This is a genomic window from Streptomyces sp. NPDC005070, from assembly GCF_053600395.1.
Genome location: NZ_JBSFZS010000004.1, coordinates 57,672 through 114,001 on the forward strand (window position 1 = coordinate 57,672; position 56,330 = coordinate 114,001).

Annotated in this window: 52 protein-coding genes (2 of these 52 cut by a window edge); 35 read left to right on the plus strand and 17 right to left on the minus strand. The window is 70.9% G+C overall.

Annotation, left to right across the window (positions count from 1 at the left end; translation table 11 throughout):
- The 5 genes from ACWEBX_RS02545 to ACWEBX_RS02565 form a co-directional block, all read right to left on the minus strand.
- Positions 1-492: the 5' portion of a GTP-binding protein gene (locus ACWEBX_RS02545; protein ID WP_451883053.1), read on the minus strand. The gene continues 114 nt to the left of window position 1, outside the view; only the first 492 of its 606 coding nucleotides appear in the window; the start codon lies at positions 490-492; its stop codon lies beyond the left edge, outside the window.
- A 194-nt stretch (positions 493-686) separates the two neighbouring features.
- Positions 687-1,100 carry a DUF742 domain-containing protein gene (locus tag ACWEBX_RS02550; protein ID WP_451883054.1) on the minus strand — a complete coding sequence of 138 codons (414 nt, stop codon included), beginning with the start codon at positions 1,098-1,100 and terminating at the stop codon, positions 687-689.
- A 19-nt stretch (positions 1,101-1,119) separates the two neighbouring features.
- Entirely contained in the window at positions 1,120-1,557 is a 438-nt protein-coding gene (locus tag ACWEBX_RS02555; protein ID WP_451883055.1) for a roadblock/LC7 domain-containing protein, read from the minus strand.
- Positions 1,554-4,115, minus strand: a complete 2,562-nt coding sequence (locus ACWEBX_RS02560; protein ID WP_451883056.1) for a nitrate- and nitrite sensing domain-containing protein — start codon at positions 4,113-4,115, stop codon at positions 1,554-1,556. The genes ACWEBX_RS02555 and ACWEBX_RS02560 overlap by 4 nt, the downstream gene beginning before the upstream one ends.
- Positions 4,116-4,178: 63 nt before the next feature.
- Entirely contained in the window at positions 4,179-4,952 is a 774-nt protein-coding gene (locus ACWEBX_RS02565; protein WP_451883057.1) for an MHYT domain-containing protein, read from the minus strand.
- A 152-nt stretch (positions 4,953-5,104) separates the two neighbouring features.
- Between ACWEBX_RS02565 and ACWEBX_RS02570 the strand changes: the two genes are divergently transcribed.
- A complete protein-coding gene (locus ACWEBX_RS02570; protein WP_451883058.1) occupies positions 5,105-5,704 on the plus strand; it encodes a class I SAM-dependent methyltransferase in 600 nt (199 codons plus the stop codon).
- Positions 5,705-5,822: 118 nt separating this feature from the next.
- On the opposite strand, the gene ACWEBX_RS02575 is transcribed toward ACWEBX_RS02570, so the two are convergent.
- Positions 5,823-6,581, minus strand: coding sequence for an alpha/beta fold hydrolase (locus ACWEBX_RS02575; RefSeq protein ID WP_451883059.1), 759 nt, complete (start codon positions 6,579-6,581; stop codon positions 5,823-5,825).
- A gap of 109 nt (positions 6,582-6,690) precedes the next feature.
- On the opposite strand from ACWEBX_RS02575, the gene ACWEBX_RS02580 reads away from it, so the two are divergent.
- From ACWEBX_RS02580 to ACWEBX_RS02590, 3 genes are all read left to right on the plus strand, one after another.
- Positions 6,691-7,224, plus strand: coding sequence for a PadR family transcriptional regulator (locus ACWEBX_RS02580; protein WP_451883138.1), 534 nt, complete (start codon positions 6,691-6,693; stop codon positions 7,222-7,224).
- A gap of 120 nt (positions 7,225-7,344) precedes the next feature.
- Positions 7,345-7,650, plus strand: coding sequence for a hypothetical protein (locus tag ACWEBX_RS02585; protein WP_451883139.1), 306 nt, complete (start codon positions 7,345-7,347; stop codon positions 7,648-7,650).
- A gap of 133 nt (positions 7,651-7,783) precedes the next feature.
- Positions 7,784-8,668, plus strand: a complete 885-nt coding sequence (locus ACWEBX_RS02590; protein ID WP_451883060.1) for a hypothetical protein — start codon at positions 7,784-7,786, stop codon at positions 8,666-8,668.
- Positions 8,669-8,804: 136 nt separating this feature from the next.
- On the opposite strand, the gene ACWEBX_RS02595 is transcribed toward ACWEBX_RS02590, so the two are convergent.
- Positions 8,805-8,987 (minus strand): hypothetical protein, encoded by a 183-nt coding sequence (locus ACWEBX_RS02595; protein WP_103553378.1) that lies wholly within the window; start codon positions 8,985-8,987, stop codon positions 8,805-8,807.
- Positions 8,988-9,235: 248 nt separating this feature from the next.
- Here ACWEBX_RS02595 and ACWEBX_RS02600 point away from each other — a divergent pair, with 248 nt between their 5' ends.
- Positions 9,236-10,579 (plus strand): esterase-like activity of phytase family protein, encoded by a 1,344-nt coding sequence (locus ACWEBX_RS02600; protein WP_451883061.1) that lies wholly within the window; start codon positions 9,236-9,238, stop codon positions 10,577-10,579.
- A 66-nt stretch (positions 10,580-10,645) separates the two neighbouring features.
- On the opposite strand, the gene ACWEBX_RS02605 is transcribed toward ACWEBX_RS02600, so the two are convergent.
- Both ACWEBX_RS02605 and xylA read right to left on the minus strand, forming a co-directional pair.
- Positions 10,646-11,248 (minus strand): hypothetical protein, encoded by a 603-nt coding sequence (locus ACWEBX_RS02605; protein ID WP_451883062.1) that lies wholly within the window; start codon positions 11,246-11,248, stop codon positions 10,646-10,648.
- 625 nt (positions 11,249-11,873) lie between these two features.
- Positions 11,874-13,040, minus strand: coding sequence for a xylose isomerase (gene xylA / locus ACWEBX_RS02610; RefSeq protein ID WP_451883063.1), 1,167 nt, complete (start codon positions 13,038-13,040; stop codon positions 11,874-11,876).
- A gap of 216 nt (positions 13,041-13,256) precedes the next feature.
- Here xylA and xylB point away from each other — a divergent pair, with 216 nt between their 5' ends.
- From xylB to ACWEBX_RS02650, 8 genes are all read left to right on the plus strand, one after another.
- The gene (gene xylB, locus ACWEBX_RS02615; RefSeq protein WP_451883064.1) at positions 13,257-14,702 is read left to right on the plus strand and encodes a xylulokinase; all 1,446 of its coding nucleotides are present in this window, start codon (positions 13,257-13,259) and stop codon (positions 14,700-14,702) included.
- 187 nt (positions 14,703-14,889) lie between these two features.
- The gene (locus ACWEBX_RS02620; protein ID WP_451883065.1) at positions 14,890-16,098 is read left to right on the plus strand and encodes an ROK family protein; all 1,209 of its coding nucleotides are present in this window, start codon (positions 14,890-14,892) and stop codon (positions 16,096-16,098) included.
- 263 nt (positions 16,099-16,361) lie between these two features.
- Positions 16,362-17,846 (plus strand): APC family permease, encoded by a 1,485-nt coding sequence (locus ACWEBX_RS02625; RefSeq protein ID WP_451883066.1) that lies wholly within the window; start codon positions 16,362-16,364, stop codon positions 17,844-17,846.
- Complete coding sequence (locus tag ACWEBX_RS02630; protein ID WP_451883067.1) at positions 17,843-18,856, plus strand: acetamidase/formamidase family protein; 1,014 nt, start codon at positions 17,843-17,845, stop codon at positions 18,854-18,856. The genes ACWEBX_RS02625 and ACWEBX_RS02630 overlap by 4 nt, the downstream gene beginning before the upstream one ends.
- Positions 18,857-18,984: 128 nt before the next feature.
- Positions 18,985-19,587 carry an N-acetylmuramoyl-L-alanine amidase gene (locus ACWEBX_RS02635; protein WP_451883068.1) on the plus strand — a complete coding sequence of 201 codons (603 nt, stop codon included), beginning with the start codon at positions 18,985-18,987 and terminating at the stop codon, positions 19,585-19,587.
- A 109-nt stretch (positions 19,588-19,696) separates the two neighbouring features.
- A complete protein-coding gene (locus ACWEBX_RS02640; protein WP_451883069.1) occupies positions 19,697-21,034 on the plus strand; it encodes a GAF domain-containing protein in 1,338 nt (445 codons plus the stop codon).
- 292 nt (positions 21,035-21,326) lie between these two features.
- Positions 21,327-22,850, plus strand: a complete 1,524-nt coding sequence (gene exaC / locus ACWEBX_RS02645; protein WP_451883070.1) for an acetaldehyde dehydrogenase ExaC — start codon at positions 21,327-21,329, stop codon at positions 22,848-22,850.
- A 243-nt stretch (positions 22,851-23,093) separates the two neighbouring features.
- Positions 23,094-24,317, plus strand: a complete 1,224-nt coding sequence (locus ACWEBX_RS02650; RefSeq protein WP_451883140.1) for a metallophosphoesterase — start codon at positions 23,094-23,096, stop codon at positions 24,315-24,317.
- 99 nt (positions 24,318-24,416) lie between these two features.
- Here ACWEBX_RS02650 and ACWEBX_RS02655 read toward each other — a convergent pair whose 3' ends face one another.
- Positions 24,417-25,115, minus strand: a complete 699-nt coding sequence (locus tag ACWEBX_RS02655) for a hypothetical protein (RefSeq protein WP_451883071.1) — start codon at positions 25,113-25,115, stop codon at positions 24,417-24,419.
- A gap of 433 nt (positions 25,116-25,548) precedes the next feature.
- Between ACWEBX_RS02655 and ACWEBX_RS02660 the strand changes: the two genes are divergently transcribed.
- Positions 25,549-26,547 carry a GNAT family N-acetyltransferase gene (locus tag ACWEBX_RS02660; RefSeq protein ID WP_451883072.1) on the plus strand — a complete coding sequence of 333 codons (999 nt, stop codon included), beginning with the start codon at positions 25,549-25,551 and terminating at the stop codon, positions 26,545-26,547.
- A gap of 121 nt (positions 26,548-26,668) precedes the next feature.
- Entirely contained in the window at positions 26,669-27,751 is a 1,083-nt protein-coding gene (locus ACWEBX_RS02665; protein ID WP_451883073.1) for a GNAT family N-acetyltransferase, read from the plus strand.
- A 100-nt stretch (positions 27,752-27,851) separates the two neighbouring features.
- Here the strand turns inward: ACWEBX_RS02665 and ACWEBX_RS02670 are convergent, their stop codons facing one another.
- Positions 27,852-28,730, minus strand: coding sequence for an alkaline phosphatase family protein (locus ACWEBX_RS02670; protein ID WP_451883074.1), 879 nt, complete (start codon positions 28,728-28,730; stop codon positions 27,852-27,854).
- A gap of 338 nt (positions 28,731-29,068) precedes the next feature.
- Here ACWEBX_RS02670 and ACWEBX_RS02675 point away from each other — a divergent pair, with 338 nt between their 5' ends.
- The 7 genes from ACWEBX_RS02675 (at position 29,069) to ACWEBX_RS02705 (ending at position 36,824) form a co-directional block, all read left to right on the plus strand.
- Entirely contained in the window at positions 29,069-30,928 is a 1,860-nt protein-coding gene (locus tag ACWEBX_RS02675) for a glycosyltransferase (protein WP_451883075.1), read from the plus strand.
- A 7-nt stretch (positions 30,929-30,935) separates the two neighbouring features.
- A complete protein-coding gene (locus ACWEBX_RS02680; RefSeq protein WP_451883076.1) occupies positions 30,936-31,385 on the plus strand; it encodes a hypothetical protein in 450 nt (149 codons plus the stop codon).
- Positions 31,386-31,558: 173 nt separating this feature from the next.
- Positions 31,559-32,347, plus strand: coding sequence for a glycosyltransferase family 2 protein (locus ACWEBX_RS02685; RefSeq protein ID WP_451883077.1), 789 nt, complete (start codon positions 31,559-31,561; stop codon positions 32,345-32,347).
- Positions 32,344-33,615 carry a glycosyltransferase gene (locus tag ACWEBX_RS02690; protein ID WP_451883078.1) on the plus strand — a complete coding sequence of 424 codons (1,272 nt, stop codon included), beginning with the start codon at positions 32,344-32,346 and terminating at the stop codon, positions 33,613-33,615. The genes ACWEBX_RS02685 and ACWEBX_RS02690 overlap by 4 nt, the downstream gene beginning before the upstream one ends.
- Positions 33,616-33,625: 10 nt before the next feature.
- Positions 33,626-34,963: a lipopolysaccharide biosynthesis protein gene (locus tag ACWEBX_RS02695; protein ID WP_451883079.1), complete on the plus strand. Its 1,338-nt coding sequence runs from the start codon at positions 33,626-33,628 to the stop codon at positions 34,961-34,963.
- On the plus strand, positions 34,960-35,967 hold the full coding sequence (locus ACWEBX_RS02700; RefSeq protein WP_451883080.1) for a glycosyltransferase family 2 protein: 1,008 nt from the start codon (positions 34,960-34,962) through the stop codon (positions 35,965-35,967). The genes ACWEBX_RS02695 and ACWEBX_RS02700 overlap by 4 nt, the downstream gene beginning before the upstream one ends.
- A 29-nt stretch (positions 35,968-35,996) precedes the next feature.
- Positions 35,997-36,824 carry a polysaccharide deacetylase family protein gene (locus ACWEBX_RS02705; RefSeq protein WP_451883081.1) on the plus strand — a complete coding sequence of 276 codons (828 nt, stop codon included), beginning with the start codon at positions 35,997-35,999 and terminating at the stop codon, positions 36,822-36,824.
- Between the two features lie 56 nt (positions 36,825-36,880).
- Here ACWEBX_RS02705 and ACWEBX_RS02710 read toward each other — a convergent pair whose 3' ends face one another.
- Genes ACWEBX_RS02710 through ACWEBX_RS02720 form a run of 3 tightly spaced genes read right to left on the minus strand, consistent with a single transcriptional unit; the run spans position 36,881 to position 40,075 of the window.
- Positions 36,881-37,711, minus strand: a complete 831-nt coding sequence (locus ACWEBX_RS02710; protein WP_451883082.1) for a glycoside hydrolase family 16 protein — start codon at positions 37,709-37,711, stop codon at positions 36,881-36,883.
- Positions 37,708-38,982, minus strand: a complete 1,275-nt coding sequence (locus ACWEBX_RS02715; RefSeq protein WP_451883083.1) for an NAD(P)-binding domain-containing protein — start codon at positions 38,980-38,982, stop codon at positions 37,708-37,710. Before ACWEBX_RS02715 ends, ACWEBX_RS02710 begins: the two co-directional genes overlap by 4 nt.
- 37 nt (positions 38,983-39,019) lie before the next feature.
- Positions 39,020-40,075 (minus strand): phosphotransferase family protein, encoded by a 1,056-nt coding sequence (locus ACWEBX_RS02720; protein WP_451883084.1) that lies wholly within the window; start codon positions 40,073-40,075, stop codon positions 39,020-39,022.
- 139 nt (positions 40,076-40,214) lie between these two features.
- Here ACWEBX_RS02720 and ACWEBX_RS02725 point away from each other — a divergent pair, with 139 nt between their 5' ends.
- Entirely contained in the window at positions 40,215-41,483 is a 1,269-nt protein-coding gene (locus tag ACWEBX_RS02725) for a carboxylate--amine ligase (protein ID WP_451883085.1), read from the plus strand.
- A gap of 72 nt (positions 41,484-41,555) precedes the next feature.
- Here ACWEBX_RS02725 and ACWEBX_RS02730 read toward each other — a convergent pair whose 3' ends face one another.
- Positions 41,556-42,242 (minus strand): glycoside hydrolase family 16 protein, encoded by a 687-nt coding sequence (locus ACWEBX_RS02730; protein ID WP_451883086.1) that lies wholly within the window; start codon positions 42,240-42,242, stop codon positions 41,556-41,558.
- On the opposite strand from ACWEBX_RS02730, the gene ACWEBX_RS02735 reads away from it, so the two are divergent.
- Positions 42,241-42,570: a hypothetical protein gene (locus ACWEBX_RS02735; RefSeq protein ID WP_451883087.1), complete on the plus strand. Its 330-nt coding sequence runs from the start codon at positions 42,241-42,243 to the stop codon at positions 42,568-42,570. The genes ACWEBX_RS02730 and ACWEBX_RS02735 overlap by 2 nt on opposite strands.
- A gap of 729 nt (positions 42,571-43,299) precedes the next feature.
- Complete coding sequence (locus ACWEBX_RS02740; RefSeq protein WP_451883088.1) at positions 43,300-45,246, plus strand: SMI1/KNR4 family protein; 1,947 nt, start codon at positions 43,300-43,302, stop codon at positions 45,244-45,246.
- Positions 45,247-45,386: 140 nt separating this feature from the next.
- Here the strand turns inward: ACWEBX_RS02740 and ACWEBX_RS02745 are convergent, their stop codons facing one another.
- Entirely contained in the window at positions 45,387-47,093 is a 1,707-nt protein-coding gene (locus tag ACWEBX_RS02745) for a subtype B tannase (RefSeq protein ID WP_451883089.1), read from the minus strand.
- Positions 47,094-47,488: 395 nt separating this feature from the next.
- On the opposite strand from ACWEBX_RS02745, the gene ACWEBX_RS02750 reads away from it, so the two are divergent.
- The 8 genes from ACWEBX_RS02750 (at position 47,489) to ACWEBX_RS02785 (ending at position 54,844) form a co-directional block, all read left to right on the plus strand.
- The gene (locus ACWEBX_RS02750) at positions 47,489-48,571 is read left to right on the plus strand and encodes an NADH-quinone oxidoreductase subunit B family protein (protein WP_451883090.1); all 1,083 of its coding nucleotides are present in this window, start codon (positions 47,489-47,491) and stop codon (positions 48,569-48,571) included.
- A 50-nt stretch (positions 48,572-48,621) separates the two neighbouring features.
- On the plus strand, positions 48,622-50,403 hold the full coding sequence (locus tag ACWEBX_RS02755) for a nickel-dependent hydrogenase large subunit (RefSeq protein ID WP_451883091.1): 1,782 nt from the start codon (positions 48,622-48,624) through the stop codon (positions 50,401-50,403).
- A 73-nt stretch (positions 50,404-50,476) separates the two neighbouring features.
- Entirely contained in the window at positions 50,477-51,388 is a 912-nt protein-coding gene (locus ACWEBX_RS02760; RefSeq protein ID WP_451883092.1) for a NifU family protein, read from the plus strand.
- Positions 51,385-52,086, plus strand: coding sequence for a DUF5947 family protein (locus ACWEBX_RS02765; protein WP_451883093.1), 702 nt, complete (start codon positions 51,385-51,387; stop codon positions 52,084-52,086). Before ACWEBX_RS02760 ends, ACWEBX_RS02765 begins: the two co-directional genes overlap by 4 nt.
- Entirely contained in the window at positions 52,083-52,724 is a 642-nt protein-coding gene (locus ACWEBX_RS02770; RefSeq protein WP_451883094.1) for a DUF6084 family protein, read from the plus strand. The genes ACWEBX_RS02765 and ACWEBX_RS02770 overlap by 4 nt, the downstream gene beginning before the upstream one ends.
- 1 nt (position 52,725) lies before the next feature.
- On the plus strand, positions 52,726-54,165 hold the full coding sequence (locus tag ACWEBX_RS02775; protein WP_451883095.1) for a hypothetical protein: 1,440 nt from the start codon (positions 52,726-52,728) through the stop codon (positions 54,163-54,165).
- The gene (locus ACWEBX_RS02780) at positions 54,162-54,722 is read left to right on the plus strand and encodes a hydrogenase maturation protease (protein ID WP_451883096.1); all 561 of its coding nucleotides are present in this window, start codon (positions 54,162-54,164) and stop codon (positions 54,720-54,722) included. The genes ACWEBX_RS02775 and ACWEBX_RS02780 overlap by 4 nt, the downstream gene beginning before the upstream one ends.
- Before the next feature lie 17 nt (positions 54,723-54,739).
- On the plus strand, positions 54,740-54,844 hold the full coding sequence (locus ACWEBX_RS02785; RefSeq protein WP_386981260.1) for a DUF6893 family small protein: 105 nt from the start codon (positions 54,740-54,742) through the stop codon (positions 54,842-54,844).
- Here the strand turns inward: ACWEBX_RS02785 and ACWEBX_RS02790 are convergent.
- Positions 54,820-55,275, minus strand: a complete 456-nt coding sequence (locus tag ACWEBX_RS02790; RefSeq protein WP_451883097.1) for a helix-turn-helix transcriptional regulator — start codon at positions 55,273-55,275, stop codon at positions 54,820-54,822. The genes ACWEBX_RS02785 and ACWEBX_RS02790 overlap by 25 nt on opposite strands.
- Positions 55,276-55,363: 88 nt before the next feature.
- Between ACWEBX_RS02790 and ACWEBX_RS02795 the strand changes: the two genes are divergently transcribed.
- Both ACWEBX_RS02795 and hypB read left to right on the plus strand, forming a co-directional pair.
- The gene (locus ACWEBX_RS02795; protein WP_451883098.1) at positions 55,364-55,855 is read left to right on the plus strand and encodes a hydrogenase maturation nickel metallochaperone HypA/HybF; all 492 of its coding nucleotides are present in this window, start codon (positions 55,364-55,366) and stop codon (positions 55,853-55,855) included.
- Positions 55,839-56,330, plus strand: the 5' portion of a protein-coding gene (hypB, locus tag ACWEBX_RS02800) for a hydrogenase nickel incorporation protein HypB (RefSeq protein ID WP_451883099.1). 324 nt of this gene lie beyond the right edge of the window; only the first 492 of its 816 coding nucleotides appear in the window; its start codon is at positions 55,839-55,841; its stop codon lies beyond the right edge, outside the window. The genes ACWEBX_RS02795 and hypB overlap by 17 nt, the downstream gene beginning before the upstream one ends.

The following is a 56,330-nucleotide window of genomic DNA, read 5'->3' on the forward strand; positions in this document are numbered from 1 at the left end:
CGTACCTCGGTCGAGGTCGAGGGCGCGGGAGACGTCCTGGGTCCCGTGCGCGCGAGCGCCCGGGAAGCAGTTGACGGCCACCACGAAGGGAATCCGGCGGTGCTCGAAGTAGTCCACCGCGGGGAAACAGTCCTCGAGACGTCGGGTGTCGGCAAGGACGACAGCGCCCAGAGCTCCCGTCGACAGTTCGTCCCACAGGAACCAGAACCGGTCCTGGCCGGGTGTTCCGAAGAGATAGAGCGAGAGCCCCGCACGGATGGTGATGCGTCCGAAGTCCATGGCCACTGTGGTGGTGATCTTCTGGGCCACGCCGTCGGTCTCGTCGACGGAACGACCGGCCTCGCTCAGCAGTTCCTCGGTGCGCAGCGGCCGGATCTCGCTGACCGCACCCACCAGGGTGGTCTTCCCGACGCCGAACCCGCCGGCGACCAGTATCTTCAGCGCCATGGCGGTCGGGTCACCACCCGTGGCGTCGGAATTCTCGGAGACCATGAATCACTTCTCTCGGGAGTGCCGGCGACGACCGGCGTCGATGCGTGTGTACGGGCGAGCGAAGCCAGCATCATGACAACTACGACCTGGCCAGGCGGGGGTTGGACCACAGATTGCCCCTCGCGACCGGAACGCGCGCGTTCTGTGTCCAGGAGTGAGCGTGAACGGCCGTGACGCCGATCGATGTGGATCGCCTAGAGCGCCCTCAGCCCCTCGATCACCTCGCGGAGGATTCGCTCGTCGGGCAGGTGCGCGGGCGGAACCGGGCGGTGGACGGTGACACAGCCGCGTTCCAGGAGGTCGCCCAGAAGGACCCTGACCACGCCCACCGGAAGTCCGGTGCCCGCGGCCAGTTCGGCGACCGACAGGGTCTCGGCACGGCACAGTTCGATCATGGTCCGGTGCTCCGGGCCGAGCGAGGTGTCCTCATCGGCTTCTGGCGCCGCCCCGTCGAGCGTGACCAGGGCGATCAGATCGAAGTGCGTCCCGGCCGGACCGGCTGTGGTGCGGCCGCCCGTCACGGCGTAGGGCCGGACGAGCGGGCCCGCCTCCTGGTCGTACCATTGGCTGCCCGGCCATGCCGGGGTGCCCGGCGCGTCCTCGGTCATCTGTGCGGGCCGTCCTCGGTCATCCTGCCGCGGGCGGCTGTGCGCCGACCCGGGGCGGGGCGTGGAGATGCTCGCCGACACGCTTGACCAGGAGCGCCATCTCGTACGCCACGAGGCCGACGTCGGCAGTGACCGTGGTCAGGACGGCGAGGCACGAGCCGTCCCCCGCGGCGGCCACGAACAGGAAGCCCTCGTCCATCTCCACCATCGTCTGGCGCACCCCGCCCGCGCCGAAGTGGCGGCCCGCCCCCTTGGCCAGGCTGTGGAATCCGGAGGCGACGGCCGCGAGGTGTTCGGCGTCCTCGCGCCGCAGGGCCGTGGACGCGCCCACCGCGAGTCCGTCGTTCGACAGCACCACGGCGTGCCGTACTTCGGTCACGCGCAGCACCATGTCGTCCAGCAGCCAGTCGAGTTCACCGGACCGCTGAACGCTGTCCGTGCTCGGGTCCTGGATCATGAGGCGTCTCCTTCACTGCTGTCAGTGCCCTTTGCGGGGCCTGGAGTTGCGCCGACGCCGGGTGACCGGCCACCGCCCCGTGCCCAGCCGGCCCGGTACGCGGTCATGCGGGCGCGTACGAGTTCGGGTGTGCGCTCGTCGTCCGACGGAGACACAGGGAGTTCCGCCGGCTCGTCGGAACGCTGTTCGCGCAATTGGGGAGCGAGGTTCGCCTGGCGCACCCTGCGGGGAAGTCCGCCGGAGCCTCCGGTGTCCTCCTCGGGTCGTCGCGGGCGGAGGAGCGCGACGTCCGAAAGAGCGGGCTTCTTCGTACCGTTCGCCGGGGGCGGTGTCCCCGGCGATCCATTCGTCCGTTCCTCAGAGGCTCTCGGTCGCGGGGGGACCAGTGCGGGCCTCTCGGTGGCGGCTTCGACGGCGTCGGGTTCCGGAGCGACCGGCACGCGCGCGTACTCCCTTTCCGGCGTCGGCCCGTCCACGTCGGCCTCACGGAGGGAACGTTCCATCGGACCGCCCTGGAGCAGTGCCGTGGGCAGCAGCACGACCGCGGTCGTCCCTCCGTAGGGAGAGGCCTGCAGGTGCACCTTGATGCCGTGCCGGGCCGAGAGCCGGCTCACCACGAAGAGGCCCAGCCGGTCGCTGTCGTACAGGTCGAGGGCTTCGGACCGCTCGATTCGGAGGTTGGCCTCCGCGATCCGGTCCTTGCCCATGCCCAGTCCCCGGTCCTCGATCTCGATCGCGTAGCCGTTCGCGACCGGTTCGCCGGTGATCCGCACGCGCGTGTGCGGCGGGGAGAACTGCGCGGCGTTCTCGACGAGTTCCGCCAGCAGATGGGTGAGGTCGGCGACCGTTCCGCCGACGACGGCCGCCTCGGGGAGCTGCCGTACCTCCACGCGCGCGTAGTCCTCGATCTCGGAGACCGCCGCCCGGACCACGTTCGTGAGCGAGACGGGCCTGCGCCACGCCCGTCCGGGCGCGGCTCCGGAAAGGATGATGAGGCTCTCCGCGTGACGTCGCATCCGCGTGGTGAGGTGGTCGAGGCGGAACAGGTCGCTGAGCTCGTCAGGGTCTTCGGACCTGCGCTCCATGGCGTCCAGGAGGTTCAACTGGCGGTGCACGAGGACCTGGCTGCGCCGGGCCAGGTTGACGAACACCCCGGAGATGCCTCCGGCCAGCTCCGCGCGTTCGACCGCGGCACTCAGCGCGGCCCTGTGCACGGTGTTCAGGGCCTGGGCGACCTGTCCGGTCTCGTCCTCGGAGCGCAGACCTGGCGGTGCCTCGTCGTCGACGTCCACCGGCTCGCCCGCGCGCAGCCTGCGCATGGCTTCGGGGAGCTTCCTGCGGGCGATGTCCAGAGCGCCGTCGCGCAGCCCTACGAGTTCGACCACGAGGTCGCGTCCGATGCGTACGGAGATGATCAGCGAGGCGATGACGGCGGCGAGGCCGAAGAGGACCGCGGCGCCGGCGGGGGTGAGCAGGGCGCGCCCGAGCGGGTCGGTCGCGTCGTCCGCGGACACGCGACCCGCGTCGGCCTCGACCGTACGCATTCCGTCGCTGACCCGCTCGTGAGCGATGCTCCAGGCGGCCTCCGGCGCGGCGTCGAGTGCCTTGGGCCCGGGGCGCGAGAGGAGCACCTTGTCCTCGACGGCGCGCACGTCGTCGTACGCGCTCCCCTCCACGAGATCGTTCCAGGCGGTCCGTTCGGGCCCGTCGAGGTCCGGTGTCGCGGCGTCCGTGAGGGTGCGGCGCGTGTCCACGGCGCCCGTGAACAGTCGTAGCCGCTCACCGTCGAGGGTCCCGGCGAGCCGGGCGCCGCCGAGCACGGCGTCCTCCTGGGCGAGCGCCTCCCCCGCCCGGGAGAATTCGAGGAGGACACGTGCGTCCGTGCGCATGGCAGTGCCGGAGATGCCGGTGAGCGCGCCTTCGACGCCGAACGCCGTCGAAATGGTCCTGGTGTACTCGCCGTACGCCTCCTCCCATCCGGTGCGGCGCTCCCGTACACCGATGCGCAGTGACCTCAGTCGATCCGCGTCGGCGACGAAGGCGGCGAGGCGCCCGGTGACTCCGTCGGGCAGGTCCGCGCCGTCGGCGACGGTGTTGTGGTCTCCCAGGCGGAGCTTCGCCACGGCGCGGTCGGTGAGTCGTGAGAGGCCCTCGAAGTCGCCCGGCGACACGGCGGCGGGGTCGGTCGCGTAGCGGACGGCCTCCGCCCGCTCGGCCTGGAGCGCGGCGACCGCGACGTCGACAGGGGCACGGACCATGGAGTCCACGCGCTGCGACTGCCGCAGCCGTGCGACGTCCTGAGCCGTGCTCACGGTGGCGTAGGCCCACAGAGCGAGCAACGAGACGATGGGCACCATCAACAGGCTGACGATCTTGGCCCGGACGGTTCGGGGCCGGATGCCCCACCGTCCCGCGCGCGTGAGCCCTTCGGGCGAAGGCCCGGCGAGGAGGTCACCGATGTCCCCCTCGTCCGCCGGTGGGCCCGCGTGCGCCCGGCGGCCGCGCCGCGGGGGCGACGGCTGGGCGCCTGCTGTGGTGGTCCTGCGGGGTGTACGCATGGCCTCCTCGATCGGAGAGGGTCGGGGGTGTGCCGTCCGGGCCGCGGGGCTGCGGCACCGGCGTCAGCGGGCGACGCCCTCGACCGGCCGCCGGGCCGTCGCGGACGCTTCGGCTCGGCCGGACATCGGGGACAGCGCGACGAAGGCCGCTGTCAGGAAGAGGTAGGAACCGAGGCCGACGGCGAGAGGGAAGATGAACTGCATCGCCGTGGCGCCCGACAGCGCGTCGCTCGAGGGGCTGACGCGTACGCTCACGGCCATCATTCCGGTGTAGTGCATGCTGCTCACCGCACCGCCCATGACGAGGGAGGCGATGGCGACGGCCACGGGAGATCTGATGGAGAGCGCGGCCCACAGGGCGGCGGTCGCCGCGATCACGCCGATCACGACGGAGAGGGCGACGAGCGCCGGGTCGTAGCGCACCTGGCCGTGCAGCCGCAGTGCCGCCATCCCCAGATAGTGCATGCTCGCGATGCCGAATCCGGCGGTGAGGCCGCCGAGGACGAGTGCGCGGCGCCGGTCACGGCCGTAGGCGACGGCGAAGAGCCCCGCGCCGACGACGGTCATCGCGATCAGCAGGCTGAAGATCGTCAGAGGCACGTTGTAGCGGATCTCCGTGCCGGTGACACCGAAGCCCAGCATCGCCACGAAGTGCATCGTCCAGATGCCCGTACCGAGCGCGGAGGCCGCCGTGAGCAGCCAGTTGCGGCGCGACCGGCCGCCGGCGTCGAGTCCGCGGACGGTGCAGCGCAGCCCCAGTGCCGACCCTGTGCAGGCCATTGCGTACGACAGTACGGGGGTCAGCCAGCCGAAGGCGGCGTGGTCCAGGTGTCCCATGGCCCCGGGACGCTAGTGCGCACTGGGGCGTACAACGGGGGCGCGTTTCGAAAGCTGATGCAAACTGGCGAAGAGGTGCGACCGAGCGATCGCCTGAGGCTCGAACGTGTGCGCCGCGCCGTCCTTCGTGTCGGTGAGAGATCATGCGGCGCATGAGCGACGACCACACACACGTCCAGGAGTTCTTCGGTGCGCGTGCCGCCGACTGGGACAGCCGTTTCCCCGATGACGGTCCCGCCTACGCGGACGCCGTGGCGCGCATGCGGCTCCGCGCGGGTGACCGCGTGCTCGACGCGGGCTGTGGCACAGGGCGTGCCCTGCCCCCGCTGCGAGCGGCCGTGGGCGGCACCGGGGTGGTCGTCGGAGCCGATCTGACTCCGGCCATGCTGGAGGCCGCCGTCCGGGCCGGACGGGACCGGGAAGGGCGGCTGCTGCTGGCAGATGTCACCGCGCTGCCGCTGCGCGACCAGTCGCTGGACGCGGTGTTCGCGGCCGGGCTCGTCGCGCACCTGCCGAACCCGGCCGAGAATCTGGTGGAGTTGGCCCGGGTGGTACGGCCCGGTGGCACACTCGCCTTCTTCCACCCCATCGGCCGGGCCGCGCTCGCGGCCCGGCACGGCCGTCGGGTCACTCCGGACGACTTGCGCGCCGAACACAACCTGGGGCCCCTGCTGGCCGGTTCGGGCTGGGCCATGTCCTCGTACGTGGACGAGGACGCCCGCTTCCTCGCGCTGGCCGTACGCCAGGGATGAGCGTCGCCCCTTCGGGAATGAACGTCAGCGCTTCGCCGGGGATGGCCGTCGGCCAGTCGCCGCGGATGAGCACCCGGCCTTTGCCAGGTGAGCACCGACCGGATCCGGTGATCGACCGTCAGGCCGTGCCTGCGACGGCCGCCGCGAACGCGTCGGGGTTGTCGAACATGATGTTGTGTCCGGCACCCGGCACGTTCACGACACGCACCCCTGCCGCTTCCAGGCCGTCGGCGTCCGGGAGTTCGCCACTGAGCTCGCCCTGAAGATACAGGCGCTCCATCTTCAGCTCTACAAGCATCTGACGCATCGTCGGAGTGGTGCCCCGGGCGAGTCCTGTCGCCGAGCGGTGCAGGGCGCGTGGATCGGCGAGGCGCATGGTCGCGGCCCAGAGGTGGCCGACCTTTGCGAGCACGCGCGCGTGACCGCCGTTCTCGACGTAGTCGTCTTCCTTGTAGGAGGCGATGCCGCTGCTGCCCGCGGTGACCGGAGGCCGCGGATCGAGGTTGGCCTCCACGAGGACGAGCCGTGAGACGAGCTCAGGGCGGCGATGGGCGAGCACGACGGCCACCGAGCCGCCCATGCTGTGCGCGACGAGTTCCGCTCCGGCGACGTGCGCGGCGTCCAGGGCTGCCGCCAGAGCCGTGGCGTGGTCCTCCAAGGTGTAGCCGAAGCCGGCGGGCCGGTCGCTGATGCCGTGACCGGGCAGGTCGACGAACAGGGTGCGGCGGCCCGCCAGTTCGGGCCGGGCCGCGATGTGGGCGTTGTAGACCGTCGAGGCCGACCCCAGGCCGTGCACGTACACCCGCGCGGGGCCACCGCCCGCCGCCTCCGTCCAGCGGATCATGCTCCCCCTACCGTCGAACTCCGCCTGCCGCATAGCGCTCTCCCCTGTCGCCGTTCCTTCGTTTTCCCCAGCTCCAGGAGCATACATCGGTTCCGATGTATTGATGGAGCGATGTACAACGCCGATGCGACAGAATGACGGCATGCTGGAGCTGGCCATCCTTGGATTTCTGTACGACGCCCCGTTGCACGGCTACGAGCTGCGCAAGCGCATCACCGCGCTGACGGGGCATGTGAAGCCGGTTGCGGAGAGCACGCTGTATCCCGCGATCAAGCGGCTGGAGAACGCACAGCTCCTGGAACGGGCCACACAGCCCGGCTCCGTCGCCGCCCCCCGTCACGTCCTGACCCTCACCGAGGAGGGCGGACGCGAACTGCGCCGCAGGCTCGCGGAACCGGCGCGGCGGGACATCACCGACGAGAACCGCTGGTTCACGGTGCTCGCCTTCCTCCGACATCTGCCGGACCCCGAGGCGCAGGCCGCCGTGCTGCGCCGCAGGCTGGCCTTCCTGGAGGAGCCCGCGAGCTTCTTCTACGACGGCGACCGACCGCTCCGGGCCGAGGAGCTGGACGACCCCTTCCGGCGCGGCATCCTGACCATCGCGCGGGCGACCAGCCAGGCCGAACTGGACTGGCTGCGGACCACCCTCGGCTCACTCGACGCGGCGGGCCGCTGACACGAGATCCGGTTTCACCGGGCCGCCCCTCTTCTGCCGTCACAGCTCCATCTCTACGTTGGGTAGCGTCAACCGCACGATCAGCGATGGCGCAGGGGATGGTGACCGGATGACCGGCATATTCGGCAGGCTCCGCTCGATCGGGCGCAGGACCACGGCCGGGCGGCCCGAGAGGGGACACGGGAGACGGCCGGCAAAGAGAGAAAACGCACATACAACCTGTTCGAGGCGGCCGCGGTATACGTGGCCGCATGCGCGGAGGACGACCAGGAACAGATCGACGAGGCAGCCGCCTGGGTGTCACCGGAAGCCCTGTCGTTCGGGGTCAACGAGCTGGCCTGCCGGGCTGTTGTCGCCCTCGCCCGCGAACGCGACGAGTTGCCGCAGGCGGTCGCCCGCACTCTGCTCGGACTGCCCGCGGCCTGACCAAGCGGACCCGCGAGGGCGTTTCGCCCCTGTCCAGCCGGATAGCTGCAGCTCCGCACGGGTTTCGGGACCGTGACAAGCGCCTTCCCGTCGCTTAGGGTGCGCCGACAGATGGAGCGATCGGGAGGCTGGAATGGCCGGGACGGACGAAGACGCCGTCGCCACCGGGGACGACGACGCGCTGTATGTGCTGACGGCAGTACTGCTGACGCCGGCGAAATTCCCCAGCGTGCTCGGTGACGACTACCCGGAGGCCTGCGCGACGCTCGACCTCGCGCCTCTCGCGGAGGGGTACGGGCTGGTGCTCGGCCAGGACGGGGAGGGCGCGCGCTGGACCGTCGTCATCGACGACGTCTCCCTGGTCGCCGTCGCCATCGCGTCCTGGGACTGCGGGATGGAACACGAGTTGTCGCCGGACGAGCGGACGGTCGTCGCCGCGCTGCCGGGCTGGCCTCTCGAGGTGGCGGTATCGGCCCCCGGGGTACCGGCTCCGCACGACCCGTCGGCCGAGCTCACGGAGCGGCCTCCACTCAGCCCACCGGACAGCACCGAATGGGGGCCGGCCCAGCGACGCCTCGGCGCGGACGAGATCGCGCTGCAGTGGGCCCTGTGGCGCGACCAGATCGACGAGAGCGAGTTCGCGCCGTCGGAGGGTGCCGACGACGCCCCTGTCGACGCCGAGGACGCTCAGGAATCGCAGGACTCCCAGGGCGACGACGAGGATGAGGGCAAGGGCGGGAAGGGCGTGAACCGCGCCGGGATCCGCCGCGTTCTCGCCGAGGCCCGCTCGTACGTGGACACCCCGCCCCCGCTGGGCCGTGTCCGCTCGTCCTTCGCCACCGGCGACGCCCGTACGCTGCGCGCCGACGGTCCCGGCTGGTCGCTGGTCGCCAGGACCGACGACATCGCGTTCGTCCTGCTCGACGAGGAACCCGGCGAGGTCCTGCCCATCGGTCGCGGACCGGAGCTGCCCGGCCTCCTGGAGGCCCTGGACAAGATGGCGGTCCGCCCGAGCTGAGCGACCGTGTCACGCGGAATCCCCGTGACACGGCTCTCGACCGGCCCCGCGCGTTCGTCACGTCGGCCCCTCCGCTCACCGTCCGCGGTGAGCGGAGGGGCGTCCGACGGACGGATCGGCGCCGGGCGGTCACTCCTCAGCGGCCGAGCTCCTTGCGGGTGACACGGCGCAGCCTGCGCCGCTGCGAGGGGTCCAGCGCCAGATACGCGGCCGCCGGAACCCCCAGCACGATCAGGAAGGCGGCCCACCAGGGCAGCCAGATCCACAGAATCAGGCCGACCGCCACACCTCCTGCGGCGATCTTCGCGTTCTTCGACATGTGTCGCCTCCTCCGCGGCTACTGCCGCTCTCTGTCCTGAGAACGGGTCCCCGCGTCCCACGGTTCCGGATCGTGACCCTGATACGTCCCTGACGCGCGCCCCCTACTCAACCCTGAGACCGCCTTCGCGTCGACAGAAGCGGACCCGATGACTGTCCGACGCACGGCGTTCACCCTCGCGTCGCAAGCCGTTCGGCGCCGGGGCCAACTCTGGCCGCTGTCAACGAACTTGTGACTCAGGAGGCCTGATGTCCCCGCATGTCGCCGGCAAGCCGCACATCCACCGATCCGTCGCTCTGGGCGTGCCGCTCGCCGTGCTGGCCGCCTTCGTGCTGGCCGGCACCGCGGACGCGACGTCCGGACCGGCGCAGCCGCGCGTGACGCGCACCGCGACCCTCGGTGACATCCCGCTCGGTTCGTTCAGCGACGCACTGCTGCCCGGCACGGTGGACGACGACCGCGGTGTCGATCTCGGCGGCATCGGCAGCGACATCTACCCGACCGGGCGCAAGGGCGAGTTCTGGACGGTCACCGACCGGGGGCCCAACGGCCAGATCAAGGTGGACGGCACGAAGCGGCGGACGTTCCCGGTTCCGGGCTTCGACCCGGCGATCGTGAAGATCCGGGTGTCCGGTGACACCGTGAAGGTGATCGACTCGATTCCGATCACCACATCGTCCGGGAAGGCGGTCACCGGCCTGTCCAACCAGGCGGGCCGCGACGAGGCACCGTACTCCTACAACGCCCAGACCCCCCTCCCGTACAACGCGAACGGCCTGGACACCGAAGGCATCGTGCGGGCCAAGGACGGCTCGTTCTGGCTCGTGGACGAGTACAGCCCGTCGCTGGTCCACGTCTCCGCGCGTGGGAAGGTCCTCACGCGCTATGTCCCCAAGGGTCTCAAGCTGACCGGCGCGGACTACCCGGTCGTCGAGGCGCTGCCCGCCGTTCTGCTGCACCGCAAGACCAACCGCGGTCTCGAAGGGCTGGCCCAGCTCCCCGACGGTGATCTGGTGATGGCGCTGCAGAGCCCCCTCTCACTGCCGGACGCGGACGCGGGCAACGCGTCGCGCACCACGCGGCTGCTGCGTTTCTCGCCCGGGAAGCGGGCCGTGACCGCCGAGTACGCGTACCGCTTCGACGCGGTGAATGTGGTCGACCCGAGCGAGGACGACACGTCCGAGCTGAAGATCTCCTCCGTGGTGGCCGTCGGCGGCGACCGACTGCTCGTGGAGGAGCGCACGGACAAGGCGGCCCGTCTGCAGTCGGTGCGGCTCACGCGGAGCGCGAACATCCTCGGCGGCCCGTACGACAGTGACACCACGTCGCCGTCGCTCGAGCAGCTGGACGACCCTGCGTCGGCCGGCGTTCCGGTGCTCTCGAAGCGCCTGGTGGTGGACCTGGGTACCGTCGCCGGGGTGCCCGGCAAGATCGAGGGCGTCGCGCGCGTGGACCACGGCACCCTCGCCCTGATCAACGACAACGACTTCGGGATGACCGACGGAACGGGTGCCTTCGACGCGCAGGGGCGGCTCGTGGACAGCGGTGTCGAGACGACGGTCACCTACGTGCGACTGCCGCGCGGGATCTGATCCCGGAAATCCCTCAGCGCGGTACGCGTGCGTGGACGACGGACAACGGCCACGCACGCGTACCGCTCACTTCAGCGGCCCGGTGAGCTTGTGGGTGCCCTCGCCGACGTCCGCGGCCAGGCTGCACGCGACCTTGTCGATGCCGGTCGCGTAGCTCCCGGTGTCCGGGTACTGCACGAGCGTCTGGTTCACCGTGCCGGCCGCCTGGTTCGCCGCCTTTCGCTGCAGCGGAGCCTCGCACAGCGCGGACGCGGCCTTCTTGAGGGCCGTCTCCGTCGTGTAGGTGCCATTGAGCTCGGAGACCGTCACGACCTCGGCATCGTGCGGCTGGGTGCACTTGCGCTTGGCTGCCTGTCCGGGCAGGGCGTCGTCCGTGTCGAAACAATCGCCCTTCCGGAGCAGGTAGTAGGGCACATCGTCGTCCGCGAGGGACGGGAAGAGGGATCGCAGGGCGCTGGGCACCAGCCCGGTGGGCAGATCCGAGGGAAGCGACGGCACGACACTGGGCAGGCTTGAGGGGAGCGACGGAAATCCGGACGGGAGACTCAGCGAGGGACTCGGCGACCGCCCGGTGCTCCCGGTGCTCTCGGTGGGGGACTTCTTGCCTTCGCCCCCGCCGCCCATGGCCGCCACCGCCACCGCGACGATGACGCCGACACCGATGATCACCGCGATGACCAGGAGCAGGCTGTTGCGACGCCGTCCTCCGCGGTGACCGCCAGGCCCGGACGGGGGTCCGGGTGGAGGTCCGGGCGGTGGAGGCGGTGGCCATCCACCGCCGCTGTGCCCGGGAGGCAGGCCCCCTCCTTGTTCCGGCGAACCGTAGTCCCGGGAAGGAGGGCCGCCGCCTCCCGGAGGTGGGCCGAAGCCGTCCGGTGGAGGACCGTAACCACCGGACGGCGGAGGACCGTAGCCGCCCGACGAGGGTGGACCGTAGCCGCCGGATGCAGGAGACCCGTAGCCGTCAAGGGAGGCCGGAGGGCCGTAGCCACCCGACGACGGTGGGCCGTAACCCTCCGATGACGGAGCCCCGTAGCTCCCGGAACGCGGGCTTTGGTCGTCGCCCCCAAGAGGGCGTGTGTCTCCCTGCGACCGCGGAGACCGAGGCGGTTCGGGCGGCATGGCCATACCGCCAAGAGTCGCCTCGAATCCGGTCATCGCGCGACCCCTGTGCGGAAGTTGATACGGACTCATGCCATGGATCGCACGATTCCGGGAATTTCCGCACGAAGATCAGCCGCCGCGGCGGCCGGACCCGCCGTGGGGCGGGTCCGGTCCCTCGGGAGCGCTCCGGTCAGCCGCGTGCGCCCAGGAGGTGGTCCATCGCGAGCTGGTCGAGCTGCTCGAAGGCCATGCCACGCGCGGCTGCGGCTTCGACGTCGAAGTCCTCGAAGGCCGCGCGGTCGGCGAGCAGACCCGCGAGACCGTCCTCGGCGGTGGGCTCCGCGAGCTCGTGCAGACGCGAGGCGCGCAGGGCCGCCTGGACCTCGGGGTCGGCCCGGAACGCAGTCGCGCGCTCGCGCAGGATCAGGTAGTTGCGCATGCAGCCCTCGGCCGAGGCCCAGACACCGTCGAAGTCCTCGGTCCGCGGCGGCTTGAAGTCGAAGTGCTTCGGGCCCGCGTAACCGGCGCTCTCCAGGAGGTCGACCAGCCAGAACGCGGACCGCAGGTCGCCCGTGCCGAACCGCAGGTCCTGGTCGTACTTGATGCCGGACTGTCCGTTGAGGTCGATGTGGAAGAGCTTGCCCGCCCACAGCGCCTGCGCGATGCCGTGCGGGAAGTTCAGTCCGGCCATCTGCTCGTGGCCGACCTCGGGGTTGACGCCGTACAGCTCCGGACGCTCAAGGCGCTCGATGAAGGCGAGGGCGTGGCCCACGGTGGGGAGAAGGATATCGCCGCGGGGCTCGTTCGGCTTGGGCTCGATCGCGAACTTCAGGTCGTAGCCCTGCGAGGTCACGTACTCGCCGAGGAGGTCGAAGGCCTCCTTCATGCGGTCGAGGGCGACGCGTACGTCCTTGGCGGCGCCGGACTCGGCTCCCTCACGGCCGCCCCAGGCGACGTACGTCTCGGCGCCGAGCTCGACCGCCAGGTCGATGTTGCGGACGGTCTTGCGCAGCGCGTAGCGGCGCACGTCACGGTCGTTCGAGGTGAACGCGCCGTCCTTGAAGACGGGGTGCGTGAACAGGTTGGTGGTGGCCATCGGCACCTTGAGGCCTGTGGCGTCCAGGGTCTGCCTGAACCGCTTGATGTGCGACTCGCGCTCGCTGTCCGAGGACCCGAAGGGGATCAGGTCGTCGTCGTGGAAGGTCACTCCGTAGGCGCCGAGCTCGGCCAGGCGCTGTACGGACTCGACCGGGTCCAGGGCGCGCCGGGTGGCGTCGCCGAACGGGTCCCTTCCCTGCCAGCCGACGGTCCACAGGCCGAAGGTGAACCTGTCCTCGGGGGTGGGCTGGTAGTTCATGCCGCGGCTCCTTGCTAGCTCCGACTATTTCGTCATGGCGGTTTACAAATTAGTATGCGGACGCATCTCTGGGAAGAGACGAAGTAGGAAACCTGGTCACATCGGTCCGGGGACGAACCGCGGGATCCGGGCCGTGGCGGTCCGGACACGCCTGTGACCAGCACAAATCCCGTGACCAGCACAGATCCCGCGGAGCCGCGGAAAAGGGAGAGTCCGATGTCAGCAGCCGAGGGTCCGCTCGTCATCGGGGTGGACTCGTCCACCCAGTCCACCAAGGCGCTGGTCGTCGACGCGTCGACCGGACAGGTGGTGGCGAGCGGCCAGGCGCCGCACACCGTCTCCACCGGGGAGGGCCGCGAGAGCGACCCCCGCCAGTGGTGGGACGCGCTCTGTGAAGCGCTGCGCCAGTGCGGTGACGCCGCCCACGAGGCCGCCGCGGTGTCGATCGGCGGGCAGCAGCACGGGCTCGTGACGCTCGACGCCCACGGCGAGCCCGTACGACCCGCACTGCTCTGGAACGACGTGCGCTCGGCGCCGCAGGCCCGTCGGCTGGTCGAGGAGCTCGGCGGCCCGAAGGCTTGGGCCGAGCGGACCGGCAGCGTGCCGGCCGCGTCCTTCACGGCCACGAAGTGGGCCTGGCTGGCCGAGCACGAGCCCGAGGCCGTCCGGGCGACGGCGGCGGTCCGGCTGCCCCACGACTACCTCACCGAACGGCTCACCGGGCAGGGCACCACCGACCGCGGCGACGCCTCGGGCACCGGGTGGTGGGGTTCCGGGAGCGAGGCGTACGACGAGGAGGTCCTCGCGCACATCGGACTCGACCCCGCTCTGCTCCCCCGCGTCGCCCGGCCGGGCGAGGTGGCCGGGACCGTGCACGCCAGGGGTGAGCTGCCGTTCTCCAGGGGCACCCTCGTCGCGGCCGGGACCGGTGACAACGCGGCGGCCGCGCTCGGCCTCGGGCTGCGCCCCGGCACGCCGGTGGTCAGTCTCGGCACCTCGGGGACCGTGTACGCCGTCTCGACACACCGCCCGGCCGACCCGACCGGCACGGTGGCGGGGTTCGCGGACGCACGGGGCGACTGGCTCCCGCTGGCCTGTACGCTGAACTGCACGCTGGCCGTCGACCGGTTCGCCGCGCTGCTCGGACTCGACCGGGAGGCGGTCGAGCCCGGCTCCTCGGTGACGTTCCTCCCGTATCTGGACGGCGAGCGCACACCGAACCTGCCGCACGCCTCGGGAGTGCTGCACGGACTCCGGCACGACACGACGGGCGGACAGCTCCTGCAAGCCGCGTACGACGGCGCCGTGCACTCCCTGCTGGGCGCCCTCGACCTGGTACTGGACGCGGACGCCGACCGTTCGGCGCCGTTGCTCCTGATCGGTGGCGGGGCCCGGGGCAAGGCCTGGCAGCAGACCGTACGCCGGCTCTCGGGTCGGCCCGTGCAGGTGCCCGAGGCCAGGGAACTGGTCGCGCTCGGCGCCGCCGCCCAAGCGGCCGGCCTGCTGACGGGCGAGGATCCGGCGGCGGTGGCGCGGCGCTGGGACACCGCCCGCGGGCCGGTGTTCGAGGCCATGGAGCGGGACGAGGAGACGCTCGCGCGGATCACCGGGGTACTCTCCGACGCGGCCCCGCTGCTCGAACGGGAGCCGAACAGGAACTGACCAGGATCAGGCGTGCCGCCCCGGCGTGACCGGCTCTCGGCCTGGCATCCCTCCCGCGTGAGCGGTACCGGCCGGGGCCGCCCGGTTGCCCCGCTCGACGCGGGACCGCCGGACGACGAGGGACCGCCGGACGGGGAACCGCACCGAGACAGGCCGACGGGACGGCCGGACGAGGACTGACGGAAGCATGACCGCACCGCTGCACGAGGCCCATCCGACCGGTCCCGGCCGGCGACTGCCCGACACCCAGCAGGGCATGCGCCGCCGCAACCTCGCCCGGGTGATGCACACCGTCGGCGACGAGGGACCGTTGTCGCGTGCCGCCGTCGCCTCCCACATCGGTCTGACCCGGGCGGCCGTCTCCACCCTGGTGGACGAACTGATCCGCACGGGGCTGCTCGAAGAACTGGGGCCCGAGCGTCCCGGCAGAGTGGGACGTCCGGGCTCGGCGCTCGCGGTCAGCGGACACGGCCCCGCCGGGATCGGGGCCGAGGTGGGCGTCGACCATCTCTCGGTGTGCGCTGTCGATCTCCGCGGCACCGTCCGGGCCCGTGCCGTGCGGCACGGCACGAACCGCGGCCGGCCTGCCAGGCCTGTGGTCCAGGAACTGACGGCGCTGATACGTCAGGTCGTCGCCGAAGCCGACCGGGAAGGGCTGTGGCCGGCCGGTCTCGCCGTCGCCGTCCCCGGACTCGTGGCCCGTGACGCCCGGACCGTGGTCCGGGCGCCGAACCTCGACTGGCACGACACGGACCTCGGTGAGCTTCTGCCCGCCGAGTGGCCCTTGACCGTGGGCAACGAAGCGAACTTCGGCGCGCTCGCGGAGCTCTGGCTCGGCGAGGCGACCCCGCGTGACTTTCTGCACGTGTCCGCGGAGATCGGCATCGGTGCCGCGGTGCTCGTGGACGGGCAGCTCCTGCTCGGGACCCGTGGTTTCGCGGGCGAGTTGGGGCACGTACCGGTGCGCCCGGAGGGCCCGGAGTGCCCGTGCGGCGGACGCGGATGCCTCGAACAGTACGCGGGCGAGGAGGCCGTTCTGCGGGCCGCCGGTCTCGAACCGGGCGAGGACCGGGTCGGGCTGCTGTCCCGGCGCGCCGCCGACGGGGATCCGGACGTACGCCGCGCCCTGCGCGACGCCGGCACCGCGCTCGGCATCGCCCTGACCGGCGCGGTCAACCTGCTGGACCCGGAGACGGTGGTGCTGGGCGGGGCCCTCGCCGGGCTGGCGCCCTGGCTGCTCCCTTCCCTGGAGGAAGAGTTGGCACAGCGTACGGCGGGTCCCGCCTGTCCCGTGTCCGTTTCCCGTCTGGGGTCCGAGGGGCCGCTGCTCGGTGCGGCGCATTCGGTGGTGCGCGCGGTGCTCGACGACCCGGCGGCGGTGGCGGGCCGGTCGTAGGCGGAAGGCGACCGGATCGTCGGGCGGGACACCGGCCTGTCGTCGGTGGAACCCCTGCCGGCCGTCGGGACCAACAGCCGGATGAGCACGGGCGTCGGCCGGGGGCTTCCCCCTTGCGGGTGATCGTGTTGTCCACAATCGGCGGGCCGTCCACGGACTCGCGCCTGACCCTTCCTGCCCAACCGGCAAGCGTCGTACCGTAATTCACGCGAGGCGCAGCCGTCATGCCGAGGGCTGTGTTCCGGTCGGATCGGGGGATTCTGATGTCGGAGGAGGCGGTTCCGGGTCTGCGGCGTGAGGCGATCGGCCTGCGCGAGGTCCTGTTCCAGAGCATCACCGCGATGGCGCCGGCGGCGGCGGTCGCCGCGTCCATCCCGTCGGGAGCCGCGTTCGCGGGCGGCAGTCTGCCGCTGTCCGTGCTGATCGCCCTGGTGGCCTGTCTGTTCACCGCGTCGTGCGTGGCCGAGCTGGCGCGCGAGATGCCCGCCGCGGGATCGGTGGCCACCTACACGGCGCAAGGGCTGCACCCGTCCGTCGGATTCCTCGTGGGCTGGGGCTATGTGTTCGTCGAAGCCCTGGTGCCGCCCCTGCTCCTGCTGCAGCTCGGGTTCACCACGGCCGGCACGCTGCACCAGGAATGGTCCTCGTACCCGGGCGACCTCTGGTGGCCCTGGTCGCTCGCGGGTGCGGCGGTCATCGCCGCGGCCGGCTACCTGGGAGTACGCGCCTCGGCCCGCTTCGGAACCGTCCTCGGCGTCTTCGAGGTCCTGGTCTTCCTCGTCTTCGCCGTGTGGCTGATCGCCAAGGCCGGCGGCGACAACACGCTGTCGGTGTTCGGGACGTCCCACACCGCCAAGGGCTACGAGGGGATCAGCGGCGTGTTCGCGGGATCGGTGTACACGGTGCTCGCCTTCGCCGGGTTCGAGGCGGCGGCCCCGCTGGCGGAGGAGACCAAGGACCCGCGCCGCACGATGCACCGGGCCGTTCTCGGCGCTGCGCTCGCCATCGGTCTCGTCTACGTCCTGACGACGTACGCCATGTCGGTGTACTTCGGCCCCGACCGGTTCGCGGGGTTCGGGGCCTCCGGCGCCGCCTCGTGGGAAGGGGTGGCTCGCGCTTCGTTCGGGCTGTTCTGGGTGCTCGTGTTCCTCGCGGTGGTCAACTCGACGATCGCCAACGCCAACGCGTGCGCCACTGTCTCCACGCGGACGGCCTTCGCGCTGGCTCGGATCCGGGTCTTTCCCGCGCTCTTCGCACGCGTGCACCCCAGACACCGCTCCCCCGCGGCCGGCCTGGCCGTGCAGTGCGCCGTGAGCGTGGCGGTCATGCTGGGTCTCGGCCTCGCGTACGACCCGGTGACCGCGTTCCTGCTTCTCGCGACCGTGATCGTCACCGTGGTGATCGGCGTGTACATCGTGGTCAACCTCGCCTGCGCGGGCTATTTCCTACGCCGCAGACGCGAGTTGCTCAAGCCGGTGCGACACCTGGTTTTCCCGGTGCTCGGCATCATCGCCTTCGTTCCCGCCCTGCTGACGGCCGCCGGTGTGCCTGTCTTCGACTTCGTGACCGAACTGACCCCACCCGTGTCGTACGCCGGACCGGTCGTGGGTGCCTGGATGTCGGCCGGTGTCGTGATATTGATCTTCCTGCTGCGCCGCCACCCCGGGCGCATAGCCGAGACCGCCCGCGTCCACCTCGACGAGACCTCGACCACCGCCCCTTCGCAGAGCGGAGTTGTCCAGTCATGAGCGACCCCCGGATCCTGACCGTACGCCCCACGCCGGACGAGTTCGCCTGGACGTTCGGCGGAGCGCCCCCCGTGGCACGCATCGCGCCGGGCACGGTGCTCGATCTCTACACCGAGGACTGCTTCGCCGGACGGGTGCGCTCCGAGAAGGACTTGGTCTCCGAGGTGTGCGAGTTCCCGTTCCTCAATCCGCAGACCGGTCCCTTCCACGTCGAGGGAGCGGAGCCGGGTGACACGGTCGCGGTCCACTTCGTGTCGATCGAGCCGGCCCGTGACTGGGCGGCGTCGACGACCGTCCCCCTCTTCGGCGCCCTGACCTCCACACACACCACCGCGTCGCTTCAGCCACCGCTGCCGGAGACCGTCTGGATCTGGCAGCTCGACCGGGAGCGGCGGACCGCGCTGTTCAGCGCGCGGGACAGCGACATCCAGGTCGAACTGCCGATGGATCCGATGCACGGCACCGTGGGTGTGGCGCCCGCGAATCTGGAGGTGCGCTCCGCCCTCGTGCCCGACGCACACGGCGGGAACATGGACACGCCTGAGATGCGCGCCGGAGTGACCTGCTACCTCGGGGTGAACGTCGAAGGCGCCCTGCTCAGCCTCGGCGACGGGCACGCTCGGCAGGGCGAGGGCGAGACCTGTGGAGTCGCGGTCGAATGCGCGATGAACACGGTGGTGATCGTCGAGCTCCTCAAGGGAGTCGCCACCCCGTGGCCACGCATCGAGTCCGACACCCACATCATCTCGACCGGCTCGGCACGCCCGCTGGAGGACGCCTTCCGGATATCCCAGCTCGACCTCGTGCAGTGGCTGGTGCGCGACTACGGGTTCAGCGCGCTGGACGCCTACCAGTTCGCGACGCAGACGGTCGAGTCTCCCGTCGCGAACGTATGCGACACCAACTACACGTGCGTCGCCAAGCTGCGCAAGGAATGGCTGCCCGCGCGGGAGACCCATCGCGGACTGCACGCCCGACTGCGGGAGACGGCCGCGGCACTCCGGCACTGATGCGCGCGCTCCACGCGCGACAGACATCGCGCCGGCACTCCACCACTTCCGGCACCCGCGTCGACCTCCCCGGCTCCGGGCCGCGGGTTCAGGGCCCCCACCCCCCACCGACGAAAGGCCAACTCTCCATGGAACGAGCACAATCGTTCCCCACCCGGCGGCGACTGCTCAAGGGCGCGGCCCTCGCGGCCCTCCCCTACGCGTTGCTCCCCGACGTCAAGGCGACAGCGCAGCCGGCGGCGGCCGTCGACTATCCGGATGCCGAGTGGAATCCGGCCACCAGCTCCAACTACACGGCTTCCGACCGCCCCTACAGCTACAACCTCGACTATGTGGTCATCCACGTCACCCAGGCCACCTATGTCACGACCCTGTCCATCTTCCAGAATCCGGCGAAGAAGGTGTCGGCGCACTACCTCGTGCGCTCGGCCGACGGGCATGTCGCCCAGTGCGTGAGAGAGCGCGACGTCGCCTGGCACGCGGGCAACTGGGACTACAACACCAGAAGCATCGGTATCGAGCACGAGGGCTGGGTGGACCGTCCCGCCTACTTCACCGACGCGCTCTACGAGGAGTCCGCGAAGCTCACCGCCACGATCTGCGACCAGTACGGGATCCCCAAGGACCGCGCCCACATCCTCGGTCACTACGAGGTGCCGGGCACCGATCACACGGATCCCGGGCCGAACTGGGACTGGACGCGCTACATCCGGCTCGTCAACTTCGCCTGATCAGGAGAGGCCCCGCGGCGGACCGGGCGGGACCGAGTGGGGACGCCGCGAGACACCGAGCGGAAGGAGAGCGTCACACGGGTTGTCCAAGCCCGCACCGGGAGTGACGATGGGACCCAGTCGCATCGCCTTCGTGGAGGCCGAGTTGACCGATCCTTGGGTGGCCCTGGAACCGGGCGCCGATCCCGCCGAGCGGGTTCGGCTGATGCGCCGCGCGTACGAGTCGTTCACCGAGGCGGGCACGGTGCCGAGGCCGGTGCGTGCCGTGGTCGCCGAGTCGTGGCGGCGTTCGGCGCGGGCGGGTGTCACTCCGGAGGGCACCGCGAGGGTGGAACTCACGGACGGGGAACTCGGTTCCTACCGGGCGGAGCATCCGCTCGCGCGGGTGATGCCGCTGTTCCGGGAGCTCATGGGGACGTTCGCGGCGGACGGGGAGCATCTGCTGGCGGTGTGCGACGCGCAGGGCCGGCTTCTGTGGGTCGAGGGCCATCCGGGAACCCGGCGGCAGGCCGGGCGGATGAACTTCGTGCCGGGCGCGCGGTGGTCGGAGGCCGCGGTCGGGACGAACGCGCCGGGTACGGCGGTCGCCGTCGACCGTCCGGTGCAGGTGTTCGCGGCCGAGCACTTCATCCGGCGTGTGCAGCCATGGACCTGTGCGGCGGCACCCGTGCACGATCCGCGTACCGGGCGGGTGCTCGGCGCGGTGGACATCACAGGCGGGGACGGGCTCGCGCATCCGCACAGCCTCGGCTTCGTACAGGCGGTGGCGCGGGCCGCCGAGGCTCATCTGGCTCTGCTCGCACCGCCGCAGGCCCTGGCCGACTCCCTCGAACTGACCGCGCTGGGGCGCGACGAGGCCCAACTGGTCACGGAGGGAAGGAAGATCAGGCTCAGCCGCAGACACAGCGAGATCCTCGTGCTGCTGGCCCGGCACCCGGAGGGGCTGACGGGCGACGAGTTGCAGTGCGCCCTGTACGAGGACGAGTCGGTGACGCCGGTGACCCTGCGGGCCGAGCTGGCGCGGCTGCGCAGGATCCTCGGTGCCGGGCTGCTGGGCTCGCGCCCCTACCGGCTCACCCGGCCGGTCGAGTCCGATGTGGCGGTGGTGGAGCGGCGGCTGGGCAGCGGCGCGGTGACGGCGGCCGCGGCGGTCTACGCCGGGCCACTGCTGCCGGGTTCGACGGCACCGGCGGTGACGCGGCTGCGGCGACGGCTCGCCGACGGGCTGCGTACGGCGATCATCGCCCGGCGGGACCCCGACCTGCTGGCCGACTGGGCCCGTGCGCCCTGGGGCGAGGACGATCTCGACGTCTGGCGGGCGCTGTCGGCGCTGCGCCCGGCGGCTGCCGTCCACGCGCGCGTGGCGGAGCTGGAGTCCGAGCAGGCGGCACCGGCCGGTTGGGCACGCTCCGCGCGCGACGGCCGGATGCGACCGCGGTCGCGCTGACCAGACGGGCGCGGTCCGCCTGCGTGGCGACACGGCACGAGGCGGCTGGCCGATCCATGTCCCGGTCTCGGACCCGCCACAGTCAAGGTCTCGGCCGCGCCCGAGTCCTGGGTCCCGAGTCGTGGGCCCCGGCTTCCGGCTTCCGGCTTCCGGCTTCCGGCTTCCGGCTTCCGGCTTCCGGCTTCCGGCTTCCGGCTTCCGGCTCGCGCAACGTCGTTGCAACGTCCGGGTTTCTAGCCTCGCTGCGAGAGCTGCCCAACGGCGGGCAGCGCTTCTCCGGGAGGCAACCAGCATGACCCGTTACGCGGCGCCCGGCACCGAGGGCGCGATCGTCTCCTACCAGGCGCGTTACGACCACTTCATCGGCGGGGAGTACGTAGCGCCGGCTCGCGGACAGTACTTCGAGAACCCGAGCCCGTTGAACGGGCAGCCGTTCACCGAGGTCGCGCGAGGCACCGCAGAGGACGTGGAACGCGCCCTGGACGCGGCACACGCGGCGGCACCCGCCTGGGGGCGCACCTCCGTGACCGCGCGCGCCGACATCCTGCTCAAGATCGCCGACCGGATGGAGGCGAACCTGGAGAAGCTGGCGGTCGCGGAGAGCTGGGAGAACGGCAAGCCGGTCCGCGAAACACTGGCGGCCGACATCCCGCTCGCCATCGACCACTTCCGCTACTTCGCGGGGGCGATCCGCGCTCAGGAGGGTTCGCTCGGCGAGGTCGACGACGACACCGTCGCGTACCACTTCCACGAGCCGCTGGGCGTGGTCGCGCAGATCATTCCGTGGAACTTCCCCATTCTAATGGCGGTGTGGAAGCTCGCTCCGGCCCTGGCTGCGGGCAACGCGGTCGTCATCAAGCCGGCCGAGCAGACTCCGGCGTCCATCCACTACTGGATGAGCCTGATCGCGGACCTGATCCCGCCGGGCGTTGTGAACATCGTCAACGGCTTCGGTGTGGAGGCGGGCAAGCCGCTGGCGTCCAGCCCGCGGGTGGCGAAGGTCGCGTTCACGGGTGAGACCACCACGGGGCGGCTGATCATGCAGTACGCCTCGGAGAACATCAAGCCGGTGACGCTGGAGCTGGGCGGCAAGTCGCCGAACATCTTCTTCGACGACGTGTGGGCGCAGAACGACGACTTCCGCGACAAGGCGCTCGAAGGCTTCACGATGTTCGCGCTCAACCAGGGCGAGGTGTGCACGTGCCCCTCGCGCGCTCTCGTCCAGCGCGGCCACTACCGCGAGTTCATGGAGGCGGCGGTCGCCCGCACCGAGCTCATCAAGCCCGGCAACCCGCTCGACACGGACACGATGATCGGCGCGCAGGCGTCCAACGACCAGTTGGAGAAGATCCTCTCCTACCTGGACATCGGCCGGCAGGAGGGCGCCAAGGTGCTCACCGGCGGTGAACGCATCGAACACGACGGCGAGTTGAAGGGCGGCTACTATGTCCAGCCGACGATCTTCGAGGGTGACAACCGGATGCGGATCTTCCAGGAGGAGATCTTCGGGCCGGTCGTCTCCGTGACGTCGTTCGACGACTTCGACGACGCCATCAAGATCGCGAACGACACGCTGTACGGGCTCGGCGCCGGCGTGTGGACGCGGGACATCAACACCGCCTACCGGGCGGGCCGTTCCATCCAGGCCGGCCGCGTCTGGACGAACTGCTACCACGCGTATCCGGCACATGCCGCTTTCGGCGGGTACAAGCAGTCCGGCATCGGGCGCGAGAACCACAAGATGATGCTGGAGCACTACCAGCAGACGAAGAACCTCCTGGTGTCCTACTCGGCGAAGAAGCTGGGCTTCTTCTAGAGCCTGAGGTCGGTTGCCTGGAGGCTTGGTCGCGCCCCAGGCAACCGACCGGTTTGTAGGCCACTTCAGTCGCTGGGCAGAAGTCGCCTCCGCGCCGGCGCGTGCGGGGACGGCAGGACCCGCCATGCGCGAAGCCTTCGACCGCGGCTGCTCCCTCGAGCCCCCCCCATGAACTCCCCTCCGGCCGCCCGAGGGCGACCAGATACAGTGCGCGAGATGGCAGCCTGGTCAGAGAGGGGCAGCGTGACCGACACCAGCGACACCCGACCCGCCGACAGTGCGGCGCAAGCGCCGCGGCCGAGCCGACTGCACCGGCTGATGCGCTACCTCCCCCTGATCGCCCCCGTCCTGCTGTGGGCCGTGCCCTGCTGGGTGCTCCTGTACACCGGCCAGCACTGGCCGCTGCCCGTCACGCTGGTCGGCACCGGCCTGTTCGTCCTGGGTCTCGTCGGCATGCCGCTCGCGATGGTGCGCGGCCACGGCCGGCGTCAGCAGGACCGGCTGGCGATCGTCGGTGACACCCTGCTGGGCACGAGCTGGGTTCTGTTCACCTGGTCCGTTCTCCTCGGCGCCCTGTTGCGGCTCGCCCTGACCGTGGCCGGCGTCGGCGAGAGCCAGGACCGAGCCCGAACCGTCACGTGGGCCGTCCTCGGTGTAACCGCCGTACTGCTCGCCTGGGGGTACGCCGAGGCCCGCCGCGTACCACGCGTGCGCCGGCTCGATGTGCGACTCCCGCGGCTGGGCGCCGGGTTGGACGGCACGCGCGTCGTCCTCATCACCGACACCCACTACGGCCCGCTCGATCGCGCCGACTGGTCGGCACGGGTGTGCGAGACGGTGAACACCCTGGAAGCCGACCTGGTCTGCCACACCGGCGACATCGCGGACGGCACGGCCGAACGCCGCCGCGCCCAGGCCGTCCCGCTCGGTACCGTGCGAGCCACCCGGGCCCGTGTCTACGTCACCGGCAATCACGAGTACTACAGCGAGGCCCAGGGCTGGGTCGACCTGATGGACGAACTGGGCTGGGAGCCGCTGCGCAACCGCCATCTGCTGCTCGAACGCGGAGGCGACACCCTCGTGGTCGCCGGCGTGGACGACGTCACCGCCGAGTCCTCCGGCCTGGCAGGCCACCGCGCCCACCTCGCCGGAGCCTTGACCGGCGCCGACCCCGACCTGCCCGTCCTGCTCCTGGCCCACCAGCCCAAGTTCGTCGACCGGGCGGCAGCCGCCGGTATCGACCTCCAGCTCTCCGGCCACACGCACGGCGGTCAGATCTGGCCCTTCCACCACCTGGTCCGCATCGACCAGCCCGCCGTCGCCGGCCTCAGCCACCACGGCGCCCGTACCTTCCTCTACACCAGCCGTGGCACCGGCTTCTGGGGCCCGCCGTTCCGCGTCTTCGCCCCCAGCGAGATCACCCTGCTCGTGCTCCGCTCCCCGCAAGCGCCCACCTCGCCGCAGTAGCACCGGGCGGGCCGGAACATCCGTCGGGCGCCCGCAGCCGCCCCGGTCAACCGGCTCCGGTCCCCCTGGTCCCCGTACGCAGGGCCGGCTCCGGTCCCCCTACGCGTCCGGCGTCTCCCGGATCACGGCGAAGAGCGCGCGGTCCGTGGGGAGGCCGGCGGCGTCGAAGGCGCGGTGCCGGCCGAGGTGTTCGACCCGCCCTCCGGTACAGGTCTTCAGCAGATACTCCGTGAGCCACACGTCAGGCGTCGGCACCATGCGAGGCAAGCCGAACGACTCGGGCATCTCGTCCTCGCCGCTGTCGAAGAACATCACCTTGCCGGTCCGGGCCCAGAGCCCCCGCAGCAGGTCGGTGGCGGCGTCGAAACCCAGCCCCCGCACCAGGTGATGCCAGACGGACAGCAGCAGGGTGCAGTCGGTCGACGGCAGAAGGCCGAGGGTGTCCGGACGCAGCTCGAGGTCCATCACCGCCACGTTGTCCAGCCCGTTCCGCCGCACGGCGGTCGTCGCGGTGCGGAGGCACTTCGGGTCCGACTCCAGCGCGACGGAGGGTATCCCGCGCTGGGCGAGCTTGATCGGGAAGTAGCCGACGTTCGCGCCCACGTCCAGCGCGCTCCGCACACGGAGCCGCTCGACGATCGGCTCCATCGCCGTCCATCGCGAACCGGTGCCGACGGATCGCTTCGCCCTGCGCACGCGGATGCCCGGGACCGGTTGATAGATGCCGTCGGGCAGCGCGTCGAGCTTGAGGCGGACCAGATCGATCGTGTCGTCGACTGTGCGACGCGCGCCGCTCATGAGCCGATGCGAGGGGAATCTCTGGTGGAGGCGCACCATGCGCGTGGGGGTCTGAGTTCCGGCCGATCGGTCCACGGATACCTCTATCGAGTGGCGATGGACAGGCACTGGATCAGGTCGCTCGTATGGCGATTCTGGGGTCAACAATACCTTCTGACCTGGCCTTCCGCACTCGCTGACCTGGTCTTCGGCGCTTGCCGACCGGGCCTCCCGCAGGTGGTCGGCACCCCGCCGGGAGCCGCACGGCCGGGGCGCCGACCGAAGATGCGGCCTGATGACCGACAGAGCACCCTTGAATGAGTGAAGGCTCAGAACGCCTACCGTGTGCGACGCGTAAGGAAGTAGCGTCATGCGTTTGACGGGCCAGCGAACCGTGTCGGCCCGGGACCGTCTCGAGGTGACGAGTCCGGCGCCCCGGGAAGCATGGCAGGGCTTGGTCGACCGAAGCGACAATGCACTGATCACCCAGACCCCGCGCTGGCTGGACTGCATCTGCGCGACCGATCCCTACGAAGACGCCAGCCGCCTCTACGAATTCGACGATTCCGGCGCCATCGTCGTGCCGTTCGTCCGCCGACGCGGCTGGCCCGCCCGTCTGATCGCCCAGGACGCCTGGCCTTCCGAGTGGGGTATCGGAGGCCCTGTCGCCGCCGAGACTCCCGGCCCGAAGCAAGTGCGCGACGTCTTCGGGGATCTGGCCCGCCTCCGCGCGAATCGCGTGTCCGTCCGGTTCGGGCCGGACGTCGACCCGGCCTGGCTGTCGGCGGTGCCGTCCGACTTCACCACCTTGCCGCACACGACGTACATCCTGGACCTCGACGGCGGTTTCGACGACGTCTGGGGACGGAGGTTCAAGGCTCCGGTCAGAACCGCCGTACGCAAGGGCGAGAAGGCGGGGGTCGATGTCGAGGTCGACCGCACCGGACGCCTGGTGCCGGCCTTCTACGCGCTCTACCAGCACTCGGTCGCTCGTTGGGCGCAGCAGCAGAACGAGCCGCTGGCGCTCGCTCTCTGGCGCAGGCAGCGGATCGACCCGCTGTGCAAGTTCCAGACCGTCGCCGAGACGTTCGCCGAGTCCTGCGCCGTGTGGCTGGCCACGTACCAAGGTCAGCCCGCGGCGGCCATGATGGTGCTCCGCCACGGTCCGCACGCGAAGTACTGGCGGGCCGGCATGGTCAAGGAGCTGGCTCAACCGAGTCGAGCCCCCACGCTGCTGCACAAGCTCGCCATCGAGGACGCCTGTGCGGCTGGTTGCCGCTTCTACCACATGGGTGACTCGGTTCCGGGTTCCTCCGTCAGTGTCTTCAAGGAACGGCTCGGCGCCCGCGGTTACCCGTCGTTCGGCTATCGCAGGGAAGTGCTTCCGCTGACATCGATCGATCGACTCTGGCGGAGTGCGGCGAAGCGTCTCATCGGCTTCAAGGACGAGTGACGCCTGATCCCCACCGAGATGCCCGGCCTCGGCGCCCCGCCTAGCATCGGACGTGGGCACGTGGGTCCTCGGTCCGCGAGCGTCGTCCTCGCGGGGCCCTCGCGCCCGGCGGGAGAAGCCCGTGAACGCACCTGCTGAGCTCCTGATCGACACCCCGGCCGGTCACGCGCGCATCACCACACCGGCTCCACGTGACGTCTGGTGGGAGTTGGCGGTCAAGGACCTGGACGCCAACCCCAGCCAGACCCCGCTGTGGTCGGACTGCCTGTGCGCGACGGGGCCGTACCGGGACGCGAGCCGCCTCTACGAGTTCGAGGGCGGCCACCGGCTCGTCCTCCCCCTCGTGGCCAGAACGCATCGCCCGCGGATCCTGGGCTCCGAGGAGTCCTGGCCGGCCCAATGGGGCATCGGAGGGCCGGTGTGCCCCGAGCGGGTGAGTCCGGCGGAAGCGCGGGTGGTCTTCGCCGATCTCGCGGGGCTGCGCGCGCTTCGGGTCGCTGTGCGGTTGCGGCCGGCAGACCAGGCCCTGTGGTCGGACGCCGCTTCCGGCTTCCTTCCCGAGCCCCACATGACACAGATGGTGGACCTCGAAGGCGGCTTCGACGCCGTCTGGACGAGCCGTTTCAGGCGCCATCTGCGGCGGGAGGTCCGCCATGCCGAGCGCTCGGAGGTCGAGGTCGAGGTCGATCGCACCGGCCGGCTCGTTCCCGCCTTCTACCACCTGTACCGGAAGTCGATCGTGCGCTGGGCCGAACAGCAGCATGAGCCGGCGGCGTTGGCCCGCTGGCGCAGGACGCGGGAGTTCCCCGAGCGGCGGCTGGAAGAGGTGGCCGCCCGGTTCGGTGACGACTGCGCGATCTGGGTGGCCTGGCGTGCCGGAGAGCCCGCCGGCGCATGTGTCGTCCTGCGCCACGGTGGTCACGCCAAACTGTGGCGCAGCGCCATGGACCGGGAACTGGCGCATCCCGTCCACGCCGTTCCCCTGCTGTACCGGCTGGCGATCGAGGACGCGTGCGCGTCGGCCTGCCGGACGTTCGACATGGGAGAGTCCGCCCCGGACTCCTCCCTCGCCACGTTCAAGGCGGGGTTCGGAGCGGAGAGTTTCTCCTCCCCGCGCTACTTCCGGGAACGGCTTCCCGTCTCGGCGGCCGAACGCCGGCTGCGGACCGCCGTCAAACGTCTGATCCGCTTCCGGGACCCCTGATTCTCTCCGAGTCTCCTCGTCCGCCTGATCCGCTGTCAGGGCCCCTTGGGTACCTCTTTCCGGCCGTGTCAGGACCCCTGAGGTTTCCTCCTTCCGGCCGTCACTCCCCCACGTCGACGGGTTCCGCGTCGGCGCTGTGGTGGAGGGGCGTGAGGCCGTACGCGTCCAGCAGCATGCGCAGCAGTCCGAACTGATTGTTCGGTTGGTCGTCGTCGCCCTGTCGGACATGCTCACCGACCAGAACGGTGGGGATGTGATTGGGTCCTCGTCCGTCGTCCTCGTCCCAGGTGACGACCAGCAGGCTGTTGTGGGTCATGGCCCAGTCTGCGTAGTCGCCGAGACTGTTCCGCAGCCAGGTGTCCCCCCGTCGCACGTTGCCGTCGTGCATGTCGTGTTCGAGGTCCGGGACGACGAACGAGACCGTCGGCAGATCCTTGAAGTCGCGGGGGAAGTCGGTCCAGGGGCGGTTGGCAGAAGCGGGAAGGTTGTCGAAGTTCACCCAGGGGTTGTGCCGGCGCACGTAGGCACCGCTGGAGCAGCCGGTGAAGCCGACGCGGGGCATGCTCTGCGCGTAGCCCACGAAGGTCCGATCGGCCTGGAGGAGTTGGGAGCCGAGATTCCGCGACGTGAGCGTGTGCGGACAGGAATCGTCGTCGACGCCCAGGAACGAGCCCGAGAAGAGCGCCAGGTAGTTGGGCTGGCTCGGATGGGTGAGGGCGTAGAACTCGGTGAGCGAGGCGCCCCGCCGGGCCAGTTGGTTGAGGTACGGGGCGTCCGGGCTTCCGATGACGGCGTCGTACGGCTGGTCCTCCTCGATCACCACGACGACATGGTCCGGACGGGGCATCCCGGACCCGGCCGACGACTGGTCGCAGCCCGCCGTCGTCAGGAGCGTCACCACCACGGCCGCCCAGGCGAGGAGCCCTCTCGTCAGGAGACCTCCGGGCCCCGGCCGTGCGCCGCACACGCGTGGCTTCACCGCTCTCCCTCCGGGCACCGTTTCGACGCGCGCCGTGTGTGATGGCCGCGGGCCGCCACTTGCAGCCATCGGAAATACCGTCACAATCAGTACTAATATCTCTTACCGGTCGACATCGTGTACTGATGTGGACCGACGAACGGGAGTGCCGTCGGCCGGTGTCACGGATGGCCGTTCGCCGGGACGGGGGACCGACAGGCCGGATCCGGAAGGTGCCAGATGCGTCGAGTCAACGCCCCTGCCGGTCGCGGTGGGAGGGTGGCGGGTTCCTCCGAGGAGCCTGTGTGCCGCGCGGCGGGGACCGTCGTCGGAGCACCGGTTCCCCGAGAGACCCCTTCATGGGCAAGCTCCAGACGCTGACGAGCGGGCGCATGGCGTCCTTCACCAGCGCTGTGGCACGGCGGCCCGGTACCGCCGCCGGGGAGCGGCGTCGCTCCGGCCGGGCGACGGCACGCCAGTGGACGGCCCGCCTCATCCTTCCCGTGGCTCTCACCCTCTGGCTGTTGTCCCTGCGCCATGTGCACCTCATCGGCATGCGCGACTACGGTCTGCTGCAGGTGCTGCCGGTGCTCTTCTGGGTCGCCCTCGGCCTGCTCACCCTCGGCTTCTGTCTGGCGCTGACCGACCGGCGGACCGCCGGCGGATGGTTCGCGGCCTACGTCCTCGGGCTGATCGCGGTCGTCCACGCGACGCCCACACTGCTCTACCCGGCACTGCGCTACAGCTGGGCGTGGAAACACGTCGCGGTGACCGACGCGGTGATCCGCCACCACGGCGAGGTGCCCCACGCGGGCAAGCTCGCCATCTACAACCAGTGGCCCGGATTCTTCGACCTGAACGCGTTCTTCCTACAGGCCACCGGCCTGGATTCGGCGCTCGGCTACGCGACCTGGACCCCGCCCGTCTTCAACGCCGTCCTGCTCGCTCCCCTGCTGCTGCTCTACCGGACGGTGACGCGTGACCGCCGGCTGATCTGGGGGGCGGCGTGGATCTACTACTCGTGCTCCTGGGTCGGTCAGGACTATTTCGCCCCCCAGGCTTTCGCGTTCCTGCTCTTCGTGACCATGATCGCCCTGGTCATGGGGCAGTTGCCCACCTCGGTGCTTCATCGCGGGGGCGACGCGCGCTTCATCCGTACGGGCGACACGCGGGCGGGCGACATCCCCACGGGCCGATGGCCCGTGGGCCGGTTCGTGCTGGTCATGGTCCTCGCGGCCGTGATCATCTCCTCGCACCCGCTGACACCGCTCATGCTGATCAGCGCCCTGGTGGTGCTGTCGCTTCCGCGGCGCAACCGACGGATCGTGCTGCCCGTCCTGGCCGGCACGGTGCTGCTGGCCGTGACCTGGGACGTCACCGTCGCCCGCCCCTACATCTCGGAGAACCTGAACGACTTCCTGGGCTCACTGCTGAAACCCGACACCAACGTCGTCTCCGGGCTGGCCGCCCTCGGTACGTCGGCCCCGGGACATGTCGTCGTGGCCTGGGTCGACCGGGGCCTGTCCGCCGCGGTCTTCGTCCTGGCGGCCATCGCCTACCTGGCCCGCCCCTGGGTCCGCCGCACCGGCCTGCCCCTGCTCGTGCTGGCTCCGTTGCCGGTCCTGGCGGCGAACGCCTACGGCGGAGAGATGATCTTCCGCGCCTATCTCTTCGCGCTGCCCGCCGCCTCGCTGCTGATCGCGGTTCTCCTCCTCGATCGGGGCAGGCGGCCGCGCCTTCAGGTGCTGGCCGCCTGCCCGCTGCTGCTCGCCCTGCTCGGGGGGCTCATGTTCGGCTACTACGGCAAGGAATCGTCGAACTACTTCACGAAGGACGAGGTGGCGGCCGGGCGCTTCGTCGCGGCCACCGCTCCTCCCGGGTCCACGGTCGTCTCGCTGACCTCGGCCGTCCCCGGCCTGTACGCGCGCTACGACGACAACGCCCAGGTGGAGTTCGACCAGCAGGACATCGACGACCGCAGGCGCCTGGTGAAGGATCCGGTGAAGGGCCTGGAGGGATTCCTCCAGCAGGCCACCCCGCAGCAGCCCGCCTTCATCATTCTGAGCCGGGCTCAGGCCGCCGACATCTACCAGACGGGGGTCCTGCCCGCCGGCACCGTTCACCGCATGGACGCGGCCCTGTCGAAGAACCCGGACTACTTCCCCGTCTACCGCACCAAGGACGCGGTGGTCTACCGGTATCAGGGCACGAAGAGCTGAGGGGGCCATGACCTCCCTGCGCTGGGGGCTCGCGCTGTCCGGCTGGGTGACCCTGGCGGTGGTCACCCTCCTGCCGGACGCCCTGGTCCTGCGCGGTGTGGTGACGACGGCGTTCCTGCTCGTCTGTCCCGGCCTGGCGGCCTCCCGGTGGGCCCGTCCAGGTGCCGTACGCGCCAGAGACCGCACGGCGCTTCTGGAGACGGGTGTCCTGGCGTTGACCCTCAGCGTGTCGATGGCAGTGCTCGTCGTGGAACCCCTGTTCCTGTGGGGCACCTTCACCGTCACCCGGGCACTGCTCGCGCTGGCCGCCGTCACCTCCGCCCTGACGCTGTTGCCCAGGCACGGCGGACGGCGGCGCCGGGAGCCACGAGCCGCCGGGGACCCGGCCTCGAGGACGGCTGAGAGCAGTCGGCCCGAGCCGCCGGCAGCGGATCAAGACACCCCGACAGCGGAGTAGGACACCGGCGGCATCGGAGCAGGACTCCCGCCGCGACCCCTCCGAGCTGCCGCAACAGTCCCCGTGGGGCGCCGTCCCAGGATTCCCGTCGCCGCCTTGACGTCTCTCACAAATCGGGTGAAGGTGTAGATATACGCTGTAAACGTATATCGTAGGCGCGCACTCGGAGATGCATGATCATGTATAACGACCCGATCATCAGTGACCAGCGAGAGGCCGAGGCACACGGCACCGTCAGCCTGGTCGTCCCGGCCCTCAACGAGGCGCGCAACATCGCGTGGGTCTTCGATCAGATCCCGGCCTGCGTGGACGAGGTCATCCTCGTCGACGGCGACTCCACCGATGCCACGGTCCCCATGGCCCAGCACTGCCTGCCGACCGTGCGCAACGTCCGCCAGAACGGCCCCGGCAAGGGCAACGCGCTGCGCACCGGCTTCCTCGCGGCCAAGGGCGACTACATCGTGATGATGGACGCCGACGGCAGCATGTCACCGGCGGAGATCCCCCACTTCGTGCACTTCCTCGACCACGGCTACGACTTCGTCAAGGGTTCGCGGTTCGTCGCGGGCGGCGGCTCGCTCGACATCACCCCCATCCGCAAGATGGGCAACCACGTGCTCCTGCTCGCCGCCAACCGGCTGTACGACGCGTGCCTGACCGACCTGTGCTACGGCTTCTGCGCCTTCCGGCGCAGCTTCCTCGACCAGCTCGACCTGCACGCCGTCGGGTTCGAGATCGAGGCCGAGATGATCGTGCACGCCCTGCGCTCCGGACTGCGCATCGCCGAGGTCCCCAGCCTGGAACTGCCCCGGCGCAGTGGCTGCTCGAACCTCCACGCCATATCCGACGGGCGCCGGGTGCTGCGTACCCTGCTCTCGGAACGCCCCGGCGCCCGCTCCGCCTCCGCCCGGCACGCCTCCGCACGTCCCTCCTCCGCCCAGCCCGAGCGGAGCGCATCGTGACGGCCGCGCCGGTCCGCTCCCCTCTCGTCCGGCCCCCGGTGCCGGTGGTCGACATCGACCTGGCCCGTCCGGGCGAGTTCCGGCTGCCCGGTGACCGGGGTCCGGCCCGGCCGCGGAGACAGGCCCGCGCACTCGTACGACTGCACGGTCGCCCCCTCGGCATGGTCAGCGCCGCGAACGCCTCCGGACCCGACGGTCTGTGGCGGGCGCTGGCCGACACGGCGAACGTGGAACTGGCCGAACAGCTCACCCGGCTCCGCGCCGTGGACCGGGCCGAGCCCTCCGGCGGCGGCGTCCGGCACCCCGCACTCCAGCAGGCACCCGCCATCAGCGTCATCGTGGCCACGCGTGACCGGCCGGAGAAGCTGGGCCGCTGCCTGCGATCACTGCTGCGCTCGACGTACCCCGAGTTCGAGGTCATCGTCGTCGACAACGCCCCGGCCGACGGTGCGACCGAGGCCCTGATCCGCGACGACTTCGCCGGACGGGTCCGCTACGTACGCGAGCCCGTGGCCGGGCTGGCCCGCGCCCACAACACGGGGCTCACCCGGGCCCGCGGCTCCGTCGTCGCGTTCACGGACGACGACACGCTCGTGGACCCCGGATGGCTGCCGGCGCTGGCCGGGACCTTCGCCCGCGACATACGGATCGGGTGTGTCACCGGGCTGATCGTGCCCGCCGAACTGGAGACGCCGGCCCAGAACGCCCTCGAACGGCAGGGCGGTTTCGCGAAGGGGTACGTGCCACGCACGTGGTCCCTGGCCGATCCGCCGGGGGACCCGCTGTTCCCGTTCACCGCCGGCCGCTTCGGCTCCGGCGCCAACATGGCGTTCCGTACCGACGCGCTCCGCGCACTGGGCGGCTTCGACACCGCGACCGGTGCCGGGACCCCCGGCCGCGGCGGTGACGACCTGCTCGCCTTCTTCGAGATCCTGACGGCCGGTCACACCCTCGCGTACCAGCCGAGCGCCATCGTCTGGCACTGTCATCGCCGCACACGGGACGCCGTGGCCGCACAGGCCTTCGGCTACGGCGCCGGACTCGGCGCCTATCTCACCGGCGCGCTGCTGAGGAACCCCCATCGACTGCCCGCCCTGCTGCGGCGACTGCCCCGCGGCATCCACTACGCCATGACCAGATCACGCGCCCGCGGCGCCGATCCCGAGGCCGGCTGGTCCCGGCACCTGGCGCTCCTGGAGACCCGGGGCATGGTCTACGGGCCCTGCGGCTATCTCCGCGGACGTCTCACCGGCGCCGGAACCCGATGAGGTGAGCGGCTTGGACACCACTCCGGTGACCGACTCCGCCGCAAAAGGCGCCCTGCGGCGACGCCCCCTGGTCATGCTGCGCGCCGGTGTCGCCGCGGTGCTCCCGGGCGAGCCCGTACTCCGCACCGGACACGTCCTCGCGGTGAGTTCCCTCGTCAACGCCGGCCTCGGCTTCTTCTTCTGGACTCTCGCGACACACTGGTACGACGAGCGGACCGTGGGCCTGAGCTACTCGGCACTCATGGCGTCCCTGCTGCTCACGGGCATCGGGCAGCTCAACCTGAACGACTTCCTGGTGCGGTTCGTGCCGACCGCCGGCCGCCGCACCCGCCGTCTGGTCCTCACCTGCTACGCGGCGAGCACGTCCTTCAGCGTGGTGGTGGCCCTGATATTCCTCGCGATGGTGCCCGTGGTCGAACCGAGGCTCGGCTTCCTGCTGACACCGGTCACCGCGACCTGCTTCGTGGTGGCGACCGCCGGATACGCCGTCTTCGTCCTGCAGGACGGCGCGCTCACCGCGGTCCGTATGCCGGGCTGGGTCGTGGGCGAGAACCTGATCTTCGCCGTCGTGAAGATACTGCTGCTCGCCCTCGGCGCGGCCCTGGGCTTCTTCTCCGGGATATTGCTGTCGTGGGCGGGCGCTCTCCTGGTGTCGCTGGTCGTCGCCAACTTCGTCCTGATGGGCCGGGGCATCCCCCGGCACGAGCGGGAGACGAAGGCCGCGCCGCCACCACCCCGCATGCTCGGGTACGCCGCGGCCGACTATGTCGGCTCCCTGTTCCGGACCGCCGGGTACACCCTGGTCCCGCTGATCGTCCTGAACAACTGCGGTGCCGAGGAGAGCGCCTTCTACTCGGTCGCCTGGGGCGTCGCCTACGTTCCCTACCTGATCGCCCGCAACATGGGCACGTCGCTGCTCGCGGAGTCCGTCCGCGGACCCGAACGGCTCGTGGAGCACTCCCTGCGCGTCCTGCGCCACTCGGGACTGCTGCTGGGCGCCGTCACCGTCGTCCTGGTCGTCGCGGCTCCGCAGATCCTGTCGATCTTCGGTGCCTCGTACGCCGCCGAAGGGAGCACGCTGCTGCGGCTGCTGGCCTTGTCCGCGCTGCCCAACCTGCTGCTGAGCGTGGCCATCGACGTGGCCCGGGCGCAGCGACGGCTGCGCTGGGCGGTGTGGCTCCAGGTGGCGATGTGCGTCCTGGTGCTCGGGCTCACCCATCTGCTGCTGCCGGTGGCCGGCCTCGTGGGCGCGGGGGTCGCCTGGCTCGTCACCCAATGCCTGATCGCCGGCTTCCTGGTCGTGTCCCGGTCCCGCTGGCTCGTCCCCGTCACCGAAGGATCGTCATGAACAGCGCGCTCTCCGCCGAACGCACCGCCCCCACCCTGGCGGTCGTCATCTGCGCCTACACCCTCGACCGCTGGGAGGACCTGCGGGCCGCGATCGCGTCGGTGCTGGCCCAGGACCCTCCCGCCGACGAGGTCGTGCTGGTGGTCGACCACAACCCGAACCTCCTGGAGCGCGCCGAGCGGGAGCTGTCCGGGGTCCGCGTGGTGCCGAACCGGCGGCGCCGCGGTCTGTCCGGGGGCCGCAACACCGGAGTGGCGGTCTCCCATGCGGACGTGGTGGCCTTCCTCGACGACGACGCCACCGCGGAACCGGGATGGACCGGCCGTCTGCTGGCGCCCTACGGCGACCCCCGGGTGAGGGGTGTCGGCGGTTTCGTCCGGCCGTGGTGGGCCACCGAGCGCCCCACGTGGTTCCCGCCGGAGTTCGACTGGGTCGTGGGCTGCTCCTACCGGGGACAGCCCCTGAAGGCGGCCCACGTACGCAACTTCATCGGCGCCAACATGTCCTTCCGCCGGAGCGAACTGATCGCCGTCGGCGGCTTTCTCGACGCCCTCGGACGCGTGGGCAGCCGTCCCGCGGCGAGTTGCGACGAAACGGACCTGTGTCTGCGGATCGCCGCCCGCGACCCGGAGGCCGTCCTGCTGTACGAGCCGCGGGCCGAGATACGACACCGGGTCCCCGAGTCCCGTACGAGCTGGGCGTACTTCCGCAACCGCTGCTACATCGAGGGACTGTCCAAGGCGCTGGTGGCACGGCGCTGCGGCAGCGGACCGGCGCTGTCCAGCGAACGCGTGTACGTGCGGTCGGTCGTCCCGCGTGCCCTCGCGCGCAACCTCACCCGGATCCGCCGCCCCGGCGCGCTGCGCACGATCGCGGCGCTGTCCGGGGGTGTCGGCGCGACCGTCACCGGCTACCTCGTCGGATCGATCCGTCCGCTGGGCTCCCGGGACTCCTCCCGCCGTCCCCGAGAAGCGGCGGAGCCGACGACGACGGCCCGGTCATGAGCACGGAACCGACGAGGACGGCCCAGGGCATGAGCACGCAACCGACGACGGTCATGAGCGTCGTACCCGTCTTCCTGTATCACGCGGTCTCGGACGACTCACCGCGGTGGCTGGCGCAGTTCACGGTGAGTCCCGGCACGTTCATGGAGCACCTGGACATGATCGCCGACAGCGGACTGCGCGTGATCCCCCTGCGACGGCTGGTCGTGGCTCTGCTGGGCGGCCCTCCGGTGCCATCACGGTCGGCGGTGCTGACCTTCGACGACGGCTACGCGGACTTCGCCTCCACGGTGGCTCCCCTGCTCGCCGCACGGGGACTTCCCTCGACCCTGTACGTGACCACGGGCGCCCTGCGGCCCTCCGACAGCGTGCCGTTCCCGTCCGCGGCGACGCTGACCTGGGCCCAGGTGAGGGAGCTGGACACGGCCGGGGTCGAGATCGGCGGACACACCGAGACGCATCCGCAACTGGACACGCTGCCCCGGACCTGGGTGCGGGAGGAGGTGGCCGGCTGCAAGCGGCGGATCGAGGACGAACTCGGGCACCCTGTCGACTCCTTCGCCTACCCGCACGGCTATTCCAGCCGCACCGTGCGCGCGCTGGTACGCGAGGCCGGCTGGACGTCGGCCGCCGCCATCCGGGCGGCCTCGGCCTTCAGTTCGGAGCGGGACGACCCCCTGCGGTTCGCCCGGCTCATGGTCCGGGCCGACACCGGCCGCGACCTCTTCGCGCTCTGGACGAGCGGTGCGGGAGCCCCTGTGGCGCCGTTCGCCGAGGAGCTGCGGACCAGGGGCTGGCGAGCGTACCGCCGGGCGAGAGCGGCGGTCGGCCTGCCGTACCGGGCGATCCCCGCCTGACAGACTCACCGGCCCGCGGCAGGACGCCCCGGACGGAACGGATCACTGACGGCGCGTCAACGCTGCCAGACCCGGACCCAGTCCACGAGCATCCGCGCCGAGTCGGTGCCCGGGGGCGGGGTGTAGGGGAGGCCGACGGCCAGGTTGAGGATGACCTCCATGGGCTCGTGGGGAATGCGCTCGGGGTCGCTCACCCGGAACCGTTCGATCCCGTCCACGTACCAGACGAGTCTGTCCTTCTCCCAGCGCAGCCCGAAGACGTGATAGCCGTCGGGAAAGCCGTCCGAGGTGAAGGTCCCCCTCTGTTTCCTCTCCTCGCCCTCGGCGTTCCGCCAGTGCACGAACATCGACAGCGTGCGCGGCGTTCCGAGGAACTCCATGATGTCGATCTCGGGCGGGGTGTAGCGGCTCGCGGGCATCATCCAGAACTCCGGTGCCATCCCGCCCTGTGGCGGGATGCGGACCGCCGCCTCGAAGTAGCCGTAGGTGAAGGTCTTCCGCGGCTGGGCGTACCAGTTGTCCCGGCCGGTGGAGATCATGCCGGACACCCAGGGGTAGACCTTCCCGTCGCTGCCGCGGATCGACCGGCGCTGGGCGTCGAGGCTCAGTTTCCCACCGCCCACGGTGACCTGACCGGGCTGGTACCACTCCAGTTCGTGGTTGGTGCTGATGGTGCAGCCGTGGTCGTTCCAGTCGTAGCACGTGGCCCAGCGGTCCTGGTCCAGACGCGAGCCGTCGAAGTCGTCGTGGAAGACCAGTCGCCAGTCCCCCTGTGCCGGGGGCCGGGGCGTCGCCGTCTCGGAAGTGGCCCCGGGCGCGGGCCCGCCGGCGCCGCATGCCACCAGCAGGAGCATGAGCGCGCCGAGCACCACGCCTCGCCCTCTCATCGGCGGGTACGTGTCCCGGCCGCGACGGAGCGGGCCACCCTGCGCGCGGCGAATCCGGTGCCCGCGACGAACCTCAGCACGGGGCCGAAGGTGGGAGCGGCGGCCAGTCCGGTGAAGAACAGGCCGGGCACGGAGGACTCGAACCCGGAGGACAGCTTCGGTGCGCCGTGGACCGTCCATATCTCCCGGCGGAGTCGGGGTGCCAGCAGTCGGAGCCGGTCGACGTCCACCCGGTATCCCGTCGCCAGCAGCAGATGACCGGCCCGCAGCACCCTCGTCTGCGCGTCGGCGTCCACGACATCGAGGCGCACCATGCCGTCCTCGACCCCCGAGGAGCGGACCGTACGGCCGCACAGCACGGGGATGTCGTCCATGCGGGGCCGCAGCCACCAGCCCCCGGACGGTCCGAGCACCTCGTGCAGGAGCCGCATCCGCAGCCCCGGCGGCAGATGGCGGATGGCGCCGCCGCCGTGGCAGCACGCCAGCAGCGACCAGCCCGGTCCGAGCGGCGAACCGGGCTTCAGCAGCCGTACCGGACGCGGCCGTTCGGACGGCCGGTCGGTGTCGGGCGGGCTGCCGAACGCGACGGACTGCGCGCGGACGATCACGGTGGGAAGGGCCCCGGCCTCGTGCAGCAGCGCGGCGCTCTCCAGCGCCGACTGCCCCGCTCCGAGGACGGCGACCCGCTGCCCCGAGAACCGGGAGAGATCACGGTGCCGACTGGTGTGGGAGACCAGTTCCCCGGGGAGGTCCGCCAGTTCCGCGGGCTCGTGGGCGAAGGGGACCTGCCCGGTGGCCATCACCACGTTCTCGGCGAGGAACTCCTCCCCGGAGTCCAGGGTGACGCCGAACAGCCCGTCCACATGCTCGACGCCACGGACGCTCCGGCGCTCCAGTTCCGGGACGCGGCGCTCCTGGAACCACCGCCCGTACGCGATCATCTCCTCGACCGGGATGGGGTACCGGTCGCCCACGGGTCCCCGTCCCCGCGCGGTCCGGAAGTCCTCCAGGCGGTATCCGGACTCCGGCGCGGAGATGGAGGAGGCGGCGGGGACCGACTTCAGATACATGCCCATGGGCATGTTGGTGTGCCAGGACTCCATGGGCTCGCCGAACACCCTCCGTGGTGTCCCTGACGCGCTCAGCCAGGCGGCCGTGGCGAGCCCGTAGGGGCCTGCTCCGATGACGACCGTGGGCGGCCGGCGCAGGGCATCAGGAGTGCCCCCGCCGGCGGCCTCGTGCCGGGCGCCGAAGTCGGTGTTCATGGGCATGGCCGTCCCCCTTCGCTCTCGCGCGGCGCCGACGCCGTCACGGCCGCGCACCGGCCCAGCGGGCGCATTCGTCGAGCACGGGTGCCACCGTGTGGGTGAGCCACCCGTAGCTATGACCGAACCTCGGCGATTTGCGCACATTGTTCGCCACGTGCCACAGCCAGCTCAGAAGGGGAATCGCCACCGGGTCGGCGACGTCGTGGTCCGGGTCGAGGCCGGCCAGCGCGAGCAGGGCGCGGTCGGCGTCAAGCACCCGGCCGGCGCGCAGCGTCTCGGCGACCAGGCCGCCCAGCGGGCGCCCGGTGAGCGTACTGCGCAGGGCCACCACGAAGGCGTAGGCGTCGATCTCGCAGGGCCCGTCGACGCGGCCACTGCTCCAGTCGAAGACACCGGTGACCCGGAGGGGGACGCGACCGAGCAGCACGTTGCCGGGGTGGTAGTCGCCATGGGTCCAGCCCTCGGTCAGCACGGCACCGGCCAGAGCCGCGTCCAGCCGGTGGCGCAGGGCCTCGAATGCGGCGGCCCGCCTGCCGGACCGGTAGCGGGGCAGCCCCGCCGAGAGCGCCGTGAGCTGCGACTCGCACCAGGCAGGCATCCGGTCGGCCGCCGCACGGCGTCGCCCCGTGGCGGCCCGCAGATCCGCCAGAAGGCGCAGGGCGGGAGCCACGATCGCCTGGGCGTCGTCGGGCGTTTCCATGATCAACCGCTCCGCCGGGACGCCCGGGAGCGTGTTCTGGGCAAAGGTCCCCTGGGGGCCGGGCGATCCGACGACCCGCGGCAGGAGGGAACGCCAGGGAGCGAGCCGGCTGTCGGCGTCGAGCTCCTGGAGGACTTCCCGCTCCCGCGCCGTGACAGCGGCCCCCGCCTCGTTCCTGGGGTGTTTGACGACCAGGCTTCCCGCGCCGCGCCGCAGCTCGAACATCAGCAGGCCCGCCTCGGGCAGTGATGGCCGCCGGACGACGGTGATGTCCCTGGCGCCGGCGCCGCGTACGAGCCAGTGGGCCCGGAGGCGGTCGTCGAGGCCGGCCAGCGCCCGCGGAAAGTAGAGGGGCAGCAAACCGGAGAGCGAGGACATCGTGGCGGGCGTCTTCATACCAGACCTCGCCGGGCCGTCAGCGGCACGACCCGCGGTTGCCGGGGATAATGATTACGGCGATATGTCACGCATAAGTGGATCTACAAGCTTCATCCATGTTAGTTCCTTTCGGGAGAAGCTTCCCGGAGAGGGGCGGGTGGTCTTCTTGCTGGACGACGAAGTGCCCGTACTCCTCGCCCGGATCGGCAACTATCCGCTGCACCACGGCAGTCTGGGCGTGGTGCGCACGGTCGGGCGGCTGGGCGTCCCGGTCCACGCCGTCGTCGAGGACCGCTTCACCCCGGTCGCTCTCTCGCGCCACCTCACGAGCAGGTTCGTATGGCCGACGACCGGCCGCGAGGAACCGGAGCGGCTCGCGGAGGGCCTGCTGTCCATCGGCCGCAGGATCGGCGCCCGGTGTGTGGCGGTGCCGACCGACGACGAGGCGGCGATCGTGCTCGCGGAGTACGCGGACCTGTTGGAGGAGTGCTTCCTGATTCCGCACGTGCCGGCCCATCTGCCGCGGCTGCTGGCCTGCAAGGCGAGCCTGCACCGGATCTGTACGGAGGTCGGCGTCCCCTCGCCGCGGTCACGGGCGCCGACGAGCCGTGACGAACTGGTCGACGCGGGCCGCGAGCTCGGCTATCCGCTGGTGCTCAAGAACCTGGCGCCGTTCAGCAGGCTCCGCACTCCGGCCGTCAGCGGCACCACCATCGTGGTGCCCCACGAGCGGGCGCTCCTCGACCGCTTCCCGGGGGCCGCGCCGCCGCCCGTCCTCGTGCAGGAGTACATCCCCAGACAGCAGGCGGAGGACTGGATCACCCATGTCTACTCCGCAGCGGGCGGTGTGCCGCGCGCCCTGTTCACCGGCTTGAAACTGCGCTCCTGGCCTCCGTACGCGGGCATGACGGCCCGCGCGGTGGCGTTGCGCAACTCCGAACTGGCCGGACTGGCGGAGCGGCTGTGCCGCCGCATCGGGTACAGCGGACTCGCGGACCTCGACTGGCGTTACGACCGTCGCGACGGGCAGTACAAGCTCGTCGACTTCAACCCGCGCACCGGTGCCCAGTTCCGCCTGTTCGAGAACGTCCACGGAGTGGATGTCGTCCGCGCCATGCATCTGGACCTGACCGGCCGGACCGTGCCGGACGGCGCCCAGGTCGAGGGGCGGGTCTTCGTCGCCGGCCAGTTGGACTTCGCGTCGGTCGCGGCGTGGCTGCGCCATGAGCGCCGGCTGCCGCCCGACCTCCTGAACGAGCGGCCCTCCGAGCGGGCCTGGCTCTGCCGGGACGATCCCCTGCCGGCCGCGGCCGAGACGGTCCGGTTCACGGCGCTGGCGGCCTGGCGTCTGCTGCGGCCGGGGCGTTCCGGCCTGGCGAGGTGCCATGGACCGGACGTACGTCGCGCCCGGGCACCGGCCGCGTGAAGCGGTCGGTGCCCGGGCGCGACGGTGGGGTCGGTGCTGCCGGACCTCACATCAGCGGAGCCGGACCTCGGATCAGTGCTGCCAGACCCTCACGTAGTCGACCTTCATGTCGGCGGGAGCCACGTTGGTTCCGCTGTGACTGGGGTTGATGGCGTTGTTGAGGATCAGATACATCGGGGCGGACGTGATCCCGGAGGTGATCTGACCGACCTGCTTTCCGTCGTAGTAGTACGTGACGGAGCCCTGCTTCCATTCGGCGCCGAACGTGTGCCAGCCACCGGAGTAATTGCCGGAAGCGCAGCCTCCGGGACCACCCGCCGTGGAATGGAAGTGATAACAGGCGGAGCCGCCCAGGCCTTCCAGGACGTCCAGCTCGCCGTCCGTCGGCCAGTTCTGCCCGTCCGCCCAGAACGAGGGCCAGTTGGCCATCTGCGACCCGGACGAGGGCGCGTAGATACGGGCCTCGAAAGCGCCGTAGGTGAACTCGGCCTTCTTGTTGCTGGTCACGATCCCGGAAACGTACGGATACGTCTTGCCGTCCACGGTGGTCGGCTTCTGGATGAGGTTGAGATGGAGGGATCCGTCGCCGACGGTGACCTGTGACGGGGAATAGGCGGACGCTTCAGCGGAGTTCGGCGGCTTGGTGACACACCCGGAACAACCGAACCAGTTCGCGTTCCACTTGGAAGCGTCGAGAGCGGTGCCGTTGAATTCGTCGCTGAACACCTGGTGCCAGGTGCCGCCGATACCGACAGGCATGGCGGCGCCCGTGGACGGCGCCGAGGATGTCGTGCTGGGCGTCGGCGTCGAGGCGGGCGTCGACGCCGGAGTCGAGGCGGGCGTGGTCGCGGGCGTCGAAGCCGGCGTGGACGCCGGGGCCGACGAGGGCGTGGACGTCGGAGTCGCGGTCGGAGTCGCGGAGGACGTCGGCGTCGGTGTCGCGGAGGACGTCGGCGTCGGTGTCGCGGAGGACGTCGGCGTCGCGGTCGGAGTCGCGGAGGGACCGGTACCCGTCGTGGTGCCGGCGGTGAAGGATTTCACCGGAGAGACGCTGTGCCACCGGTCGTGGAACTTGTACGCCACGTAATACGTGTAGGTGCCAGCCGGAAATGCGCGGGAGCCCGAAGTGTACGCGGTGGGCCGGGTTCCCAGAGTGGCCGCGGCGGCTCCGGGAAAGTCGTACTTGCCACCGTCGGCGGACCGTACGGCGACGGTCAGCGACTGCAGTTTGATCGTTTTGGCGCTGTGGACCGCGGCGGTGGCTTTGGACTGTCCGTTCGAGGCCGCCGAAACGGAAAGGGAATCGACCACGACGCCGGGAGTGGACGCCTGCGCCTGATCCGTTTGCGTAAGGACGCCTCCGGCGACCGCGGCAGTGGCGACCGCGAGCGCACCCAATTTTGTGCGCATGGCGCGAGGACGACGGTGCTTACGCATATCAGTTGTGCGATTCATTGGCATGTACGCGTGACCTTTCGCCCCCATGCGACACGGGAGTGCCACGGGAAACCGGTGGGCAATGGCGGACTGAACGGTCCTGGACTCTGCGGGAGCCGAACTCGATCCGCAAGTACCTGACCGACGGCGGGGCACTCCATTCCTCATGGGAAATTCATGTCTCGCAGTCGAGTTGGCCGGGTCGAGCCCAGCCCAGTGATGTCCGACACCTCAGGGGGCAATTCGGCCATAAGCGCCAAATCGCATGCCGTCGGCCTCAGTCGGCGGCTGCCGGGCACCATGGCTCGCTTCACCGCCGGCCGCATCACCGACGGCGTGCACAGGGCCACTGTCAGTGGCGGGTGACAGCATCGGATTCATGACCGAGACCACGACATTCGCCTGGCGGCCCTTCCTGCTCTCCTGGAGCGGGGAGTGGGTGGATTCCCTGCCCGAGGACGAGACGCGGGAAGAGGACGCGAGCGCCCGGCAGGCGCGCTGGCTGGGGTTCCCGCCCGCTTCCGAGGAACGGATCACGGCCATGGAGGCGCGCCTGGGTCGGCGCATGCCCCCGTCGTACCGGGAGTTCCTGAAGGTCACCGACGGCTGGCGGCACGCGGGCGGGTTCGTCTGGCTGCTGGCCGGGACCCGGGACGCCGACTGGCACAACGACGCGTCGGGACTCGGGGAGTCGTTCGAGGAGTATCTGGACGAGGACGCCGGGCCCGAAGAGCGCCGAGAAGTGGACATCTGGCGGCGCGGACTGCAGCTCGACGTGGAGTCCGACGCCACCTACGTCCTCATGGATCCCGAGGACGTGGACGAGGACGGCGAGTGGGCCGTGTACACATGGGCGAGCTGGCGCGCCGAATCCCCCGAACGGCACGCGAACTTCCTCGAGTTCATGCGGGACATGCACCGGGAGTTCCACAGCCTGCGGGCGCACCGGCGCGACGGGGAGCCGGCGTTCGCCAACGACACGACACGGGAGCAGGACGCCCGGGTGGCGGAGGCGCGGCGGGAGACGTTGGGCGGCGGCTGGGAGCGGGCCGTGGCGGCGCTGGACGATGCCAGGAGTTACGGCAGGCCCCGGGCCGCCGGTCTGGGGGACCAGATTCGGCGTCTGCTCGGCAAGACCTACATGGTCTACTACGAGGACCTGGTGACGGACCCTCGGTACGCGTCCGACCTGCTGCCGCCGCTGGTCGCCGAGCACGCGGCGAATTCGCACGGGGACGACTCGACGCTGAAATTCCATCTGCGGGGCGCCGATGACGACCTGGTGACGCTGGCCTACGCGACGCTGGATCAGGTCAGGGGCGGCACCTACCGGTACGCACCGGGCGGTCCGTTCGGGGAGGCTGTCGAGCGCGCGCGGGAGACGGCGCGGTGGGGAGACACCGACGGGGCATGGCGCACACTGCGGGACGCCGTGCCCCTGTGGGAGCCGTTGGGACCCGATCATCTGGCACCACTGGGGTGGGTGGCCGACCCCGTGCTCGGGCCGCTGCTGACCCCGGAGCGGGGCCGCGAGCTGCTGTCCACGCCGAGGGGCGGGCAGGCCGGTGAGGTCCCGGATCCGACGCCCGATCTCGACCCGGGCGGCCTGGCGTGGCTCGCGGAGCCGGAGCGGGGCGACAATCGCGGGTCCTACCGCTTCGTCCTGGTGGAGGGTGTGGAACCGAGGGAGTTGCCCGGACGTCTCGCGGACGGCGGCCCCGGGCTCGACGAACCCACGACCCTCCGGGAGGCACGGAGCAGATCACTGCGCGGCAAGCGGGAGTTCTCCTCCTACGACGACGAGGCCCTCGTGGCGGTCGGCCGGGCCGGCAACGGCTGGAGCTTCGCGTACGACGGCGACCCGGCCCCCTTCAACCGGCAGCGGTTCGTCTCCCCCGCGGCGCGCGTCGGCGCGGCCACCCACGCGGTGGTGGTGTGGAGCGGCCTCGGGGCGCGGCACAGGGAACCGTTCTTCCACCTCTCGGTAGCGCGGGACGGCACCGATCAGTACGCGTTCACGTACGCGGAGGGGGAGGTCCGGCGGAGCGGGGAGATACCGGAGACGCTGGACCCCGACCGGTTCTTCGGCGGATCGGAGGGCAGCACCGAGGCGGAACGTCGGCTGCTGGAAGCGGTGGCCGCGGAGTTCGGCGTCCATCTGCCGCGTCACGCGATCCGGGGCGGGCGGCTGCACTCGTTCACCACCCGTTCGTGGACCCGGCCGCCCGGGGACGGGGAGGCGTACATGGTGATCCAGATGAAGGGGGGAGCCCCCCTCCCGGCGGACGGCGAAACGGCGGGAGACGACGGACCGGGGACCGAGTAGCGGGCGTCCGGGCCGACGGCTCCGGCCGGCGCGGGGCCCCCGCCGGCCGGGGGCCCTCCCGCCGGCCGGGGCCCTCCCGTTGGGGCGGGCCCGCCCTCAGGACGGGACCCCGCGGCTCACGGTCGGATCGGCCCGTGCGGCTAGCGCGAGGCGGGGCCGTGGTGAGGAGTGGCGAGCGGGTCGCCGGCCTTGCCGACCACCTCGGCGATCCAGGCCATGGCCTCGGGCACGTCGTAGTTGCCGGCGTGCGGCTGGTTCCAGGCGAGCCGGTAGTCGACGTTCTTGACCTGCTTGTCCGCCTCAAGCGCCCGGTCCAGGTTGACCGAGATGATGAAGGACGTGTCCCGGTCGCGGGTGCCGTTGCGGACGTACCAGTTCGGCGCGGTGTCGGCGCTCGTGCCGACGAAGTCCATGGGGTCGATCAGGTGGATCTGGTCGTCGAGGGTCGTGCTCCGCTTGCGGGTGTACTGGTCCCAGGTCAGCCCGGTGTCGTCGGTGCCGCTGCCGTCGCCGGCGACGTCGTTGTGGTTCCAGCTCCACTCGGTGTAGTTCATGTACGTCTGGGTGTACGGGCCGAAGAGGTTGGTCTCCGTCCGGCTGGTGGTGTTCCCGTGCACGCCCACGGCGTCGAAGGCGGGTGTCGTCTTCAACGTGGCCTGGGTGGCGACGAATTTCAGGTACTTCGCCATGTCGACCGACAGCACCTTGTCCGCCGCGTTGTCGACGTCGATCCAGTGGTTGACGTACGACTTGGTGGTGGTCCCGCCGGGCCCGCCGGAGGTGATGTCGAAGGTGGCTCCGAGCGCCGGAACGGTGTTGGCCGGGTCGGCCTTCATATAGGTCTCCGCGGAGCGGATCACCTCCTTCTTGATCGTGTCCAGCATGTCGTCGGCGGTGAGCCTCGATCCGTCCGGATTGCGGAGCTTGAGGCTCTTCTCGTACGCGGGGAACCCGGCCGCGATCTCGGCGGCGTCCTCGGGCGTGGCGTTCGAACCGGTCGCGTCGCGGGTGCCGAGGACGTTGTAGAGCCACTCGTAGGCCGTGTCCGCGTTGCCGAGGTCGGTGATCGGGCAGTACGCGTTGACCGCGAAGACGTCGTCGCGCAGGGTGCTGCGGCCCTTGGAGTCGATGCCCGCCGCGCCGATCGCGGCGAGGTAGGAGTCGTACGCGGCGCTGTTGCCCGAGGCGCCCAGGATCGAGGACAGCGCGCCGCCGCCGCTGGTGCCGTTGACGACGATCCGCTCGGCGCTGCCGGGCATGGCGGCGTCGTTGAGACGGAGGTAGCGCACCGCGGCCTTGGCGTCGACCGCCGCGGCGGGGGCCTTGCCCGGCGAGGATCCGTCGGCGCCGGCCAGGCCGCGGCTGCGGTTGGCGACGTCCACGAAGACGTACCCGGCCTTCAGCGCCGCGCCGACGTTGCTCGTCGCGCTGTTGTAGGAAGCGCCGTCGGTGACGCTCGCCTTGATGTAACTGGCCATCCAGCCCGCGTTGTTCACCGCGAAGTAGACGGGCGCGCGCTGGTCGTCGAAGGCGCTCTCGGGCACGAAGACGTTCATGCTCTCGTAGCCGCAGCGCGTGTTGCCGATGGTGGTGGAACCGTTGATGCCGGACTGCTGGGCGGCCGCGGCAACAGGGTCGGCGACGTAGCAGAGTTCCTTGTAGGAGCGCACCTTGACGGCCTGCCCGTCGACGGTGACGGTGAGTGTCGTGTAGGCGCCGGCGTCGAAGGCCAGAGCGGCGTCCTCCGGGTCCACGGTATGCGCGTGCGACGCGGTGTGCCCCTGGGACGCGACCGCGGACGAGGGCACCGCGAACGCCGTCAGGGCGAGTGAGCCCGCTATCGCCATGCCCCGCACACGACGCCCGCGGCCGGGGGCGCGTCCTTCCCCTCCACCCGCCGGACGGGTGGAGGCTGCTCGACCGGAGGATTCCGAGAGCGACTGCGGCGACTGCATGGGGTCTCCTCTTGTTGCGTATCGGGTCTTGTTGCGTATCGAGTGATGCACTGACACCTCGGGCCCAAGGCGTCACGCACGCTACAAGATTGTTAACAAAATACCCAGCAATTTTGCGAACATTTCGCGCCGTCCGGTGGCCGCCACGCCGCCCGCCGCCGCCATGGACACGGGTGCGGGGCGGCGATAGGGCCCGTTCGCACTTACCGCCGACACTCCCCGGCGGTAACCATGGGGAAGGCCGTTTGGCCAGCTATGACCTGAATGAGCTGATCCCAGGAGGGCTCATGGACGCCCCGACCGCGACGACGGCGGGCCCGGCCGCGCAGGACGACGCGCAGGAGGACCCGACCGTCCACATTCTCTGGATCAACGCGGGGCTGAGCTGCGACGGGGACTCGGTCTCCCTGACCGCCGCGACCCAGCCGAGCATCGAGGAACTGGCGCTCGGCGCCCTGCCGGGACTGCCCAAGGTGGCGGTGCACTGGCCGCTGATCGACTTCGAGTGCGGGCCCGTGCAGGGCGCGGACAATTTCGTCGAATGGTTCTTCAAGGCCGACCGGGGCGAGCTGGAGCCCTTCGTGCTGGTCGTCGAGGGGTCCATTCCCAACGAGCGGGTCAAGCCGGAGGGCTACTGGTGCGGCTTCGGGGACGACCCGGAGACGGGTCAGCCGATCACGACCAGTGAGTGGCTGGACCGGCTCACCCCCAAGGCGCTCGCCGTGGTCGCCATCGGCACCTGCGCGACGTACGGCGGTATCCACGCGATGGCCGGCAACCCGACCGGCGCGATGGGGGTGCCGGACTACCTCGGCTGGGAGTGGAAGTCCAAGGCGGGCATTCCGATCGTCTGCATCCCGGGCTGCCCCGTGCACCCGGACAACGCCTCCGAGACCCTGCTCTATCTGCTGTACCAGGCGGCGGGCGCGGCGCCCATGATCCCGCTGGACGAGGAGCTGCGGCCGACCTGGCTGTTCGGGGCCACGGTCCACGAGGGCTGCGACCGCGCCGGCTACTACGAGCAGGGACAGTTCGCGAACGAGTACGGATCCCCTGAGTGCCTGGTCAAACTCGGCTGCTGGGGCCCGGTGGTCAAGTGCAACGTGCCCAAGCGCGGCTGGATCAACGGCGTGGGCGGCTGCCCGAACGTCGGCGGGATCTGCATCGCCTGCACCATGCCGGGCTTCCCCGACAAGTTCATGCCGTTCATGGACGAGCCGCCGGGCGGCCACGTGTCCGCGACGGCGAGCGGCATCTACGGATCCGTCATACGACGTCTGCGGAACATCACCGCGAAGACCGTCGACAAGGAACCGAAGTGGCGCGGCAAGGGCGAGGAGCTCACGACCGGCTACAAGGCCCCGTGGTGACCACGGTTACCCGCTGAGCAGGACACTCGACAGGAAGGTGGCGCGGCACCATGGCGACGGCGACGAACAAGCCGGCCGGTGACGGCCTCACGGAGATGTCGTGGGACCCGATCACCCGCATCGTCGGCAGTCTCGGCATCCACACCAAGATCGACTTCAAGGCGAAGCGGGTCGCGGAGTGCTACAGCACCTCGTCCGTCTTCCGCGGGTACAGCGTGTTCATGCGCGGCAAGGACCCGCGCGACGCGCACTTCATCACCAGCAGGATCTGCGGCATCTGCGGCGACAACCACGCCACCTGCTCGGTCTACGCCCAGAACATGGCGTACGGCGTGGCTCCCCCGCACCTCGGCGAGTGGATCATCAACCTCGGTGAGGCCGCGGAGTACATGTTCGACCACAACATCTTCCAGGAGAACCTGGTCGGCGTGGACTACTGCGAGCGGATGGTCCGCGAGACCAATCCCGGCGTGCTCGAACAGGCCGAGCGCACCGAGGCCCCGCACGCGGCCGACCACGGCTACCGCACCATCGCCGACATCATGCGCTCGCTGAACCCGCTGGAGGGCGAGTTCTACCGTGAGGCGCTCCAGGTCAGCCGCTACACCCGGGAGATGTTCTGCCTGATGGAGGGCCGCCATGTGCACCCCTCCACGCTCTATCCGGGCGGAGTCGGCACGGTCGCGACGATCCAGCTCTTCACCGACTACCTGACCCGGCTGACCCGCTACGTGGAGTTCATGAAGCGGGTCGTCCCGCTCCACGACGACCTCTTCGACTTCTTCTACGAGGCCCTGCCCGGCTACGAGGAGGTGGGCAGGCGCCGGGTGCTGCTGGGCTGCTGGGGCGCCCTGAACGACCCGGAGTACTGCGACTTCCAGTACGCCAACATGGAGAACTGGGGCCGGCGGATGTTCGTCACCCCGGGCGTCGTCGTGGACGGCAAGCTCGTCACCAACAGCCTCGTCGACATCAACCTCGGCATCCGCATCCTGCTCGGCAGCTCGTACTACGAGGACTGGTCGGGCATGGAGAAGTTCGTCGAACGCGACCCGCTCGGCAACCCCGTCGACGAACGCCACCCGTGGAACCAGCACACCATCCCCGCCCCGCAGAAGCGGGACTTCGACGACAAGTACAGCTGGGTCATGTCGCCGCGCTGGTTCGACGGCACCGACCATCTGGCCCTGGACACCGGTGGCGGCCCGATCGCCCGGCTGTGGTCCACGGCGCTGTCCGGGCTCGTCGACATCGGCTACATCAAGGCCACCGGGCACAGCGTGCAGATCAACCTGCCGCGCACGATGACCAAGCCCGAGATGGCGCTGGAGTGGAAGATCCCGCAGTGGAGCAACGCCCTCGAACGCAACCGGGCCCGCACCTACTTCCAGGCGTACGCCGCCGCTGCCGCCCTCCACTTCGCCGAGCAGGCGATGGAGGAGGTACGGGCCGGACGCACCCAGACCTGGGAGAAGTTCGACGTGCCGGACGAGTCGATCGGCTGCGGCTTCACCGAGGCGGTACGGGGTGTGCTCTCCCACCACATGGTGATCAGGGAGGGCAAGATCGCCAACTACCACCCGTACCCGCCGACCCCGTGGAACGGCAGTGTGCGCGACTCCTACGGCACACCGGGCCCGTACGAGGACGCCGTACAGAACACGCCCATCTTCGAGGAGAACCCGCCCGAGAACTTCAAGGGCATCGACATCATGCGGGCCGTCCGCAGCTTCGACCCGTGTCTGCCGTGCGGTGTGCACATGTACGTCGGCGGCGGGCGGACCGTGGAGCAGACGCATATGCCGACGGGGCTGAGCGGACTGGCCGGCTGACGTTCCGGCATCCGACGTTCATCGCGATCCGACCTTCCTCGCGATCGACCTTCCTCAGGAGAGGGGCTAGCCGATGGCCGGACAGGAGACGGGCGAGCGGATAGGCGCGCTGCTCGACGAGCTGGCGCAGCGGGCGGGACCGGAGGCGCGCGACATCGCGGACGAACTGGTGCGCTGCCTCATGGAGTTCTACGGCGAGGGCCTGGCCCGGACCGTACGCCTGCTGCGCTCCGCCCCGGACGGCGCGGACCCCCTCGCCGTCCTCACCGCCGACGAACTCGTCAGTGATCTGCTGATCCTGCACGATCTGCACCCCGAGGACACCGCGACCCGGGTGGGCCGGGCCCTCGACAAGGTCCGCCCCTACCTCGGTTCGCACGCGGGTGACGTGGAGGTGGCCGGGCTCGACCTGGAGACGGCCGGTGGTCCGACGCTGCGGCTCACGTTGCGCGGCAGTTGCGACGGCTGTCCGTCCTCCACCCAGACCGTGCGCTGGACCATCGAGGAGGCGGTCGCCCGGATCGCCCCCGAGATCGCGCACATCGAGGTCGAGGGCATGGCCGACGGGAGTCCGGAGCCGGCGCTCCTCCAGATCCTGCCGCACCGCCCGGACGACGCCCCGGGCGAGGCGGCGCCGTCCGGGGAACCGGGCGAGGCGGCGCGCTGGTACGAACTCGGCCCACGCTCGCTGCCGGCGGGCGACGGCGCCACCGGGGTCACCGAGGTCGCGGGCCGCACCCTGCTGCTGATCCGACTGCCGGGCCAGTTGTACGCCTACCGCGACCGCTGTCCCCTGTGCGCGGCGGGCCTCGCCGCCGCCGTCCTGGACGGCGAACTGCTGGTCTGCGCGGGCTGCGGCGCCGCGTTCGACGTCCGCCGGGCGGGCCGGGGTGACCAGGGCCATCTGGATCCCGTACCGCTGCTGGAGGAGGACGGGTCGGTGCGGGTGGCACTGCCCGGCGAGCTGCTGGGGGCCGGGCCATGACCGCGGACGTCCTCAGGCAGTTCACCCGGCGGCCGCCGCCCGAGGGCGAGCGCTGCGACCTGTGCGGGGAGCCGCTGCCGGCCGAGCACCGGCATCTCGTCGACACCTCCCGGCGTTCCCTGAAGTGCTCCTGCCCGCCCTGCCATCTGCTGTTCACCCGGCCGGGCGCGGGACAGGGCCGTTTCCGGGCGGTCCCGGACCGGTATCTCACCGATCCCGGGTTCGTCCTGGACGAGGCCGGCTGGAACCGGCTGCAGATCCCCGTCGCGCTCGCCTTCTTCTTCCGCAACTCCGAGCTCGGCCGGCTCGCCGCCTTCTATCCGAGCCCGGCGGGCGCCACCGAGAGCGAACTCGACCCGGCGACCTGGGACGCGGTGCTCGGCCGCAGCAGGCTGGCGGAGCTGCTGGAACCCGATGTGGAGGCGCTGCTGCTGCACCGCGGCCGGACCGGGGCGGTGACCTGCACACTCGTCCCGGTCGACGTCTGCTACGAACTGGTCGGACGGATGCGGCTGCACTGGAAGGGCTTCGACGGCGGTGCCGAGGCACGCGCGGACATCGCGGAGTTCCTGGAACGGATCACCGCGGCCGCCCGGCCTCTGGCGAACGCCGGGAACGTGGAGAACTCCGCGAACATGCATCCCGCCGGTGACGTGAAGAGCGCCGGGAACGGGGAGACCGCCGGGGGCGCCCCGTGACCGATCTCCAGTTCACCTGCACCGGTGTGCGCCCCGAACCGTACGGAGCCGGGCCGACGCTGCTGTTCGGGCTGCGCATCGAGGAGGCGGACCACCAGCCGGTGCACGCCCTCGCGCTGCGCTGCCAGATCCGCATCGAGCCCGCCGGGCGGTCGTACGAGCCGGAGGAGGTCGGCATGCTGGGCGACCTGTTCGGCGAGCCGAGCCGCTGGAACAGCACGCTCAAGCCGCTCCAGTTCGCCCACACCTCCATCACGGTCCCGGGGTTCACCGGCACGACGGAGGTCGATCTCCCGGTGCCCTGCACCTACGACACCGAGGTCGCGTCCGCGTCGTACTTCCGGGCGCTGACCCGCGGCGAGGTCCCGCTGCTCCTGCTGTTCTCCGGCACGGTGTTCACCGGCCGCGACGGCTTCCGGGCCGAGCCCGTGCCCTGGCACAAGGAGACGTCGTACCGGATGCCGGTGGACGTGTGGCGGAACATGATCGAGCAGTACTTCCCCAACTCGGGCTGGCTGCGCGTCCGGCTGGACGTCCTCGACGCGCTGCGCCGCTACCGGTCCGCGCGCGCCCTGCCCTCCTGGGAGCGGGTCTTCGACGAACTCCTCGCCACCGCCGACGCGAAGGGGGCCGACTGAGATGAGCAATCCGCTGGAGGACCGCTTCGAGCGGGCCCGCGCGGTGGCGGACGCCGTCCTGTTCGAGGGATACGTCCTCTACCCCTACCGCGCCTCGGCCGCGAAGAACCAACTGCGCTGGCAGTTCGGCGTCCTGGTGCCGCCCGCCTGGACCGCCACGACCGGCGAACACTCCGTCCAGCGCACCGAGTGTCTGCTGGAGCCCCGCAAGGGCGACCGGCTCCACGCCGAACTGCGCTTCCTGCACGTGAGGCGGCGCACGGTCGAACGGCTCGACGCCGACGGCGGATACACGGAGGTTCCCGAACTCGACCTGCCCGACCGGGTGCTGGTTCCCTGGGACGAGGGACACGAGGAACGCGTCCTGATCCATGAGTCGCTCGACGAGCTGACGGGTGATCAGGCGACCGTCCACGCCGTACGGTTCGATCTGCCCGACGCCGTCGAGTACGAGCCGGTGACCGACGCCGAGGGGCGGACGCTGGGCCGTCTCGTGCGGCACAGAAAGCGGCTGACCGGCGAACTGCGGCCGCGCGTCGAGGAGTTGCCAGGACCGTACCGGGTGCTGCGGCTCACGGTGAGCGTGCACAACACCACCACCGTCCCGGAGCAGGCCGGCACCGACCGCGAGACCGCGCTCGCCCACAGCCTGATCGGCACCCATCTGCTGTTCGGCGTTCCCGGCGGACGGTTCCTGTCGCTGACGGACCCGCCGGAGTGGGCCCGCCCGGCCGCCGCGAGCTGCCGGAACGACCGCACCTGGCCCGTGCTCGCGGGCCCGCCCGGCGCGGACGACGTCATGCTGTCCTCGCCGATCATCCTGGAGGATCATCCCGCCGTCGCCGAGGAGAGCCCGGGGCCCCTCTACGACGCCACCGAGATCGACGAGATCCTCTCGCTGCGCACGGCCGCGCTCACCGACCGGGAGAAGCGCGAGGCCCGCGGCACGGACGCCCGCGCCGCCGACGTCATCGACCTGGTCGACGCCATGCCGGGCGCGGTCCGCGAACGGCTCCACGGGGCGATCCGGGGGCTGCGCGAGATCACCGGCGACGACACCGCGGGCGAACCGCCGCCCGCCGCCCCCGACACCGGGCCGAGTCTCCCTCAGGGCCCCGGGCACCCCTGGTGGGACCCCGCGCAGGACGCCGAGGCGGCCGAGGTGCCCGACTCCGTCGTCGTCGACGGCGAGACGGTACGAGCCGGGAGCAGGGTCAGGCTCACCCCGGGCGCCCGGCGCTCCGACGCCCAGGACTCCTTCCTGCACGGCCGGCACGCCACCGTCGAGGCCGTGGTCGGCGACCTCGACGGCGAGACGCATCTCGCCGTCGTCGTGGACGACGACCCGGGCACCGACGTACGCCGCGCCCAGGGCCGCTTCCTCTACTTCAAGCCCGACGAGGTGGCACCCCTGAAGGAGCGGGAGGAGGAGGCGACATGACCGGACCCGCTCACACCGGTCCGTCCGGTCCCGCCGAAGGGCACGGGCCCGGCCGGACTCTCGTCGCCGGAGTCGGCAACGTGTTCCTCCAGGACGACGGGTTCGGGGTGGAGACCGTACGACGGCTCGCCGCCCGCGTGCCCGGACCGCCGCCCGGCGTCGAGCTGATGGACGCCGGCATCCGCGGGGTGCACCTCGCCTACCGGCTGCTGGAGGGCTACCGGACGCTCGTCCTGGTGGACCTCGTCAGCCGCGACGGTCCGCCGGGCACGCTGTACACGATCGACGTCGGCCCCGAACCCCCCGCGGCGCGGACCGGACCCGGCCCGCTCGACACGCACGCCATGGACCCCGCGACCGTGCTGGCCCTGCTGCACGATCTGCACGCCGGCGCGGGCGGCACCCTCCCGGAGAAGGTGTACGTCATCGGCTGCGAACCCCTCGACACCGGCGAGGGCATGGGCCTGACTCCCCCGGTGGCCGGTGCCGTGGACGCCGCCGCCGACCTGGTGCTCGACCTCGTACGCCGCGTTCCCTCCGAATCCCGGAGGGGCTGACCACGATGGAGGCAAGGATGGAATGGCAATGGGTTGGCCTGGCCGCGGGCCTCGTAGTGGCCTACGGAGTCGCGAGGAACCTGTCGGACATCCGCCGCTACTTGCGCATCCGGCGCATGTGATCCGGTGGATGCGTGTGATCCGGCGGACGTGCGTGATCCGGCGGACGCGCTCCGGCGCGCGGACTGCCGCCGTCGCGCCCCGCGCGGCCACCGACGTCCTCGAGCTGCACATAGCGCTCCAGGAAGAGATGCAGGGTGCCGTGGAGTTCACCCAGGCGTACGAACCACAGGGCGAGGTTCATGGCACCCTGCTGGGTGATCGCGTAGACCCGGCGTGCGGGGCCGCTCTCCGAGGCGCGCCAGTGCGAGGTGACCTCACCGCTGCTCTCCATGCCCCGAAGCAGCCGGTACACATGCGCCTGGTCCGCGTCGCCGCAGCCGAAAGCGCCCAGGCGCTGCACCAGTTCATAGCCATGACCTTGGCGTTCGGCCAGCAACAGGAGCAGCACCGGGGTGAGCAGAGCGCGTCTCTCGACCTCATGCCCGGTCATCGTGTTCTCAGGGTAACCAGCCATGCGCGGGCCTCACATCCGGGCGCGGCGGCGCCGCGCGGCGCGCCGGCGGCGGGAGGTGAGGGCCGTGCATGAGCTGTCGATCGCCGTGGCGGTCGTCGAACAGGTCGAGGAGGCCGTGCGGGAACAGGGCCGCGCGGTCGCGTCGCTGACCCTGCGGATCGGCGAGCTGGCGGGGGTGGTGCCCGAGGCACTGGAGTTCTCGTTCGGGCTCGCGACGGAGGGCACCGCGCTGGCGGGGGCGCACCTGCTGATCGAGACTGTCGATGCCCGGGGCCGCTGCGAGGGCTGCGGCCGCGAGGCGCCGACCGGGATGCCACCGGTGCTGTGGTGCGCCGGGTGCGGGGCGCCGCTGACCCTGCTCGGCGGCCGGGAACTGGAGATCGTCCGGGTGACGCTGGCCGACGGGCCACCGGACATGAACGGGCCCGCGGACGCCGCTCCGCACGGGAAGGGCGCGACGGGCCCGGACGGGAAGGGCACGGACGACGGGCCACGGCCCGCGCCGTCCGGGCCGCCGGTACGCGACGAGGAGGCGAGCCATGTGCCGCACCGTTGACCTGCATCAGGCCGTGCTCGCCAAGAACGACGAGAACGCGCTGGCCCTGCGGGGCTATCTGGGTGACCGCGGGACGGTGGCGGTGAACCTGCTGTCCAGTCCCGGCAGCGGCAAGACGGCCCTGCTCGAACTGCTGCTCGCGCGCGCCGTGGCGGGCGGTACCCCGGCGGCCGCCGTCACCGCCGACCTGGCGACCGAGAACGACGCGACACGGCTGGCCCGCTCCGGGGCGCCGGTGCAACAGATCCTCACGGACGGGCTGTGCCATCTGGAGGCGGGCATGCTCCAGCGGCGGCTCGAGGGCTGGCTGCCGGAGGGCACCCGGCTGCTGTTCGTCGAGAACGTCGGCAATCTCGTCTGCCCCGCCTCCTACGACCTCGGGGAGACCCTGCGCATCGCGCTCGCGTCGGTGACCGAGGGCGAGGACAAGCCGGTCAAGTACCCGACGGCCTTCGGGCTCGCGCACCTGGTCGTG

What these genes read in the sequence shown, in the direction of transcription:
- ACWEBX_RS02550 (WP_451883054.1), bottom strand. Translation starts at nt 1,100, where the DNA reads ATGACCGAGGACGCGCCGGGCACCCCGGCATGGCCGGGCAGCCAATGG.
- ACWEBX_RS02555 (WP_451883055.1), bottom strand. Translation starts at nt 1,557, where the DNA reads ATGATCCAGGACCCGAGCACGGACAGCGTTCAGCGGTCCGGTGAACTC.
- ACWEBX_RS02560 (WP_451883056.1), bottom strand. Translation starts at nt 4,115, where the DNA reads ATGCGTACACCCCGCAGGACCACCACAGCAGGCGCCCAGCCGTCGCCC.
- ACWEBX_RS02565 (WP_451883057.1), bottom strand. Translation starts at nt 4,952, where the DNA reads ATGGGACACCTGGACCACGCCGCCTTCGGCTGGCTGACCCCCGTACTG.
- ACWEBX_RS02570 (WP_451883058.1), top strand. Translation starts at nt 5,105, where the DNA reads ATGAGCGACGACCACACACACGTCCAGGAGTTCTTCGGTGCGCGTGCC.
- ACWEBX_RS02575 (WP_451883059.1), bottom strand. Translation starts at nt 6,581, where the DNA reads ATGCGGCAGGCGGAGTTCGACGGTAGGGGGAGCATGATCCGCTGGACG.
- ACWEBX_RS02580 (WP_451883138.1), top strand. Translation starts at nt 6,691, where the DNA reads ATGCTGGAGCTGGCCATCCTTGGATTTCTGTACGACGCCCCGTTGCAC.
- ACWEBX_RS02590 (WP_451883060.1), top strand. Translation starts at nt 7,784, where the DNA reads ATGGCCGGGACGGACGAAGACGCCGTCGCCACCGGGGACGACGACGCG.
- ACWEBX_RS02595 (WP_103553378.1), bottom strand. Translation starts at nt 8,987, where the DNA reads ATGTCGAAGAACGCGAAGATCGCCGCAGGAGGTGTGGCGGTCGGCCTG.
- ACWEBX_RS02600 (WP_451883061.1), top strand. Translation starts at nt 9,236, where the DNA reads ATGTCCCCGCATGTCGCCGGCAAGCCGCACATCCACCGATCCGTCGCT.
- xylA (WP_451883063.1), bottom strand. Translation starts at nt 13,040, where the DNA reads ATGAACTACCAGCCCACCCCCGAGGACAGGTTCACCTTCGGCCTGTGG.
- xylB (WP_451883064.1), top strand. Translation starts at nt 13,257, where the DNA reads ATGTCAGCAGCCGAGGGTCCGCTCGTCATCGGGGTGGACTCGTCCACC.
- ACWEBX_RS02620 (WP_451883065.1), top strand. Translation starts at nt 14,890, where the DNA reads ATGACCGCACCGCTGCACGAGGCCCATCCGACCGGTCCCGGCCGGCGA.
- ACWEBX_RS02625 (WP_451883066.1), top strand. Translation starts at nt 16,362, where the DNA reads ATGTCGGAGGAGGCGGTTCCGGGTCTGCGGCGTGAGGCGATCGGCCTG.
- ACWEBX_RS02630 (WP_451883067.1), top strand. Translation starts at nt 17,843, where the DNA reads ATGAGCGACCCCCGGATCCTGACCGTACGCCCCACGCCGGACGAGTTC.
- ACWEBX_RS02635 (WP_451883068.1), top strand. Translation starts at nt 18,985, where the DNA reads ATGGAACGAGCACAATCGTTCCCCACCCGGCGGCGACTGCTCAAGGGC.
- ACWEBX_RS02640 (WP_451883069.1), top strand. Translation starts at nt 19,697, where the DNA reads ATGGGACCCAGTCGCATCGCCTTCGTGGAGGCCGAGTTGACCGATCCT.
- exaC (WP_451883070.1), top strand. Translation starts at nt 21,327, where the DNA reads ATGACCCGTTACGCGGCGCCCGGCACCGAGGGCGCGATCGTCTCCTAC.
- ACWEBX_RS02655 (WP_451883071.1), bottom strand. Translation starts at nt 25,115, where the DNA reads ATGAGCGGCGCGCGTCGCACAGTCGACGACACGATCGATCTGGTCCGC.
- ACWEBX_RS02675 (WP_451883075.1), top strand. Translation starts at nt 29,069, where the DNA reads ATGGGCAAGCTCCAGACGCTGACGAGCGGGCGCATGGCGTCCTTCACC.
- ACWEBX_RS02680 (WP_451883076.1), top strand. Translation starts at nt 30,936, where the DNA reads ATGACCTCCCTGCGCTGGGGGCTCGCGCTGTCCGGCTGGGTGACCCTG.
- ACWEBX_RS02685 (WP_451883077.1), top strand. Translation starts at nt 31,559, where the DNA reads ATGATCATGTATAACGACCCGATCATCAGTGACCAGCGAGAGGCCGAG.
- ACWEBX_RS02700 (WP_451883080.1), top strand. Translation starts at nt 34,960, where the DNA reads ATGAACAGCGCGCTCTCCGCCGAACGCACCGCCCCCACCCTGGCGGTC.
- ACWEBX_RS02705 (WP_451883081.1), top strand. Translation starts at nt 35,997, where the DNA reads ATGAGCACGCAACCGACGACGGTCATGAGCGTCGTACCCGTCTTCCTG.
- ACWEBX_RS02710 (WP_451883082.1), bottom strand. Translation starts at nt 37,711, where the DNA reads ATGAGAGGGCGAGGCGTGGTGCTCGGCGCGCTCATGCTCCTGCTGGTG.
- ACWEBX_RS02715 (WP_451883083.1), bottom strand. Translation starts at nt 38,982, where the DNA reads ATGCCCATGAACACCGACTTCGGCGCCCGGCACGAGGCCGCCGGCGGG.
- ACWEBX_RS02720 (WP_451883084.1), bottom strand. Translation starts at nt 40,075, where the DNA reads ATGAAGACGCCCGCCACGATGTCCTCGCTCTCCGGTTTGCTGCCCCTC.
- ACWEBX_RS02735 (WP_451883087.1), top strand. Translation starts at nt 42,241, where the DNA reads ATGGCGGCGCCCGTGGACGGCGCCGAGGATGTCGTGCTGGGCGTCGGC.
- ACWEBX_RS02730 (WP_451883086.1), bottom strand. Translation starts at nt 42,242, where the DNA reads ATGCCTGTCGGTATCGGCGGCACCTGGCACCAGGTGTTCAGCGACGAA.
- ACWEBX_RS02740 (WP_451883088.1), top strand. Translation starts at nt 43,300, where the DNA reads ATGACCGAGACCACGACATTCGCCTGGCGGCCCTTCCTGCTCTCCTGG.
- ACWEBX_RS02745 (WP_451883089.1), bottom strand. Translation starts at nt 47,093, where the DNA reads ATGGCGATAGCGGGCTCACTCGCCCTGACGGCGTTCGCGGTGCCCTCG.
- ACWEBX_RS02750 (WP_451883090.1), top strand. Translation starts at nt 47,489, where the DNA reads ATGGACGCCCCGACCGCGACGACGGCGGGCCCGGCCGCGCAGGACGAC.
- ACWEBX_RS02755 (WP_451883091.1), top strand. Translation starts at nt 48,622, where the DNA reads ATGGCGACGGCGACGAACAAGCCGGCCGGTGACGGCCTCACGGAGATG.
- ACWEBX_RS02760 (WP_451883092.1), top strand. Translation starts at nt 50,477, where the DNA reads ATGGCCGGACAGGAGACGGGCGAGCGGATAGGCGCGCTGCTCGACGAG.
- ACWEBX_RS02765 (WP_451883093.1), top strand. Translation starts at nt 51,385, where the DNA reads ATGACCGCGGACGTCCTCAGGCAGTTCACCCGGCGGCCGCCGCCCGAG.
- ACWEBX_RS02775 (WP_451883095.1), top strand. Translation starts at nt 52,726, where the DNA reads ATGAGCAATCCGCTGGAGGACCGCTTCGAGCGGGCCCGCGCGGTGGCG.
- ACWEBX_RS02780 (WP_451883096.1), top strand. Translation starts at nt 54,162, where the DNA reads ATGACCGGACCCGCTCACACCGGTCCGTCCGGTCCCGCCGAAGGGCAC.
- ACWEBX_RS02785 (WP_386981260.1), top strand. Translation starts at nt 54,740, where the DNA reads ATGGAATGGCAATGGGTTGGCCTGGCCGCGGGCCTCGTAGTGGCCTAC.
- ACWEBX_RS02790 (WP_451883097.1), bottom strand. Translation starts at nt 55,275, where the DNA reads ATGACCGGGCATGAGGTCGAGAGACGCGCTCTGCTCACCCCGGTGCTG.